The sequence below is a fragment of the Staphylococcus sp. HMSC062A01 genome (assembly GCF_001836805.1).
GTDB lineage: Bacteria > Bacillota > Bacilli > Staphylococcales > Staphylococcaceae > Staphylococcus > Staphylococcus haemolyticus.
In genome coordinates this window covers 1-57,671 of record NZ_KV830600.1, presented here as the reverse complement: position 1 = coordinate 57,671, position 57,671 = coordinate 1, and the positions used below count along the sequence as shown (strand labels likewise).

Below are 57,671 nucleotides of genomic sequence, written 5' to 3'. Positions count from 1 at the left end.
TAGTGAATACAAAGGCGGAAGACAGAGTACCCCACCTGAGTTAAGCGAACAGTTCCCATACATTCGACAATTATTAGATACTTACCATATAAAGCACTATGAGTTAGAAAATTATGAGGCTGATGATATTATAGGCACATTAAGTAAAGAAGCTAACGAGCAAGGGTTTGAAACGATTATTGTTACTGGTGATCGAGATTTGACACAGTTAGCAACTGATAATGTTACAATTTATTACACTAAGAAAGGTGTAACAGATGTTGATCATTATACTCCAGAATTCATTAATGAAAAATATGATGGACTTAACCCAAGTCAAATTATAGATATGAAAGGACTTATGGGTGACACATCTGATAACATCCCTGGCGTTGCTGGTGTAGGTGAAAAGACGGCTATCAAATTATTGAAACAATTCAATACTGTTGAAGGTGTTTATGACAATATAGAATCTGTTTCAGGAAAAAAATTAAAGGAAAAACTTGAAAACAGTCGTGAAGATGCATTTATGAGTAAAGAATTAGCAACAATTAATAAAGATAGCCCAATTGAAGTTGCATTACAAGATACTAAGTTAGAAAATCAAGATGATAATAAAGATATAATTGAATTATTCAAAAAGTTAGAATTCAAACAATTATTATCTGATATAGATAGTAATAATACTGAAGAGAATCACGAGGATAAAGTCATTGAAGTGAGTAATGATTTTAACAACATAAATTTTAAAGAATTAAAAGAAGCTGTGATTCACATCGAAGTAGATGGTACCAATTACTTACAGGATACAATTTTAAAATTTGGATTTTATGATGGAGTGGACCATGTTGTAATAGCTTCCGATCAACTAAAGGAATATCCTGAATTGATTAAATGGCTAGAGAATGATACTACAGAAAAAATTGTTTATGATGCTAAAAAAACATACGTTGTTGCACATAGATTAGATATAGATATAAAAAATATTGTATTTGATGTTATGTTAGCAAGTTATATTATTGATCCATCGAGAACGATAGATGATGTAAATTCTGTAGTAAGTAATTATAATCAAAATTTTGTTCAAGATGATATTTCAATTTATGGCAAAGGGAAAAAGCGACATGTTCCAGAAGACGCAATTTTAAATAAGCATATTGCTACAATCACAGAGGCAATTTATGCCTGCAAACCTGAAATGGTTGCTGAATTAGAATCGCACCAACAAATTGATCTATTGTTAAATTTAGAACTTCCACTTGCACGTATTTTAAGTGAAATGGAAGAAACAGGAATTTATACGGATATTAATGATTTAAAACAAATGCAGTCTGAAATTCAAGAAAAATTAGATTTACTAATAAGTAATATTCACGAAGCGGCTGGGGAAGAATTTAACATTAACTCTCCTAAACAATTAGGTGTAGTATTATTTGAAACACTAGAACTACCTGTCATTAAAAAAACAAAAACTGGATATTCTACTGCAGTTGATGTGTTGGAGCAGTTACAAGGTCAGCACCCAATCATTGACTATATACTTGAATATCGTCAATTATCAAAATTACAATCCACTTATGTAGAGGGATTACAAAAAGTCATAAGTAAAGATAACAGAATTCATACTCGCTTCAATCAAACATTAGCACAAACTGGTCGTTTATCAAGTGTAGATCCTAATTTACAAAATATACCTGTCCGTCTTGAAGAAGGACGTAAGATTAGAAAAGCTTTTAAGCCTACTTCAAATGATAGCGTGATATTATCAGCTGATTACTCTCAAATTGAATTACGTGTACTTGCTCATATTACCCAAGATGAAAGTATGAAAGAAGCATTTATCAATGAAAGAGATGTTCATACTGCTACTGCGATGAAAGTATTTGATGTAGAAGCGAATGAAGTTAACGCTTTAATGAGAAGACAAGCTAAAGCTGTTAACTTTGGAATAGTATATGGTATTAGTGATTATGGTTTGAGCCAGAGCTTAAACATTACTCGAAATAAAGCAAAATCATTTATAGATGATTATTTGGAAAGTTTCCCAGGTGTAAAACAATACATGTCTGATATTGTTAAAGATGCGAAAGCAGATGGATTTGTTGAAACATTATTGCACCGCCGTAGATATATACCAGATATTAATAGTAGAAACTTTAATTTGAGAGGTTTTGCTGAACGTACGGCAATGAATACTCCAATACAGGGTAGTGCAGCAGATATTATTAAATTAGCAATGGTAGAATTTGATAGACAAATTAAACGAACGTCATATCATGCTCAATTATTACTACAAGTACATGATGAATTAATTTTCGAAGTACCTGCAAATGAAGTTGAAGATTTTAGTTTATTTGTTGAGGAAATTATGGAACACGCATTACAATTAGATGTGCCGTTAAAAGTAGATTCCAACTATGGATCTACATGGTATGATGCAAAATAGAAAGAGGAATTAGAAATGCCAGAATTACCAGAGGTTGAACACGTTAAAAGAGGTATAGAGCTATATATATTGAATGCAACTATTAAAAGTGTGACATTTTCAAACAAAGTTATTGAGGGTAAACAACAAGGAAAAGAGACAATTATTAAAGAAATTAATTTGGATGGTTTCAGATTGAATAGTGAAAGTTTTAAAATAAAATCCGTTGATAGAAGAAGTAAATATATTGTTTTCACTATTGAAAAAAATAACAACCAGCGTATTATATTAAGTCATTTAGGTATGGCAGGCGGATTTTTTATTGTCGATAAATTATCAGATATTAGTACACCTAACTATCGAAAACATTGGCATGTTGTGTTTCATTTAGATAATGGTAAACAACTTGTTTATTCTGATATTAGACGATTTGGTGAACTAAGAAATCTGGCTACTTATAATGATTATCCAGCTTTTCTTGAAATTGCGCCTGAACCTTTTGATGACAATGCATTAAACTATTTTTTAGACCGGATTAAACTTAAGAAATACCAAAACAAACCTATTAAACAAATGTTGCTTGATCATAAAATGATAGCAGGTTGTGGAAATATTTATGCATGTGAAGCGTTATTTAGAGCAGGCGTTTTACCTGAGAGAAAAGTAAAAGATGTATCTAATCAAGAACGACAAATGTTATTTTATTATGTTCAAGAAGTATTAAATGAGGGTATAAATAATGGCGGTACTAGCATTTCTGATTATCGTCATGCTGATGGCAAAACAGGAGAAATGCAATTACACTTAAATGTATATAAACAAAAGACATGTAAAATATGTGGTCATGATATTGAGCAAAAAGTCATTGCATCGCGAAATAGTCATTTTTGTCCACATTGTCAGAAATAAAGGTGAGTGAATATTTATGCCAAAAGTTATTGGATTAACAGGTGGTATTGCCACTGGAAAGTCAACGGTTTCTGAGTTATTAACAGCATTTGGTTTTAAAGTTGTTGATGCTGATATAGCTGCAAGAAAAGCTGTTGCAAAAGGAACCAAAGGTTTAGAACAAGTTAGAGCAGCTTTTGGTGATAGTGCTATCACTGAGGAAGGTGAAATGGATCGCAAATATATAGGTGAAATTGTTTTTAATCACCCAGAGAAACGTTTAGAGTTAAATGATATTGTGCATCCTATAGTTAGAGAAATAATGGAAGAAGAAAAGCAATCATATCTTAATCAAGGTTATGATGTCATTATGGATATCCCGCTTCTTTTTGAAAATGAATTACAAAATACAGTTGAAGAAGTATGGTTAGTATACACGTCTGAAAGTATTCAAATTGAGAGATTGATGGAGCGAAATCAATTGTCGCTAGAGGATGCGAAAGCGCGCGTTTATAGTCAAATATCAATAGATAAAAAGAGTAGAATGGCAGACCATGTTATTGATAACCTAGGGGATAAGTTGGAACTGAAACAAAACTTAGAACAGCTATTGACTGATAAAGGTTTTATTAACAAAGATATATAAAATTTGCTTAAGCAATTATTTATGCTTCGGCTCTAGTAGATGAATGATGTAAATGTCAAATTTTTACATAGAGAAGTCTATTAGAGCTTTTTGTTAATCAAATATTGTCGATTAAAAAATTTTTTAAAATTAATAGAAAACGCTTTCAAAATCAAATTATTATGTTACACTATTTTTATAAAGTATAACATATAAACAAACGATCAAGGGGTGCTTTAAATGTCAACAAATATTGCAATTAATGGTATGGGTAGAATAGGTAGAATGGTGTTAAGAATCGCATTACATAAAGAAGATTTAAACGTTGTAGCGATTAACGCAAGCTATCCACCTGAAACAATTGCACATCTAATAAATTATGATACTACTCATGGTAGATTTGATAAAAAAGTAGAACCAATTGAGAACGGTATCCGTGTCGATGGACAAGATATTAAACTTGTTTCTGACCGTAACCCTGAAAATTTACCTTGGAAAGACTTAGACATTGATATTGTAATTGAAGCTACAGGTAAATTTAACCATGGCGATAAAGCAATAGGTCATATTAATGCAGGTGCTAAAAAAGTATTATTAACTGGTCCTTCTAAGGGTGGCCATGTACAAATGGTGGTTAAAGGGGTAAATGATAACCAATTAGATGTAGATACATATGACATTTTTAGTAATGCATCTTGTACAACTAACTGCATTGGTCCGGTAGCAAAAGTGCTTAATGATAAATTTGGCATCGTTAACGGTCTTATGACAACAGTACATGCGATTACTAACGATCAAAATAATATTGATAATCCGCATAAAGATTTACGTCGTGCACGTTCATGTAATGAAAGTATTATTCCAACTTCAACTGGCGCAGCTAAAGCTTTAAAAGAAGTACTTCCAGAATTAGAAGGTAAATTGCATGGCTTAGCTTTACGTGTGCCAACTAAAAACGTGTCACTTGTAGACTTAGTTGTAGATTTAAAAGAAGATGTTACAGCTGAACAAGTCAATGATGCATTCAGAAATGCTGGCCTAGATGGTATTCTAGATGTAGAAGACGCGCCACTAGTATCAATGGACTTCAATACAAATCCTAATTCAGCAGTTATTGACGCTCAAAACACAATTGTGATGGATGATAATAAAGTAAAAGTGATTGCATGGTATGATAATGAGTGGGGCTACTCAAATAGAGTAGTTGAAGTTGCTCAACAAATTGCTAAATTAATTGCCTCTGAAAATGTTGCAACGGTTAACTAAGAAGATATCACTATAAATTAAAACGAGACTGTTAAATCTTTTGACTAAGATTTGATAGTCTCGTATTTTATTTTTATGTGATTTTGTATTTAAACTTTCACACATTCTTGTCATTTAAGAAATATATTATGCATATAACTAGATTCTTATTAAGATACTTTTGTTTTAGTCTAATTTAAATGAGAATTAGACTTCTTTTGTCAAGAATGCTTTTATAGTATAATAAATCATAATCTATTCAAGAGGGTGAAGATATGAAATGCCCAAAATGTAGTTCAACACATTCGCGTGTAGTTGATTCTAGACATGCCGATGATGCAAATGCAATTAGAAGAAGAAGAGAATGCGAAAATTGTGGTACTCGATTTACGACGTTCGAACATATAGAAGTAAGTCCATTAATTGTAGTAAAAAAAGATGGAACTCGAGAACAATTTTTAAGAGAGAAAATTTTAAATGGTCTTGTTAGATCTTGTGAAAAGAGACCAGTACGTTATCAACAATTAGAAGATATTACTAATAAAGTTGAATGGCAGCTACGTGATAGCGGACAAACTGAAATATCTTCACGAGATATTGGTGAACATGTTATGAACCTGTTGATGCATGTCGATCAAGTTTCTTATGTGAGATTTGCTTCAGTTTATAAAGAGTTTAAAGATGTTGATCAATTGTTAGCATCAATGCAAGGTATCTTGAACGATAATAAACGGAGTGATATATAAATGAGTTTACAATCGTATGAGTATGGTTTGAGTCCACATGACGGTTTTAAAGTGTATCGTCAGTTCCAAATAAATCATAATCATTTGGAAATACTTAATAGATTGTATATGCCATTAATTGGCGCGCAAGCGATAGGTACATATCACTTTATGAACCAATTCGTGAATAGTGATGACACATTAACGCATTACACAATAATGAATGAATTGAAAATGAATTTATCAGAATTTAGACAGTATATGGATTTATTGGAAGCAATCGGTTTATTTAAAACATATGTAAAGCATGATGAACAACAATCATTTTTTATTTACGAATTGATACAGCCACCAACTGCCTATCAATTTTTTAATGATCCTATGTTATCAATTTATCTATATAACCAAGTCGATAAACAACGTTTTAAAAGCTTAAAAAATTATTTTAAAAAGCATGATTTTGATTTAAGTGGGTTTCAACAAGTAACTCGCAAGTTTACTGATGTTTTTAAAATTCCACACTCAAGCGTTACTATTGATGCTTCATCAATAAAAAAAGAAAAACCATATCATGGTATAGATTTATCCAATGTATCATTTGATTTTGAGATTTTAAAAGAAATGCTACGTCATCATTTTATTAGCGATGAAATTATAACTAAAGAAGCTAGAGATTTAATTGTTCAATTGGCTACATTGTATGGTTTAACAGAAGATGCTATGAAACGAATTATATTAAATTCTATTACAAGTAATCAACAATTATCATACGAAGAAATGAGAAAGCATGCGCGTTCGTATTATTTAATTGAACATAATCAACAATTACCTGAACTAGAGACTAAGGCTAGTAATCAAAATGAAGTGAATAGTAACAATCAATCTGTGTCTTCAAGTCAACCCACTTCAAATGATGATTGGTTTCAATTGTTAGAGGAAACAAGTCCAATAGATATGTTGGCGTCATGGTCAGAATCAGAACCAACATTTCAACAAAAGAAAATGATTGAAGAGTTAGTTGAAAGAGAAAAATTAAACTTTGGTGTAATTAATATTCTTTTACAATTTGTAATGCTAAAAAATGAGATGAAACTACCTAAAACATATATTTTAGAAATCGCATCTAATTGGAAAAAATTAGGTATTAAGACTGCAAAAGAAGCATATAACTATGCGTTAAAAGCAAATGAATCAAAATCAGAAAATAAAGGTAATGACCAACGTCAATCAAGAAAACGTTATTCAAAATCACGTGAGATTGTATCTAGAGAAAAAACACCTAAATGGTTAAAAAATAGAGGTCAAGAAAATACTGATAAAGAAACGACTAAAGAAGAACAAGAACAGTTTGAAAAGGAAAGAGCTGCGTTTCGTGAACAATTAAAACGCGATTGGGAGGAGGATTAAATGAAATCATTCAATAGTATTATCAAATCAAATGGCGATTTAGAAAAAAGAATTGCTAAAATAAAAAAACAAGTCGTCAACGATCCTGATGTTAAATCATTCTTAAATGAACATCAATCTGAATTAACCAATGAAATCATTGATAATGACTTAAATGTGTTACAAGAGTATAAAGATCAACAAAAAAATTATGATGGGCATGATTATGAAAATTGTCCAAACTTTGTTAAAGGTCATGTACCTGAATTATATATCGACAATAATAGAATTAAAATACGTTATAATATGTGCCCTTGCAAAATTAAACACGATGAAGAAAGATTTAATTCTCACTTAATCACATCACACCATATGCAACGTGATACATTAAACGCTAAGATGAAAGATATTTATGACACTGATTTGAACCGATTAGTTATTGCTAAAAATGTAAATGATATCTGTAAAAAATTAGTTAATGGAGAAAATGTAAAAGGAATGTATATTCACGGTCCATTTGGAACTGGGAAATCATTTATTCTAGGTGCAATTGCCAATCAACTTAAAGCTAAAAGTGTTGCTTCTACGATTGTTTATTTACCTGAATATATTCGCACGCTAAAAAGTGGTTTCAGAGATGGTAGTTATGAAACAAAGTTACAACGAATACGAGAGGCAAATATATTAATGATAGATGATATAGGTGCGGAAGAAGTAACACCTTGGGTTAGAGATGAAGTAATTGGACCATTACTACACTATCGCATGGTTCAAGAACTACCAACGTTTTTCTCATCCAATTTAAATTTTGATGAGCTAGAACATCATTTATCTATCACACGTGAAGGTGCGGAAGAAACAAAAGCTGCTAGAATTATTGAAAGAATTAAATCTTTATCAACGCCATATTATTTGGATGGTAAAAATTTAAGAAACAATTGAAATTTAAAATAACTATTGTATAATTAAGATAAATCTTAATCGTTGAAATAATTGAAGATATGATAATTTAATCCATGTTATACAGCGAGCTAATAAATGATGAGAGATTAGCTAACAAATTAAATTATTACTCCTTCATCATTAGGTGTTGGTAATCAATGCCCGGCTCAAGACCGTTATCTTAAGTAGAGATATTTAGCTATTGCTAAATAACTAGGGTGGTACCACGACGAACTCGTCCCTTTTTTAGGGGCGAGTTTTTTTATTTCAACGAAATTAGAATTTATTTATGGAGGTTTTATAATGGATCAAATAAATGTTCAATTCCCAGATGGTAATTCGAAAGCGTTTGATAAAGGCGTAACAACTGAAGAAATTGCACAATCAATTAGCCCTGGATTAAGAAAAAAAGCGGTTGCTGGTAAATATAATAATCAAATGGTTGATTTAACTAGACCATTAGAAGAAGATGGTTCAATTGAAATTGTGACTCCAGGTAGTGATGAAGCGCTTGAAGTTTTACGTCATTCTACTGCCCATTTAATGGCCCAAGCTTTAAAACGTTTATATGGGGATGTTAAGTTTGGAGTTGGCCCTGTTATAGACGGTGGGTTCTATTATGATTTTGATATGGATGAAAAGGTTTCGTCAGATGACTTTGAAAAAATTGAAAAAACGATGAAACAAATTGTTGATGAAAATCATAAAATTGAACGTAAAGTTGTATCAAGAGAAGAAGCTAAATCATTCTTCAAAGATGATCCTTATAAATTGGAATTAATTGACGCTATACCTGAAGATGAAAGTGTTACTTTATATTCACAAGGTGAATTTACTGATTTATGCCGTGGTGTACACGTTCCTTCAACTTCAAAAATCAAAGAATTTAAATTACTTTCAACTGCCGGTGCATATTGGCGCGGGGATAGCAATAACAAAATGTTACAGCGTATTTATGGTACAGCATTCTTTGATAAAAAAGATTTGAAAGCACATTTAGAGATGCTTGAAGAACGTCGTGAGCGTGATCATCGTCGAATTGGTAAAGATTTAGAGCTTTTCACTAACAATCAATTAGTAGGTGCAGGTCTTCCATTATGGTTGCCTAATGGTGCTACAATCCGTAGAGAAATTGAACGTTATATAGTTGATAAAGAGGTAAGTATGGGTTATGACCACGTATATACTCCAGTGTTAGCAAATGTAGAGTTATACAAAACTTCTGGACACTGGGATCATTATAGAGATGATATGTTCCCACCAATGAAATTAGACGAAACAGAAGAAATGGTATTACGACCTATGAATTGTCCACATCATATGATGGTCTATAATAATCGTCCTCATTCTTATCGTGAACTACCTATCCGTATTGCAGAATTAGGAACTATGCACAGATATGAAGCCAGTGGTGCTGTATCAGGATTACAACGTGTACGTGGAATGACATTAAACGATTCACACATATTCGTTAGACCTGATCAAATTAAAGATGAATTTAAACGTGTTGTTAACATGATTCAAGAAGTATATAGTGACTTTGGCTTTGAAGATTACACATTCAGATTAAGTTACAGAGATCCAGAAGATAAAGAGAAGTATATGGATGATGATGAAATGTGGAACAAAGCTGAGACTATGTTAAAAGAAGCAGTCGATGAAATGGGATTACCATATGTTGAAGCAATTGGTGAAGCAGCATTCTATGGTCCAAAACTGGATGTTCAAGTTAAGACTGCTATGGGTAAAGAAGAAACTTTATCAACTGCTCAAATTGATTTCTTATTGCCAGAACGTTTTGAACTAACATACATCGGTAGCGATGGTGAAAATCATCGTCCAGTAGTTATTCATCGTGGCGTAGTTTCAACTATGGAACGATTTGTAGCGTTCTTAACTGAAGAAACTAAGGGTGCATTCCCAACTTGGTTAGCACCTAAACAAGTTGAAATAATACCTGTTAATGTTGACTTACATTATGACTATGCTAGAAATTTACAAGATGAATTAAAATCACAAGGTGTACGTGTAGAAATTGATGACCGTAATGAAAAAATGGGATACAAAATTCGTGAAGCACAAATGCAAAAAATACCTTATCAAATAGTTGTTGGTGATAAAGAAGTTGAAAACAATCAAGTCAATGTACGTAAATACGGTTCTCAAGATCAAGAAACAGTTGAAAAAGATGAATTTATTTGGAGTTTAGTAGATGAAATTCGTTTGAAAAAACATAGATAGTCTTGATAAAAATGATAGCTTAATGTATATTACTATATAGTTAATTAAAAAAGAGTTAGAGGTTGCGTCTTTAATTAGTAACACTTCAGAAGTTATTAAGGAACGTATGTTGAAAGTGTGGAAGGTAAAGATGCCGAAATGAATGATAACCTTAATTATCATTTGTTGGGACAGTTATCGAATAGAAACTGTACTGTCACAATTTGTGATGTGCTACCGACATAGATTAAGCAGATGGTTGCATATCAAAAGGTATGCAACCATTTTTTTATGCTTTAAAGAATTATAAACTATTTGGAAGTATAATTTGAATGCGTTCATAATCATCGCATAACACAACAAAACTATTTTAGTTAGCCTCTACTGTAAGAAAGGGAGCTTCTATGAAAAAAGTCGAAAATCAAGATGATGGAATCAAAAGAGGACTGAAGGACCGCCATATTTCTATGATAGCAATGGGTGGTTGTATCGGTACCGGATTATTTATGACCTCTGGGGGAGCAATACACGATGCAGGGGCACTAGGTGCTTTAATTGCATATGCGATTATTGGAGCTATGGTATTCTTCCTCATGACATCTTTAGGTGAAATGGCAACGTATTTACCAGTGTCTGGTTCATTTAGTACTTACGCAACACGTTTTGTAGATCCATCATTAGGATTTGCGTTAGGTTGGAACTATTGGTTTAACTGGGTTATTACAGTTGCAGCAGATGTAACCATTGCTGCACAAGTCATTCAATATTGGACACCTATGGCTGGTATTCCAGCATGGGTTTGGAGTTGTATATTCTTAGTTATTATATTCGCACTAAACTCTTTATCTGTTAGAGTTTATGGTGAAAGTGAATATTGGTTCGCTTTAATCAAAGTTGTAACAGTCATTATCTTTATCATTATTGGTCTTTTAACGATACTAGGTATTATGGGTGGAGAATTTGTAGGTTTCGAGACATTTACGAAAGGTGACGGACCAATACTAGGTGGTAACTTAGGTGGGAGTTTATTATCAATACTAGGCGTCTTCCTAGTTGCTGGATTCTCATTCCAAGGTACAGAATTAATTGGTATTACAGCTGGAGAATCTGAAAATCCAGAACGCGCTGTACCTAAAGCTATTAAACAAGTATTCTGGAGAATATTATTATTCTACATATTAGCAATATTTGTTATAGGTATGTTAATCCCTTACGATAGTAATGCATTGATGGGTGGCGATGATAATATTGCGACTTCTCCATTTACACTCGTGTTTAAAAATGCAGGGTTAGCTTTTGCGGCATCATTTATGAATGCAGTTATTTTAACATCAGTATTATCAGCAGGTAATTCAGGTATGTATGCCTCAACACGAATGCTTTATTCGATGAGTAAAGATAAATTAGCTTTTCGTTCGTTTGGTAAAACGAATAAATATGGTGTTCCTTATCTATCACTAGTTGGAACAGCGATTTTAGTAGTTATTATTTTCTTAGTGCAAAAACTAAGTGGTGATGCATATGAGTATATAGTTGCTGCTAGTGGTATGACTGGCTTTATCGCATGGGTAGGTATTGCAATTAGTCATTACAGATTTAGAAGAGCTTTCGAAAAACAACATCATAGTAAAAGGGAATTGAAGTATAAAGCTAAATGGTTCCCATTCGGTCCTATATTCGCAGGCTTGCTCTGTGTTATTGTCATAATTGGGCAAGATGTTGATTTTATTAAAACAGGTCATTTCGATTTAAATCGCTTCATTATCACATATATGGGAATCCCAGTTTTCTTAGTATTCTTTATTTATCATAAATTGAGATATAAAACGAAGATAATTCCATTAGATAATGTAGATTTAAGACAAGATGTTTCAATGGATGAAGTAAAACATCACTAATATTAAAATAATTGTTGACTTATATGATATACACTGATATGATTATTAACGTTGAATACGAAACGTACCAAGTAGAAACACCCGTTTCTCACCTGTAGCGACGCTTAAAGCAGTTGGCAGGTCAATCATGTCACACATAAATGTGTATGAGAGAAGAGCGGGCATAATTTGTCCGCTCTTTTTGCTTGGAAAATTTCGTAAAATTTTGGGAGGTGTCAACCATAGCAAAAGATCAAACGCAAGTTAACGAAAAGATTCGCGCTAAAGAATTACGTTTAATTGGCCAAAATGGTGACCAAATTGGTGTTAAATCAAAACGAGAAGCATTAGAAATGGCTGAACGTGTTGAATTAGATTTAGTAGTTGTAGCACCAAATGCTAAACCACCTGTTGCAAGAATTATGGATTATGGTAAGTACAAATTCGAACAGCAGAAAAAAGAAAAAGAAATGAAAAAGAAACAAAAAGTTATCAATGTTAAAGAAATACGCCTAAGTCCAACTATTGAGGAACATGATTTCCAAACTAAGTTGAAAAATGGTCGTAAATTCTTATCTAAAGGCGATAAATGTAAAGTTTCTATTCGTTTCAGAGGTCGTGCAATCACTCATAAGGAAATTGGTCAGCGCGTATTAGAAAAATTCGCTGACGAATGTAAAGATATTGCCACTGTTGAACAGAAACCTAAAATGGAAGGGCGTCAAATGTTTATCATGTTAGCGCCTATTAACGAAAAATAATTCACTATTATTAGGAGGAAATGAATCATGCCAAAAATGAAAACTCACCGCGGAGCAGCTAAACGTGTTAAAAGAACTGGTTCAGGCCAATTAAAACGTTCAAGAGCTTTCACATCACACTTATTTGCAAATAAAAATACTAAACAAAAACGTAAATTACGTAAAGCTAAATTAGTTTCTAAAAGCGATATGAAACGAGTAAAACAATTATTAGCTTATAAAAAATAATTGTAATTGATAAATGAACGATAATTAATTGTTATATCTAAGGAGGAATTTAATATGCCACGAGTTAAAGGTGGAACAGTAACAAGAGCACGTCGTAAAAAAACGATTAAATTAGCTAAAGGTTACTTCGGTGCTAAACACACACTATATAAAGTAGCAAAACAACAAGTAATGAAATCAGGTCAATACGCTTTCCGTGACCGTCGTCAACGTAAACGTGATTTCCGTAAATTATGGATTACACGTATTAACGCAGCTGCACGTCAACATGACATGAGCTATTCAAGATTAATGAATGGCTTGAAAAAAGCTGACATCAATATTAACCGTAAAATGCTTTCTGAAGTTGCTATTTCAGATGAAAAAGCTTTCGCAGAGTTAGTATCAAAAGCTAAAGAAGCTTTAAAATAATTAACTTTTCCGAGCCTGTGACATAATCTAATGTCTCAGGCTATAATTATATATTGGCAACAGTTGCTTGAATTAAATTTTCATTTGTAACAAGTTTTTAATTCTAAACAACTTTGTCGGGGTGGGATGATGAAATGAATTTTTAAAAATATTATTTCTGTTCCACTCCTTTTTTATTTTAACCATCAGGTGAATAGGACATTATTAATTTATGCACCTTTATTTGTTGTTTAATGATTTAGTTTGATAAAATGCTAATTAAGAAACTAATGTAAGGAGAACATTATGTCTAAATATGATGAACAAATAATAGTAGTATCAAGAGATATCCTTTTTGAACAAGAGTCAAATGCTTTTAACGGCTTTTTAACTAAAAATGATCCACAAGGTAAAGCGATATTTAATACTTTTTCTAATTATGAAGTTAAAAGACGTGGAGATATGGAAGAAGACCCTTCGTATAAACAATTAATATCATATTGTCTTTTAGAAAATGAGAAAAATGAAATATTAGTATACAAAAGATTAAGTGGTGGTGGAGAGTCACGTTTACATGGTCAATCTTCTATCGGTGTAGGTGGACACATGAATGATGTGATTGGCGCAAGTTCTGTAAATGAAGTTTTAAGGGTAAATGCTCAAAGAGAGCTAGAAGAAGAAGTCGGTTTATTAGAAGCTAATTCTCAGAATTTGGAATATATAGGTTTTATAAATGATGATACAAACGATGTGGGTAAAGTACATATAGGTGTAGTCTTTAAAATTAAAGTTAACTCAAATGATATTGAAGTACGTGAAACAGATACATTAAAAATTCAATGGTTAGAAAAAGAGCGTATTGGTAATTATGATCAATTTGAAACATGGAGTGCATTAATTTTAAAAGATTTATAGGAGGGATACAACATGTCAGACATCATCCCTTTTCCAAAACTACAGCAAAAATTGTATAAAGATATTAAATCATCTCATAACAGTCAACATTACGAAACGGTATATCAATTAATTGAAGATTATGAAGCACAATTTGAACTAGATGAGACATTAGCCTTAATTAAATGTGATATGTTATATCATTTGAATTCGTTTTTGGAGTTAAGAGAAGAAGCTATTGTACTTTTAAAAAGAGGTATTCAAGCGTATGATGAGTTAATGTTATATTATATCAAGGCGTTAAATGGCTTAGGTCAGTATTATGAGTCTGTAAATGTTATCAATCAAATTATAGACGAAGTTCAAAGTCACAAAACAAGAATGGCGTTATTTCCATTAAAAGAATATGCTCAATCTCAACTCAATGAAGATAAACATATCACAAGCCAATCATTGGCTAAATTTAATACACTCAATTTGAATGAACAAATACAATTAGTTCTTAAATTAATTGATAATGGGCATTATGAATTTAAAGAAACTATAGCCTTTTTATTATCTAATGAGGTTGAGGCAGATAATTTAAAAAGTTTAATGCTAGAATTTTTAAGATTTGCTGGCTACAATATACCAATTAATATTAACAAGATGAATTATACAGTTAACGTTATTCCTAATGAGCTTAATGGTTTGGAACATACTGAACTTAAAACTCAAGTAATTCCTCGAGTAATTGATAAACTAGAAAATGGAGCACTCAATATCATTGATGAAGCAATACATACCATGAATAATCATGCTATATTACTATATCCACTCAATATATTCGATTTATACACCTGTGATGATTGGATTACTGGTTATGATGTTTACTTTAAATCAATGATTGGTATACAAACTAATAAAGGAAATGTAAAAATATTAAATTTTATTAATAGTCTTGATGGTCAACTTTGAGCAAATTATTTTATATTGTTAAATTAATTCGTTAAAGTTAGATTATTGAATTTTAAAAGTGTTTTAAGCCCTATAGAAGACTGTTTGTGTCCGTATAGGACGTGTGCTATAATAGGGAAGTTGAAAAAATAAAAATGTAATCATGGAGGTATTTATACATGACAGCAACTTGGGAAAAAAAGGAAGGTAACGAAGGATTATTAAAAGTTACAGTTCCAGCAGAAAAAGTAGACAAAGCATTAGATCAAGCATTTAAAAAAGTAGTTAAACAAATTAACGTGCCTGGTTTCCGTAAAGGTAAAGTGCCTCGTCCTATCTTTGAACAACGTTTCGGTGTAGAAGCATTATATCAAGATGCAGTAGATATTCTATTACCTGAAGCATATGGTGAAGCTATTGATGAAACTGGAATCAATCCAGTAGCTCAACCAGAAATTAATGTTACACAAATTGAAAAAGGTAAAGATTTTGAATTTGAAGCTACTGTAACTGTTGAACCTGAAGTTCAATTAGGTGATTACAAAGGTTTAGAAATAGAAAAACAAGATTCAGAATTAACGGATGAAGATTTACAAGAAGCAATTGACCACAGCCTTGGACACTTAGCTGATATGGTAGTTAAAGAAGATGGTGCTGTTGAAAATGGAGATACAGTAAACATTGACTTTGATGGCTATGTTGATGGTGAGCAATTTGAAGGTGGACAAGCAGATGGTTATGATCTTGAAATTGGCTCAGGCTCATTTATTCCTGGATTTGAAGATCAATTAGTAGGCGTTAAAACAGGTGAAGAAAAAGATGTAGTTGTAACTTTCCCTGAAGAATATCATGCTGAAGAATTAGCTGGCAAAGAAGCTACTTTCAAAACTAAAGTAAATGAAATTAAATATAAAGAAGTACCTGAATTAGATGATGAAATTGCAAATGAATTAGACTCAGATGCTAACAGTGTTGATGAGTACAAAGAAAACTTACGCAAACGTTTATCAGAACAAAAAGCTGAGGAAGCTGAAAATGTTGAAAAAGAAGAAGCAATTAATAAAGCAACTGATAATGCTACAATCGATATTCCTCAAGCAATGATTGACACTGAATTAGATCGTATGGTTCAAGAATTTGGTCAAAGAATCCAACAACAAGGATTAGAGTTACAAACTTACTTCCAAATTTCAGGTCAAGATGAATCTCAATTAAGAGAACAAATGAAAGATGATGCAGAACAACGCATTAAAACAAACTTAACACTTTCAGCTATTGCCGATAAAGAAAATATTGAAGCAAATGATGAAGATATCGAAAAAGAATTAGAAAAAATGAGTAAACAATTTAATATCTCAGTTGAAGATATTAAAAATACTTTAGGTAATACTGACATTATTAAAAATGATGTACGTATCCAAAAAGTAATTGACTTACTTAGAGACAATGCTAAATACGTTGAATCTACTAAAGAAGATAAATAATAATTCATTGTTAAATTAATAATTAAAATTTAAAGTAGCAGGTGCATCAATATATGTAACCTGCTACTCTATATTTTAAGCATTTTAGTTGTTAACCATGAATTTGCATTGTAGAATGCTATCTAGTATAGTCGTTTAAGAATAGAGGTGTAAATGAATGTTTAAATTCAATGAAGATGAAGAAAATTTAAAATGTTCTTTCTGTGGTAAAGACCAAGACCAAGTTAAGAAATTAGTCGCAGGAAGTGGCGTATATATCTGTAATGAGTGTATCGAACTATGTTCAGAAATTGTAGAAGAAGAATTAGCTCAAACGACTTCTGAAGAGTTTACTGAACTGCCTACACCGAAAGAAATTATGGATCATTTAAATGAATATGTTATTGGTCAAGAAAAAGCTAAAAAATCTTTAGCAGTTGCCGTATATAATCACTATAAACGTATCCAACAATTAGGACCTAATGAAGATGAAGTTGAATTACAAAAAAGTAATATTGCTTTAATAGGACCAACTGGTAGCGGTAAAACATTATTAGCACAAACATTAGCTAAAACTTTAAACGTTCCATTTGCTATTGCAGATGCTACAAGTTTAACTGAAGCAGGTTACGTTGGTGACGATGTAGAAAATATTTTACTACGATTAATTCAAGCAGCTGACTTCGATATTGATAAAGCTGAAAAAGGGATTATCTATGTTGATGAAATTGATAAGATTGCCAGAAAATCTGAAAACACATCAATTACGCGTGATGTATCTGGTGAAGGTGTTCAACAAGCCTTACTTAAAATTTTAGAGGGTACGACTGCAAGTGTGCCCCCACAAGGTGGACGTAAACATCCCAACCAAGAATTAATACAAATTGATACAACAAATATCTTATTCATTCTAGGTGGTGCTTTTGATGGCATCGATGAAGTAATTAAACGTCGCTTAGGAGAAAAAGTGATTGGATTTGCAAGTAATGAAGCGGATAAATACGATGAGGAAGCATTGTTAGAACAAATTCGCCCAGAAGATTTACAATCATATGGTTTAATTCCTGAGTTTATTGGTCGTGTGCCAATAGTTGCTAACTTAGAAACATTAGATGTAGAAGCGCTTAAAAACATTTTAACGCAACCTAAGAACGCTTTAGTAAAACAATATACTAAAATGTTAGAACTTGATAATGTTGAGTTAGAATTTACCGAAGAAGCATTAGCTGCGGTAAGTGAGAAAGCTATTGAGCGTAAAACAGGAGCACGTGGATTACGTTCTATTATTGAAGAAGCATTAATCGATATTATGTATGATGTTCCTTCATCAGAAGACGTAACTAAAGTTGTTATTACTGATAAAACAATTAATGATGAAGTTGACCCAGAATTATACGATTCTGAAGGTAACTTATTGAATGATAGTAAAACATCAGCATAATATAAGTTATTTAAGTTTGAGTACGCTCTGTAAAGATTGCGCCGAACAAGTGAAATGTTTTTTAGATCCTATAAACAATTAAAGTTGGAGTGGAACATCGAATTCTATTTGAATTCTGTTCTGCTCCTTTTTTAATTAAAAAATTGCTTATTTAGATATAATGAAATATATATTATAATGAAACAGTTAAATTTAATTACAAAAGAGAGGATAATTTATGAATATTAATCCTAATAACATTGATTTGATTATAAGTGCTGTACAAGAGGCTCAATATCCTGATACAGGTTTATCTGAAGTGGCATTAAGTGGACGTTCAAACGTTGGTAAATCTTCTTTCATTAATAGTATGATTGGCAGAAAAAATATGGCTCGCACGTCGCAACAACCAGGTAAAACACAAACATTAAATTTCTTTAATATTGATGATCAATTAATATTTGTCGACGTCCCTGGATATGGCTATGCAAAAGTGAGTAAATCACAACGCGAGAAATTTGGTAAAATGATTGAAGAATATTTGACTAAGAGAGAGAGTTTAAAGCTAGTCATTCAACTAGTTGACTTACGACACAATCCAACTGAAGATGATGTTTTAATGTATAATTACTTAAAACATTTTGATATACCTACACTAGTTATTTGTACTAAAGAGGACAAGATTGCAAAGGGTAAGATTCAAAAGCATATTAAAAATATTAAAGAGAAATTAGATTTAGATCCAGATGATACGATTATTAGTTACTCATCAATTCAAAATACAAAGCAGCAACAAATATGGGATTTAATTGCTGATTATTTATAATTATTTTAATCTAAGCAGGGATCAAACTTCTGTTTAGATTTTTTAATGGGATAAGTGTCAAAATTTTGACTTCAAATTAGAATCTTTCTAATTTGTTTGAGCAATCAACTTAAAATCATTAAATAATGTGTTATAATATCAGTATTGTTAGTATTTGGAGGGCGTTATAAATGCATTTTATTGCTATAAGTATAAATCATCGCACTGCTGATGTAGCACTTAGAGAGCAAGTAGCTTTTAGAGATGATGCCTTGCGATTAGCCCATGAAGATTTGTTCGAAACTAAATCTATTTTAGAGAACGTCATTTTATCTACATGTAATCGTACTGAAGTATATGCTATTGTTGATCAAATTCACACAGGTCGTTACTATATTCAAAGATTTTTAGCGCGTTCATTTGGATTTGATGTAGATGATATAAAAAATATGTCAGAAGTTAAAGTGGGGGACGAAGCAGTTGAACATTTACTGCGAGTCACTTCTGGCTTAGATTCAATTGTATTAGGTGAAACTCAAATTCTTGGACAAATGAGAGATGCATTCTTTTTAGCTCAAGACATTCAAACAACTGGTACAATTTTTAATCATTTATTTAAACAGGCTATTACTTTCGCTAAAAAAGCTCATAATGAGACTGACATAGCAGATAATGCTGTGAGTGTTTCATATGCAGCAGTTGAATTAGCTAAAAAGGTATTTGGTAAACTAAAAGGTAAACGAGCTATTATTATAGGTGCAGGGGAAATGAGTGAATTATCACTCTTAAATTTATTAGGTTGTGGCATTGATGATATTACTGTCGTTAATAGAACTGAAACTAATGCGTATAAATTAGCAACGAAGCACGACGTAAATTATAATAAACTTGAGTCATTACCAACTCTTTTGACTAATGCTGATATTGTTATCAGTTCAACAAGTTCGCCAGATTTTATTGTTACAAAATCTATGATTGAGTCGGTCAATCTTAATAGAAAAGCTTCTTCATTATTGTTAATAGACATTGCGGTTCCTAGAGATATCGAACCAAATGTTAATATCAGCGAAAATATTTTCAGCTATGACGTGGATGATCTTAAAGGTTTAGTTGATGCTAACTTGCGAGAACGTCAGATGGCAGCTGACTTTATAGCAAGTCAGATTCCTGATGAAGTCCAGGCTCATAATGATTGGGTAAATATGTTAGGTGTTGTACCTGTAATTAGAGCATTGCGTGAAAAAGCAATGACAATCCAGTCAGAAACAATGGATAGTATTGATAGAAAGCTACCTGATCTTAGTGATAGAGAACGTACAATCATTTCGAAACATACTAAAAGTATTATTAATCAAATGTTGAAAGATCCAATAAAACAGGCCAAAGAATTGAGTAATGATAAGAGAAGTAATGAAAAATTAGAGCTATTTCAAAACATATTTGATATTGATGCTGCAGACCCTTACGAGGATATTAAAGCTCGTAAAGCACAAAAAGAAAAAGAAGTTTCTATCCGTCACATCTTTAGTTTTGAATAAGCATATTAATATGGTGATAATATGCAAGAGACCCTGTTTATTAGATTTCATGAAATAATATTAATTATATATTTAATTAGTATTCTCTGTTATTTTATAGATTTCGTTAAAAAGAGTCATAAAATTAGAGAATTAGGAATTTATACATTAGGGATTGTTTGGATATTGCAAACAATCTCTTTGTCTGTTTATATCACTTCGCATAATCAAATTCCGGTGAGTTCATTATTTGATGTATTTTTCTTTTTATCATGGATAATTATATGTATAGCACTGGTTTTAAATGTAGTTAAAGTATTAAGTTTTTCAGTATTCTTTCTCAATGTTATTGGATTTATATTATTGATGATGAATACTTTTCAACCTGAACATTACTCAACAAATGTGCAACGTATTACAGTTATAAATGAATTGTTATTAGTGCATATAGGCTTAGCGGTATTAAGTTATGCTCTTTTTGCATTAGCTTTTGTAAATTCATTACTTTATATTATTCAATACCGCAATTTAAGGGAAAAGAATTTTGATCAAAAATACTTTAGAATTGGTAGCGTAGCCACACTTGAAACGGTTGTGTTTTATTCATCTTTAAGTGGTTTCATTATTTTAATTTTGAGTATTATTTTAGGCGCACAGTGGGGTGTCTATGCAATTGGACATAGTATTTTTGCTGACCCTAAAGTAGTACTATCTTCTATTATTACAATTTTTTACGCTATTTATCTACTAAGTCGTATTAATCGATGGTTTAAAACAATTTATTTAATTTACTTTAATATTATGTTATTTTGCTTATGCATGATTAATCTATTTTTCACAACACATTTCACTTAAAATTTCAAATGTCATTAGGAGGCAACAATTATGCGCAAATTGGTTGTAGGCTCACGTAGAAGTAAGCTTGCCTTAACTCAGAGTCAACAATTTATAGATAAGTTAAAAGCGGTGGATCCAACCCTTGAAATAGAAATTAAGGAGATTGTCACTAAAGGTGACCGCATCGTAAATAAACAATTATCTAAAGTGGGCGGTAAAGGACTATTTGTTAAAGAAATCCAACAAGAACTTTTTGACAAAGAAATTGACATGGCAATACACTCACTTAAAGATGTACCAAGTATCATTCCTGAAGGTTTAACAATAGGTTGCATACCTGATAGAGAAGTTCCATTTGATGCTTATATTTCTAATAATCATATACCTTTAAATGAATTACCGGATGGTAGTATTATTGGTACGAGTTCATTAAGACGTGGTGCTCAAATTTTATCTAAATATCCAAACTTAGAAATTAAATGGATAAGAGGAAATATTGACACTCGACTTAAAAAATTAGAAACAGAAGATTATGATGCAATTATTTTAGCTGCTGCAGGACTTAGACGTATGGGTTGGTCAGATGATATTGTAACGACATATCTGGACAAAGATATTTTATTACCAGCTATTGGACAAGGTGCATTAGGTATAGAGTGTCGTAGTGATGATGTCGAACTATTGGAATTATTAAGTAAAGTTCATAATCAAGCAGTAGCGAATTGTGTTATAGCTGAAAGAACATTCCTTTCAGCTATGGATGGTAGTTGTCAAGTACCTATTGGAGGGTATGCAACTAATAAGGAGAATGGTGAAATTGAATTTACTGGGTTAATTATGACTCCAGACGGTACAAAGAGATATGAGCACACAGAAGTTGGTAAAAATCCTGTTGATTTAGGTGAAACAGTCAGCCGTGTTTTAAAAGAGCAGGGTGCCTATGAAATAATCAAAAAACTAAATGAAGAACAAGCGCATTAAACCATATTGTTGAGGTGTAATGAAATATGAAACCAGTTGTAGCTATGACGCAATCGAGTGAATTTAATAGTGATTTAGTGGAAATAATGCATAAGCCATTTATAGAAATTCAATCACTTGAATTTGATACTCAAGTTTTGCATCATAAATATGACTGGATTATTTTTTCTTCTAAAAATGCGGTTCGCATATTTTATAAATATTTAAATCAATTAGATGTTAAATATGTAGCTGTCATTGGAAAGAAAACTGCCGAACTTTGTGAAGCGCTTAAAATTAATGTTGATTTTATACCTAATGACTACTCTCAAGAAGGATTTTTGAATCAGTTTAAAAAGAATCAACAAAGCATTCTCATACCAAGTAGTGCTGAAGCGCGTCCAAAACTCCAACATACATTAGCACAAAATAATATAGTGACTAAAATCGATTTATATAAACCTATTCCTAATGATAGGAATATTAGAGAAGTCATTCAATTGATAGAACATCATAAAGTTCATGCGGTAACATTTTCAAGTTCTTCTGCAGTAAAAGCGTATATAAGGCATGACGTTCCTTGTGGTTTTGATAAGTATGTTGCTATTGGGGCCCAAACTGCAAACACATTACGAAAGAACGGTCTCAACCCATTAATAGCTAATAAACAAACTTCGGAATCACTTATAAATAAAATTATTGAAAGTTGGTATAATAATGAAATTTGATAGACATAGACGATTACGCTCATCAGAGTCAATGCGTAATTTAGTTAGAGAAAACCATGTTAGAAAAGAAGATTTAATTTATCCAATATTCGTAGTTGAAAAAGATAATGTAAAAAGTGAGATTAAATCACTTCCAGGCGTTTACCAAATTAGCTTGAATTTATTAGATGATGAAATAAATGAGGCTTATGAACTAGGAATTAGAGCAATCATGTTCTTTGGTGTACCAAATTCTAAAGATGACGTAGGTTCTGGTGCATATGATCATAATGGTATTATCCAAGAAGCAACAAGAAAGGCTAAAGAATTGCATAAAGATTTATTAATTGTAGCAGACACATGTTTATGTGAATATACAGATCATGGACATTGTGGTGTTATTGATGATCATACTCATGATGTAGATAATGATAAATCATTACCTTTACTTGTGAAAACAGCTATCTCACAAGTTGAAGCGGGTGCAGACATTATAGCACCAAGTAATATGATGGACGGTTTTGTTACTGAAATTCGTAAAGGTCTAGATGATGCCGGTTATTACAATATTCCAATTATGAGTTATGGTATCAAATATGCATCAAGTTTCTTTGGTCCATTTAGAGATGCGGCTGATTCTGCACCTTCTTTTGGTGACAGAAAGACTTACCAAATGGACCCAGCGAATCGTTTGGAAGCATTTCGCGAACTTGAAAGTGACTTAAAAGAGGGCGCAGATATGATGATAGTAAAACCTGCGCTAAGTTATTTAGATATTGTAAGAGATGTTAAAAACAATACAAATATTCCTGTTATTGTTTATAACGTAAGTGGTGAGTATGCAATGACAAAAGCAGCAGCACAAAATGGTTGGATAGATGAAGAACGTGTTGTTATGGAACAAATGGTTTCAATGAAACGTGCAGGTGCAGATATGATTATTACTTACTTTGCGAAAGATATTTGTCATTACTTAGATAAATAATTAATTTTAGGAGGATTTTGATATGGGTTACGAGAAATCGATTGAAGCGATGAAAATAGCTGAAAATTTAATGCCAGGTGGCGTTAATAGTCCTGTAAGAGCATTTAAATCTGTTGATACACCAGCAATTTTTATGGATCAAGCAAAAGGATCAAGAATTTATGATATCGATGGTAACGAGTATATTGACTATGTATTAAGCTGGGGACCTTTAATTCTAGGACATAAAAACGAACAAGTTATAAAAAAACTACATGAGGCTGTTGATAGAGGAACAAGCTTCGGAGCATCTACATTAGAAGAAAACAAACTTGCAGAATTAGTAATCGAACGCGTACCATCAATTGAAAAAGTGCGTATGGTTTCATCAGGAACTGAGGCAACGTTAGCAGCGTTAAGATTGGCTCGTGGTTATACTGGAAGAAATAAGATTATAAAATTTGAAGGCTGTTATCACGGTCATAGTGATTCCTTATTAATTAAAGCGGGTTCTGGTGTTGCAACACTAGGATTACCAGACTCACCTGGTGTCCCAGAAGGTACTGCTAAGAATACGATTACAGTTCCGTATAATGATTTAGAAGCAATTAAAATTGCTTTTGAAAATTATGGAGATGATATCGCTGGAATTATCGTAGAACCAGTTGCTGGTAATATGGGCGTTGTACCTCCTAAAGATGGCTTCCTACAAGGGTTACGTGAGATTACAAATGACTATGGTGCGCTATTAATATTCGATGAGGTAATGACAGGTTTCCGAGTAGGGTACAATTGTGCGCAAGGTTACTTTGGTGTTACACCAGATCTTACATGTTTAGGTAAAGTTATTGGTGGTGGATTACCAGTAGGTGCGTTTGGTGGTAGAAAAGAGATTATGGACAAAGTTGCTCCAGTTGGAAATATTTATCAAGCTGGAACATTATCCGGGAATCCATTAGCAATGACGAGTGGTTACGAAACTCTAAGTCAATTAACGCCTGAATCTTATGAGTATTTCCAAGAATTAGGTGATATCTTAGAAGAAGGACTTAAAAAAGTATTTAGCAAACATAATGTCCCAATTACTATTAATCGAGCTGGATCTATGATTGGATACTTCTTAAATGAAGGACCAGTAACTAACTTTGAAGAAGCAAATAAAAGTAATTTAGAATTGTTCAGTCAAATGTATCGTGAAATGGCTAAAGAAGGCGTATTCTTACCACCTTCTCAATTTGAAGGAACATTCTTATCTACAGCACATAGTAAAGAAGACATTGAAAAAACAATCCAAGCATTTGATACTGCTTTAAGTCGTATTGTATAATGTTATGAAATAGAATGGGGTTAGGACTTTCAACTCGATGACGTCTTAACCTCATTTTTAATGAAAGAAGTGGCCGCATAATGAAAAATGTATGGATCAATAACTTTATTCTATTAGTGACTGCTGTTGTTATTAGTTTGTTATTACATGTTGCGCATGTTTTTTTACCATTTATGTTTGGTCCTATTATTGCATCGATAATTGTCATTAAAGTATTTAAATTAGAGGTCAAATGGCCATTCTGGCTTAGTCAAATTGGATTGATTCTCTTAGGGGTACAAATTGGATCAACATTTACGTCTGAAGTGTTGCATGATATTAAAAATGATTGGTTGATAATTGTTGTTATTACACTATTGCTATTAGTTTTATCTCTATTGATCGCCTTCTTTTTCAAAAAAATAGCAAGAGTAAACACTGAGACAGCAATATTAAGTGTCATTCCAGGTGCTTTAAGTCAAATGCTAATTATGGCAGAGGAAAATAAAAAGGCAAATATTCTCGTAGTGAGTTTAACTCAAACGTCTCGCGTTTTATTTGTCGTGATATTAGTACCCTTAATTTCTTATTTCTTTAGTAGTGATAGTGGAAATGAAACAACTTCTATTAAATCACCTCCATTAACGGAAGTACTAAACTTATCGCAAGTAATACTATTAATTTGTTGTATTGCAATCATTTATAGTCTTATGGCTAAAATCAATTTTCCTACCAAGCAATTATTGGCTCCTATTGTCGTGTTAGTAATATGGAATTTAACTACACATCACATATTTACATTAGATAATTATATTCTTGCTTCTGCACAAGTGATTTATATGATTAGAATTGGATTGCAGATTGCCAATTTACTTTCCGATTTAAAAGGTCGAATTGCCGTTGCAATCATTTATCAAAATATCTTTCTAATCATTGGATCATTTATCATGGTATATATTGTGCACATATTTACAAATAATAATATTAATGAGTTGTTTTTGGGCGGAGCGCCAGGAGGTATGAGTCAAATTGTTTTAGTTGCTATGGCAACGGGGGCGGATGTAGCAATGATTTCTAGTTTCCACATATTTAGAATCTTTTTTATTTTATTTGTAGTAGCCCCTATCATTGGCTTTTTCTTACGTGGCGGTATTTTAAAATTTCATCAAAAAAGATAGATTGTGTCATGCAAAGTTTAAGCGTTAGTAATTTTAATATTAAAGAGGGTTGATAAAACCTTTACCTACAATTACTTTTCGACTTATTTCTTAAATTGCACTCTATGGTACAACCTATATAAATTATTATGAAGGTTTAGATGGACATCCTTTCAAATGGGCATCATATAAACCTGCCGCTTCTAAAAATGAAAAAACAGTTACTGGTCCTAAAAATTTAAAACCATATTTTTTTAAGTCTTTAGATAATTGTTTAGCACGATCATCAACAGTAATTCTTTCTGAGGCAGTTGTATAGTTCAAATCTATAGGTTGATGATTAACATATGACCAAAGGAAATTACTAAAACTACCAAAATCCTTTTCTATTTCAAAATAACCTTGTGCTTGTGATACAATCGCTTCTAACTTTTTACGATTATGAACAATGTTAGGAAATTCCATTAAATTATCTATATCTTTCGTAGATAGCTGAGCAATTTTGCTTGGCTCAAAGTTGTAAAATGCTTGTTCATAAGATTGTTTCTTTTTTAAAATGGTTAGCCAAGATAACCCAGCATGTTGAGATTCTAAAGCCATTAGCTTAAATAAGGCTTTGCTATCATATATGGGTTGTCCCCATACATTGTCATGATAATCTAAGTAAGTCGGGTCTTTTGTACTAAATGCACATTCATTCATAAATATACCTCCAAGAGATTGACTTATCACGATTTCCATTATACTATAATTAAGTAATGAAATATATTATTGGGAAGAGTAAGTTTGAATGATAGCACAGAGAGCATATGGTTGGTGTAAATATGTATAACATTCAATCTGAAGGTAGCCCACTTGAACTTTTATTGAATCATTTATTAGTAGATAAAAGCGTGTTTGAGCGTTAATCAAATTAAGTGCAGGTATATTAATTTATACTTGAATTTAGGTGGTACCACGGAACATCCGTCCTATATTATTTAGGAGGATGTTTTTTTAATTATTAGGAGGTTTTAATCGATGAACATGGAGCCTAAGTATAATCCACGCGAAGTTGAGGCTGGACGTTATGAAGAATGGGTAAAGAATGATTATTTCAAACCCTCAGAAGACAAATCAAAAGAGTCATATACAATTGTAATTCCACCACCCAATGTGACAGGAAAATTACACCTTGGACATGCGTGGGATACAACTTTACAAGATATTATTACGCGTATGAAACGTATGCAAGGGTATGACACACTATATCTACCTGGTATGGACCATGCAGGTATTGCTACTCAAGCAAAAGTAGATGCTAAATTAAAAGAACAAGGCATTTCTCGTCATGATATCGGACGTGAGAAGTTCCTAGAACACGCTTGGTCATGGAAAGAAGAATATGCGTCATTTATACGCCAACAATGGGCTAAATTAGGTTTGGGTCTAGATTATAGTAGAGAGCGTTTTACTTTAGATGATGGGTTAAGTAAAGCAGTAAGAAAAGTCTTCGTTGACTTATACAATAAAGGCATTATTTATCGTGGTGAACGTATTATTAACTGGGATCCTGAAGCTAGAACGGCTTTATCAGATATTGAAGTAATTCACGAGGATGTGCAAGGTCATTTCTATCATTTTAAGTATCCTTACACTGATGGTAATGGCTATATTGAAATTGCGACAACAAGACCTGAGACAATGTTAGGAGACACTGCCATAGTTGTTAATCCTAATGATGACCGCTATAAAGATGTAATTGGTAAGAAAGTTATATTACCAATTGTTGGTCGAGAGTTACCGATATTAGCTGATGAATATGTTGATATTGATTTTGGTAGTGGCGCTATGAAAGTAACGCCAGCACACGATCCAAATGATTTTGAGATTGGTCAACGACATAGTTTAGAGAACATTATTGTCATGGATGAAAATGGTAAAATGAACGATAAAGCTGATAAATATGCTGGATTAGATCGATTTGAATGTCGTAAACAATTGGTTGAAGATTTAAAAGCGCAAGATCTAGTCATTAAGATTGAAGAGCATGTTCATTCAGTTGGTCATTCTGAACGCTCAGGTGCTGTTGTTGAACCTTACTTATCAACGCAATGGTTTGTAAAAATGAAACCGTTAGCGCAACGTTCACTGGATAATCAAAAAACAGATGATCGAATCGATTTTTATCCACCACGTTTTGAGAACACTTTCAATCGTTGGATGGAAGAAATTAGAGACTGGACAATTTCTAGACAATTATGGTGGGGTCATCAAATACCTGCTTGGTACCATAAAGAAACTGGTGAAATTTATGTTGGTGAAGAAGCGCCTAAAGATATTGATAATTGGGTGCAAGATGAAGATGTTCTAGATACTTGGTTCTCTAGTGCATTGTGGCCATTTTCAACTTTAGGTTGGCCGAATATTGATGCAGATGATTTTAAACGTTACTATCCAACTAATGCACTTGTAACTGGATATGACATTATTTTCTTTTGGGTTGCAAGAATGATATTCCAAGGTCTTGAATTCACTGACAGAAGACCATTCAACGATGTTTTACTTCATGGTTTAGTTCGAGCTGAAGACGGTCGGAAAATGAGTAAATCATTAGGTAATGGTGTAGATCCTATGGATGTAATAGAAGAATATGGAGCAGATAGCTTAAGATATTTCTTGGCAACAGGATCATCACCTGGTCATGACTTACGTTATTCTACTGAGAAAGTAGAGTCTGTTTGGAATTTCATTAATAAAATATGGAACGGTGCGCGTTTTAGCTTAATGAATATAGGTGATGAATTTAAATTTGAGGATATCGATTTAACTGGAAACCTTTCATTAGCGGATAAATGGATCTTAACTCGTTTAAATGAGACGATTGAAACCGTTACTAATTTAAGTGAAAAGTATGAGTTTGGAGAAGTTGGTCGTGCGCTATATAATTTCATTTGGGACGAGTTCTGTGATTGGTATATTGAAATGAGTAAAATACCAATGAATGGTGAAGATGAAGCACAAAAACAAACGACACGTTCTGTTTTAAGTTATACACTAGATCAAATTATGAGAATGTTACATCCGTTTATGCCTTTTGTTACTGAGAAGATATGGCAAAGTCTTCCACATGAAGGCGATACGATTGTGAAAGCATCATGGCCAAAGGTTAGGGAAGAGCTTGTATTTGAAGAAAGTAAGCAAACGATGCAACAATTAGTTGAAATTATCAAATCTGTAAGACAATCTCGTGTTGAAGTAAATACGCCACTTTCTAAAGCAATACCTATTTACATTCAAGCCAAAGATGAAAATATTAAAGCAACACTAATTGAAAATGAAGATTATATTCATAAATTCTGTAATCCTAGTGAATTAACGATTGATACACATATTGATATTCCTGAAAAAGCAATGACTGCAGTGGTAATCGCTGGTAAAGTTATATTACCTTTAGAAGGTCTAATTGATATGGATAAAGAAATTGCACGCTTAGAAAAAGAATTAGATAAATTACAAAAAGAACTTGATCGTGTTGATAAAAAATTATCTAATGAAAATTTTGTTAATAAAGCGCCTGAAAAAGTTATCAACGAAGAAAAAGAAAAACAACTACGTTATCAAGAAAAATATGATGGTGTGAAAAACAGAATTGAACAATTAAAAGCATAGGAGAATCGCCAATGAATTACCTAGAGAGTTTGTATTGGATACATGAGAGAACTAAATTTGGTGTCAAACCTGGTGTAAAACGTATGGAGTGGATGCTAGATCGTTTGAATAACCCTCAATTAAATATTAGAGGCATACATGTTGGTGGTACAAATGGTAAAGGCTCAACTGTAGCTTACATTAGAGCCGCTTTAGTGGAAAATGGTTATGAGGTAGGAACTTTTACTTCTCCATTTATTGAAAATTTTAATGAAAGAATTAGTCTAAATGGACTTCCAATTACAAATGACGAGATTGTTGAATTAGTCGAAATAGTTAAACCAATTAGTGAAGCTTTAGAGCAGGAAACAGAACTAGGTGGTGCTACTGAGTTTGAAATCATTACAACAATGATGTTTGTATACTTTGGACAAATTCACCCTGTTGATTTTGTTGTAGTTGAAGCAGGGTTAGGTATAAAAAATGACTCCACTAATGTGTTTAACCCAATTCTCTCAGTACTTACAAGTATTGGATTAGATCATACTGATATTTTAGGTAACACTTATTTAGATATTGCAAAAGACAAGGGTGCTATTATTAAACCTAATATACCTGTGATTTATGCTGTTAAAAATGAAGAAGCATTAAAATATATTAGAGACCTAGCTGAAAGTAATGAGGCGAAACCAATTGAATTAGACCGTGAAATTGTGGTTGTTTCACAAGAAGATGAATTCACTTATCGTTATAAGGGCTATGAGCTAGAAACAATTATTTTAAACATGCTTGGTGAACATCAAAAAGAAAATGCAGCGCTTGCAATTACTGCATTGATTGAGCTATATGAACAAGAAATTATTACGCTAGATTTTAATAAAATGATTGATGCTATTGAGAGTGTTAGTTGGACTGGTCGTATTGAACAAGTAAAAGAGAATCCATTAATCATTATAGATGGAGCCCACAATAACGAAAGTATTGAAGCTTTAATTGATACGATCAAGAATTATTATGATAACGAAAAAATGGACGTTCTTTTCTCGGCAATAAAAGGTAAACCAGTGCATGGCATGCTTAATAAACTTGAAGAGATCTCAAATCACCTATATTTCACTGAATTCGATTTCCCTAAAGCATTGACTAAAGATGAGTTGTCAGAACAAGTAAATTTAGAGCATATTGAATTTATTGATGATTATGTTTCTTTTATAAAAAAATATGATGGCAATGGGTTATTAATTACTGGTAGTTTATATTTTATAAGTGAAGTAAAAAGTAAAACTGAATTTTAAACTTGAATTAGTATATCCCCAAGTCATTTAGGATAACATTGTACCTAAATGACTCGGGGATATTTGATTATCACTAAATTTTAGTTATTGATAATGAAATTAATATTTTTCTTAAATACTATTATTTATTTATAAAATAAATAACATAACTCATTTACTTTCAAGGTGAAATAGTTATAATTAGTTTAGGTGATGCTAGTGTTATTAATATCTTATGTTTGTAGTGTTTTGTTTAGTTTTTTATACCATCTCACCAATACGAACAGTTTGAATTTGAATTATCTTGTTAGGCGTTCCAAGTGTGATTATTGCGGTCGTAAATTATGTTGGTTCGAATTAATACCCATATTTAGCTTTTTTATTTTAAAAGGAAAATCTAATTGTTGTAATCAAAAGTTAAAACGTCATTATATTTTTGGGGAATGCTTAGCTTTCTTAATTATACCTTTAATAATTAATTTTGATACTAATGTACACTTCTCTCTATTTATTACTACTTATTTATTCCTTCTTACAATGGCATTGTATGACCTTCAAACGTTAACAATTAATATAGTCATAATAATTCTATATACTATTGTATGTGCAAAAATCACGATGATTTATTTTTCAACCTTTATATTCTTCACTTTAATATTTCATCTATATTATTTTCTTTTTCCAAGACAAATAGGATATGGTGATATATTACTTTTAAGTATCTTATCTTGTTTTTTCCCATATCACTTTTATTTGATATTTCTTCTTTATACGCTAATAATCGCTATTATAGTTTCTTCAATTTTATTAATAATGAAACAGCAAACTTATATTCCTTTTGTACCATTCATGTTTATTGGTTTTATGATGACAAATTATTTATACCAGAGCACGCTATTATACATTTAGAAAGGTTGATCTAGTTTGAGAATTAAAAGTATGGCAAAGTCTGAATTACCTAGAGAGCGTCTTATTCACAATGGAGCAAAAAGTTTATCTAATAGTGAGTTATTAGCAATTCTTATAAATACAGGAAGACAAGGATTTTCAAGTTTAGATATTGCTAATGAATTAATGATTAGCTTTAATGGTTTGAAAGAACTAAAACATTTATCAATTAATGATTTAACAACAATTAAAGGAATTGGACTATATAAAGCAGTCATCCTTAAAGCTGCTTTTGAATTAGGTGAAAGAATGTATGCTAGAGATTTTAATGAAAAAATTAAGATAACATCACCAAGTGATGTATCTAATATTATGATGTCAAAAATGAAAGATTTGACTCAAGAACATTTTGTAGTACTTTTATTAAACTCTAAAAATATTGTGATAAAAGAAGAAACAATCTATAAAGGGACATTAAATTCTTCAGTAATACATCCACGTGAAGTTTTCAAAGCAGCTATTAGAGCATCTAGTAATGCGATTATAGTTTTACATAATCATCCTTCTGGCGATGTCACACCTTCTAAAGAAGATATTGAAACAACAATTAGATTAAAGGAATGTGGTGAATTACTAGGAATTCAAGTCCTTGATCATATAATTATTGGTGATCAAAAATATGCTAGTTTAGTAGAAGAAGGTTACTTTGACTTGAGTAATTAATGGTATCATTTGTTTAAAATATTAGTAATCCTGTATAATTGTGGTTGAAAAATTTTATAGAGGTGCATTATGACATTATTTTTAATAATAGGAATTTTGATACCAGTAGTTTATGTTCTTAGACTGACAATCAAAGAACATACGATTGGACTTAAGGAAATGTTCACGACAATTGTTTTATCTATGATAGGGATTGTCTTATTTTCTGTAATAGGTGTACTGATTAGCGGTCAAAATACTAATATAGCATCATTAATTTTTGCCTCGTTAATTACAGGGGTAATATGGGGACTATTATTATCAGGTGTATATAAATTATTTAACTATCTGACACATACATTTAAAAAATAAAACTAGCCATTGCAATATCAATCCTACAAGAATTGAGACATGGCTAGTTTAATAATTTATTGAATATAGGCTGATAGTACTTGGAAATTTTCCATAATCCAAAGTATGCCTTGATATCCTAAATATAATCCTAATAATATTAAGGCTGCAGATATTATAAATCTAAGAATTGCAAACCCAACTCTAAATAACAATATCACAAGTAATGCAATTAAAATGATACTCACAATACTCATTATCAACACTCCTCATGAATATCCATAAACGATAATATAACCTTATTATAAAGCATCTAGGATTAATTTGGAATCATACTTTAGTACATACCATTATCATGCTAAAGACTGATGTTGATATAGTATTATTCTATTATAATAAAGATTACTATTGGAGGGTATTTAATGCGTTTTTTTCTTAGTATTATAAAAAATATTATTGCAGTTATAGCTATTATTTGTATTATATATTTTGCATTAAAATACGCACCATTTCTAAGGGATCAAGATTGGAATCCGATAAATCATTCTATAAACAACGAGCAGTTGAATAACTCACCAAACAATTTAAATCGTCCTCATAACATATCAACAAAAGGTAAGCGTTATGTGCTTGAGGATAATGATATTTTACAAAATATCCCGGCAAGTCAAACAAGAAATGTATTTAAATACATAGATAAGAAAGAGTTTATGGCGGTATCATGCTTAGGAAGAATGGGATATAATGACAATTACATTGCTGGACAACGTAATGACGAATTCATTATTTATAAATTTGGTAGTGATCAGATAAAAGTATATCGAACTGAAATAGAAATGGAACAAGATTTGAATGCACTTGGTCAATATATTGAATTAAAGCCTTTTGATGCATATTAATTAAGTTTTCATAATTGAACTAGTTTATTTTCTACGTTATGGTTAAGTTATAAACTATATTTTAAAGGTTGGTGTGATACATGTCTGAACAATCTAAAGAAAAACAAGCAAATGAACAAGCTAAAGCACAAAATCTTTTCGCTAAATGGAGAAAAGATGAAAAACTTTATAGTGATGATGATAAAAAGGATAAAGATAAATAACTAAATTGAGTTCATACTGAGTTTATTAAGATTAGGTACCACTAACTATTTGACGCATTGCGTAATAGTCGTGATATCTAATCTCTTTTTTAATTAAAGATGTTGATATAGAATGAACTTAGTGCTTTATTTCAAACAACGAGTAATATAAAATAATAAAGGATGATTTAAATAAGAATTTGTAGAGGTGTTATAAGTGCAAAAGTTTTTTAAAAATAACAAATTAATTGTTGTTTTTTGTGCGGTTATAATTTTTATTGCACTGATTGGTTTGTCATTAAGGTCACATACACAATCACCTCCTGAACAATATGTGGGGGATTCTGTTTCTCTTGGGCAAAGAGTCGTGAGCTATCCTGTCAATTTTGTTACTGGAGCGATAAATAATCTTTTTAGCTCAAATAAAACAACTGACAACAAGAAAGTAAAACAACTAGAGGCTAAAAATGAAAAGTTAGAAGCGGAAAATAAAGATTTAAAAAAAGAATTAGATATGACTGATATTTCTAAATATGATCCAATTTCTGGTGCTGTAATCGCTAGAAATGCTGACCAATGGATGAATACAGTAATCATTGATAAAGGAAATAAAGACGGTGTTAAATCAAATATGGCTGTTATGACAGCTGAAGGTTTAGTTGGAAGAGTAACGAAAGTTAACCAATTTTCAGCACAAGTAGACTTATTATCTACTAACACTAGAACAGGTAAATTGTCTGTTAACATTCAACACGATTCTAAAAATGTATTTGGCTTAATCGACCAGTATGATAAAAAGAATCAAGAACTAGTCATTGGCAATATCAATAATAAAGATAAGATTTCAAAAGGCGATAAGGTCATAACTAGTGGGTTGGCCGATCAATTACCAAGTGATTTATACATAGGTGAAGTGACCAAAGTTGAAAATGATGAGTATGGATTAGCAAAAGAAGTTAGAGTTAAAACAGGCGCTAATTTATCCGATATTAGCCACATATATATCGCCAAAAAAGATCCTGACAACGCTGCCGATGAAAGCAGGGACAATTGATGAGAGTATTTTTGTACTTAATCGTTGGTGTAGTACTGTTTTACATTGACAGTATCATTGGACTTCTAATCCCAATGCATCTTGGTCATTTCGAGTTTAATTTTATTCCTCACTTAATTTTGTTGTATATTTTGTTGATAACGATTTATCGTGGCTTTGGAATCGGATTAATATTCGCAATTCTGTTTGGAATCGTAACTGATATATATGTCGGCAGTGTCTATGGATTATATATGTTTGGTTACTTAGCACTTGTCGTTATATTTGATAAATTTCTTAAAGTTTTTTATCGAGATTATACAATGATTTGTATTTTGAGTATTATTAGTATTATTGTTTTCGAAATTTACGTAGCAATTATTTATGGTGTGATTGGATTTGCTAATATTGATATAATCAATTTCATCTTATTAAGAATGATTCCAACTATTATATTAAATGTCATTTTACTTATTATACTTTTCCCAGTTTTTATAAAATTTATGAAAAAAACTCATATACAAGATTGACACCGGTATTTAGTAATGGTAAGATGCAATAGTTGAGTAGTTTTATAGCTACATACAACCGCTCAAATATAGGTTTAAGAACATTTTTAATGTCACCTATATATGGCGTGACTTATTAATATAGGAGGTGCAAAGTATGTTTGCTATTATCGAAACAGGCGGTAAACAAATTAAAGTAGAAGAAGGTCAAGAAATCTTCGTTGAAAAATTAGATGTTAATGAAGGTGACTCATTCACATTTGATAAAGTATTATTTGTAGGTGGCGATTCAGTTAAAGTTGGTGCCCCAACTGTTGAAGGTGCTACTGTTACTGCTACAGTTAACAAACAAGGTCGCGGTAAAAAAATCACTGTATTTACGTATAAACGTCGTAAAGACTCTAAACGTAAAAAAGGCCATCGTCAACCATATACTAAATTAACTATTGATAAAATCAACGCTTAATTTATGATTACAGTTGACATCACTATTAATGATAGTGGAAAAGTAACAGACGTTATTATGGATGGTCATGCTAATCATGGTGAATATGGACATGACATTGTTTGTGCAGGTGCCTCAGCGGTTTTATTTGGAAGCGTTAATGCAATTCTAGGTTTAACTTCTGAGAAACCAGACATTGACTATGAGGATGATGGAGGTCATTTTCATATAAGAAGTGTAGATACAAACAATGAACAAGCGCAATTAATTCTTCAAGCAATGTTAGTTTCTTTACAAACGATTGAAGATGAATATAATGAAAATATCAGATTAAATTACAAGTGAGGTGTATCCCGATGTTAAAATTAAACTTACAGTTCTTCGCATCTAAAAAAGGGGTAAGTTCTACTAAAAACGGTCGTGACTCAGAATCAAAACGTTTAGGTGCTAAACGTGCTGATGGTCAATACGTTACAGGCGGTTCTATTTTATACCGTCAACGTGGTACTAAAATTTATCCTGGTGAAAATGTAGGTCGTGGTGGCGATGATACATTATTCGCTAAAATCGACGGCGTTGTTCGTTTCGAACGTAAAGGTCGCGACAAAAAACAAGTTTCTGTATACGCAGTAGCTGAATAATTTTGTCTAGTTAACACCAGAAGTGAATACTTCTGGTGTTTTATTTTGTTTTAATACAAAAGTAGTAACTTTATAGTGTTAATTTTTCATGCTTTAATGGATAATGATATAATGTTGTCATTAAAGAACAAATCGTAAAAGAGGTGAGATATATGTTTGTCGATCAAGTTACAATATCTCTTAAAGCTGGTGATGGTGGTAATGGTATCACTGCCTATAGAAGAGAGAAATATGTTCCGTTTGGAGGACCAGCTGGTGGCGACGGTGGTAAGGGCGCATCAGTTGTTTTTGAAGTAGATGAGGGATTAAGAACATTATTAGATTTTAGATACCAACGTCATTTTAAAGCTAAAAAGGGCGAGAATGGGCAAAGTAGTAATATGCATGGTAGAGGTGCAGATGATTTAGTGTTAAAAGTACCTCCTGGTACAATAATCAAAAGTGTGGAAACTGATGAAGTATTAGCTGACCTTGTTGAAGATGGCCAACGTGCTGTTGTAGCTCGTGGTGGACGAGGTGGACGAGGTAACTCTCGTTTTGCTACACCTAGAAACCCAGCACCAGACTTTAGTGAAAATGGTGAGCCAGGTGAAGAATTAGATGTAATATTAGAGCTTAAATTATTAGCAGATGTTGGATTAGTTGGATTCCCTAGTGTTGGTAAATCAACATTATTGTCAATAGTTTCAAAAGCAAAACCAAAGATTGGTGCGTATCATTTTACTACAATTAAGCCAAATTTAGGTGTCGTTTCAACACCTGACAATAGAAGTTTTGTTATGGCCGATTTACCAGGTTTAATTGAAGGTGCTTCAGATGGTGTTGGATTAGGACATCAGTTTTTAAGACATGTTGAACGTACAAAAGTGATTGTTCATATGATAGATATGAGTGGATCAGAAGGTAGAGATCCATTTGATGATTACCAAATTATAAATAAAGAATTAATAAATTATAAACAACGATTAGAGGATAGACCTCAAATTGTGGTCGCTAATAAAATGGATATGCCCGATGCACAAGATAATTTAACTTTATTTAAAGAACAAGTAGATGATAGCATTACGATAATTCCTGTTTCTACAATTACAAGAGATAATATTGAACAGTTATTATACGCTATAGCAGATAAATTAGATGAAGTTAAAGATATTGACTTTAGCGTTGATAACGATGAAGAAATAGGTGTTAACCGTGTACTTTATAAACATACGCCTTCTCAAGATAAATTCACTATCACTAGAGACGACGATGGTGCGTATGTAGTAAGTGGTAATGCAATTGAGAGAATGTTCAAAATGACAGACTTTAATAGTGACCCAGCAGTAAGAAGGTTTGCTAGACAAATGCGTTCAATGGGTATTGATGATGCACTGAGAGAACGTGGCTGTAGTAATGGAGACATCGTTAGAATTTTAGGTGGAGAATTTGAATTTGTAGAATAGGAGTGCTAACAGTGGACAACAAAGATTATAAAAAGTTTTACTTGATACGTGAAGATGTCTTACCTGAATCAGTGGTAAAAACATTAAAAATTAAAGATGCTTTAAAAAATAATCCGGAATTGTCCATTTATGAAGCTGTTAAATTATTTGATCTTTCACGTAGTGCATTTTATAAATATAGAGAAACAATCTTCCCTGTAGATGAAAAAATGTTAAATCATCGTGAATTTACGCTTATTCTTTATGTTAATGATATTGTTGGGATGTTAGCGCAAGTACTTAATAAGGTTTCTAAATTGCAATTATCTGTTCTTACTATACATCAAAGTGTACCAATGGAAGAGAAAGCTACGATAACATTATCACTTAGCGCAAAAGATACCACCATTTCAATTGATGAAATTATAAAGGCATTAAGAAATATTGAACATGTTTCTAAAGTTGAATTAATAAGTATGAGTATGTAAGGAAGGTAACGAATGTACGCTTATATTAGAGGTAAATTGACGCAATTATTTCCAACGCATGTAGTTGTTGAATCAACTAATGGGGTTGGATATGAAATTCAGACTCCAAATTCCTATCGATTTCAAAAATATTTGGAGAAAGAATTAGTAATTTATACATCTTTAATTGTTAGAGAAGATGCTCAGTTACTTTATGGATTTATTAATGAAGAAGAAAAAGATATGTTCTTAAGTTTAATCAAAGTTACAGGTATAGGTCCAAAGTCTGCATTAGCAATTTTAGCTACTAGTACACCAAATGAAGTTAAAATAGCAATTGAAAATGAGAATGATGTTTATTTGACTAAGTTTCCAGGTATTGGTAAGAAAACTGCACGTCAAATTGTGCTGGATCTAAAAGGCAAAGTTCAAATTACAAATGAAACAACTGAGACACTTTTAAGCATCAATGAAGAAAGTTCAAATAACGAAAAACTAGTTAAAGAAGCATTACTCGCCCTAGAAGCTTTAGGTTACTCAAAACGAGAAATTTCTAAAGTTGAAAAAGTACTCAACAAATCAACATTTGATTCTGTTGATGAAGCAGTAAAACTAGGATTAAAAACACTTGTGTCTTAAATTATAAAAATCATATTATTTACAACTACTAATGTAACTGGGGGGGAGAAACTATGGATGACAGAATGGTTGATCAATCTTTGCATAGTGAAGAAACTTCTTTCGAATTATCACTTAGACCAACAATGTTAAAACAATATATTGGGCAATCATCAATAAAGAACAACTTAGAAGTATTCATTAAAGCTGCTAAACTACGTGAAGAGCCATTAGATCATGTACTTCTATTCGGACCACCAGGATTAGGTAAAACAACACTATCCAATATTATCGCAAATGAAATGAACGTTAATATAAGAACTGTCTCAGGTCCTTCATTAGATAGACCAGGTGACTTAGCAGCAATACTATCTGGTTTGCAACCTGGGGATGTACTATTTATTGACGAAATTCATCGTTTAAGCAGCACCGTTGAAGAAGTTTTATATTCAGCGATGGAGGATTTCTTCATTGATATTATCATTGGAAAAGGTGATGAAGCTCGTAGTATTAGAATAGATTTGCCTCCATTTACGCTAGTAGGTGCGACTACACGGGCTGGAAGCTTAACTGGTCCACTAAGAGATAGATTTGGCGTTCATCTGAGATTAGAATATTATAATGAAAATGATTTAAAGGAAATTATAATTCGAACAGCAGAAGTGTTAAATACAAAAATTGATGATGAAAGTGCAACTGAGTTAGCTAAACGTTCACGAGGAACGCCTCGAGTCGCAAATCGTTTATTGAAACGAGTTAGAGATTTTCAACAAGTCAATGAAGATGAACAGATTTATATTGAGACAACTAAACAAGCTTTACAATTGCTTCAAGTAGATGCAGAAGGTTTAGACTACATTGATCATAAAATGATGAGATGCATCATTAATCAATATGATGGTGGTCCTGTGGGTCTTGATACTATAGCTGTTTCAATCGGTGAGGAGCGTATAACAATTGAAGATGTCTATGAGCCTTTTTTAATTCAAAAAGGATTTATAGAGCGTACACCAAGAGGTAGAAAAGCTACTGCATTTGCATACGAACATTTCAAAAATTTTAATAAATGAGGGATATAAAAAATGAATGTTGAGGAATTTGATTATGACCTGCCTGAATCATTAATTGCTCAGACCCCTTTAAAAGATAGAGACCAAAGTAGATTGTTAGTGTTAGGTAGACACAGTGGTAACATTGAACACAAACATTTTAAAGATGTCATTGATTACTTGGAAACTGGTGATACACTTGTCTTAAATGATACACGTGTTATGCCTGCACGATTATTTGGTTTAAAAGAAGAGACTGGTGCAAAAGTTGAAATGCTTATGCTTACTCGAATTGAGAATAATGATTGGGAAGTTTTACTTAAACCAGCAAAGCGAATTAAAGTTGGGAATAAGTTGTCTTTCGGAGAGGGTAAGATTATAGCTGAATGTATAGAGGAATTGGATCAAGGTGGACGTATCATGCGTTTGCATTATGAAGGAATTCTTGAGGAAAGATTAAATGAACTCGGTGAAATGCCTTTACCGCCATATATAAAAGAACGGTTAGATGATCCTGACCGCTATCAAACTGTCTACGCTAAAGAAAGTGGTTCTGCAGCAGCACCAACAGCAGGGTTGCATTTTACAGATGAACTTTTACATGAAATTAGAGCAAAAGGTATAAATATTGCATTTATAACATTGCATGTTGGATTAGGAACATTTAGACCTGTAAGTGTTGAAGATATTAATGACCATGAAATGCATAGTGAATATTATCAAATGAGCCAAGAAACAGCTGACTTATTAAATCAAACAAAAAAAGAAGGTCATAGAATCATTTCTGTAGGTACAACCTCAACAAGGACTCTAGAGACTATTCGTCGTGATTACAATGAATTTGTAGCTGTTAGTGGATGGACTGATATTTTTATATATCCAGGATTTACATATAAAGCTATAGATGGTTTAATTACTAATTTCCATTTACCTAAATCAACTTTAGTCATGCTTGTATCAGCATTTAGTAGTCGAGAAAACATTTTAAACGCATATAAAGAAGCTGTTAAACTAGAATATAGATTTTTCAGTTTTGGAGATGCGATGTTAATTATTTAATGAATGAGAGGTATTAAATATGCCAGCAGTAACTTATGAACATATAAAGACTTGTAAACAATCAGGTGCACGTTTAGGTATCGTTCATACACCGCACGGTTCTTTTGAAACGCCTATGTTTATGCCGGTAGGAACAAAAGCAACTGTTAAAACAATGAGTCCTGAAGAATTAAGACAAATAGAAGCGAAAATAATATTAGGAAATACGTATCATTTGTGGTTACAACCTGGAAATGATATTATCAAACAAGCTGGGGGTCTGCATAAGTTTATGAATTGGGATGGCCCTATTCTTACTGATTCAGGTGGTTTCCAAGTATTTAGTTTAAGTAATCTCCGTAAGATAACTGAAGAAGGTGTTGAGTTTAGACACCATACAAATGGATCAAAGTTATTTTTAAGTCCAGAGAAATCAATGGAAATACAAAATGACTTAGGTTCAGATATAATGATGGCTTTCGATGAATGCCCACCTATGCCTTCTGAATATAAGTATGTTAAGGATTCAATTGAACGCACTACGAGATGGGCTGAGCGTTGTTTAAACGCACATAAGCGCCCAGAGGACCAAGCACTCTTTGGTATTATTCAAGGTGGCGAATATAAAGATTTAAGAGAACAAAGCGCTAAGGAATTAGTTGCTTTAGATTTCCCTGGATATGCTATTGGTGGATTGTCGGTAGGCGAACCTAAACCAGTTATGTATGAAATGGTTGAACATACAGTGCAATATATGCCAGATGATAAACCTCGTTATTTAATGGGCGTAGGTTCTCCTGATGCATTAATTGAATGTAGCATACGTGGCATGGATATGTTTGATTGTGTATTACCAACGCGTATTGCTAGAAATGGTACATGTATGACTTCAAATGGAAGATTAGTAATTAAGAATGCTAAATATGCAAACGATTTTAAACCACTAGATGAAAATTGTGATTGCTACACATGTAAGAATTATTCACGTGCTTATATCAGACATCTGATTAAAGCTGAAGAAACTTTCGGTATCCGTCTTACTACTATTCATAATTTACATTTTCTGCTAAAATTGATGGAAGATATTAGACAAGCTATTCGAGAAGATCGTCTTTTAGATTTTAAAGATGAATTCTTTGAACAATATGGGCTTAATGTAGAAAACCCTAAAAATTTCTAATAAGGAGACAACATAATGAACGTTTCAGCACTTATTTTACCTATAATTTTAATTATAGTATTTTATTTCTTTTTAATTCGACCTCAACAAAAACGTGCTAAAGAACATCGTGAAATGATTAGCCGAATCGAATCTGGTCAACGTATTACTACTATTGGTGGTTTGAAAGGAACTGTTAAAGCTGTTGATGAAACTACAGTTGTTATCACAGTTAATGGTCATGGAACAGAAATGACTTTTGAAAAACCAGCAATTAAACAAGTAGACCCTTCTTAAAGTTAAGGGGAAATGAAATTTATTTATTTATTTAAAACTGTCGACAAAGTTCATACTATGTTGACAGTTTTTTATATTATATGTATATGCGTAATAATCTTAATTTAACTAAAAGATGTAGTATGTTAATATATATAGGTCATGTAATAACTATGTAATTTTTAATTAACTTGCACATGGTTTATTAAAAGATTATTCTTAGTACATAAGTAAACAATGAGGTGTTCATGTGAAGAAATTTAGTAGGATAATTGCATTCATACTAATTGTAGCCGTTTTGTTCGTTGGAATGGGGCTTACATATAAGAATGTAGTTAAAAACGTAAATCTTGGATTAGATTTACAAGGTGGATTTGAAGTTCTTTATCAAGTTAAACCATTAGATGGTGATAAAAAAATTGATGAGAAAGCCTTACAATCGACTGCTAGAACTTTGGAAAATCGTGTCAATGTTCTCGGTGTATCTGAACCTCATATTCAAGTTGAGGATCCAGACAGAATTAGAGTTCAATTAGCAGGTGTTAAAGATCCAGATGAAGCTCGTAAAATATTGTCTTCCCAAGCCAATTTAACTATTCGTGATGCCAATGATAAAGTTAAATTAACTGGTAAAGATATTGTACAAGGTTCAGCTAAACAAGAATTTAAGCAAGGTACTAATGAACCAGCTGTTACATTTAAATTAAAAGATCGTGCTAAATTTAAAAAAGTAACAGAAGAAATTTCGAAAAAACAAGAAAATATGATGGTAGTATGGCTTGATTATAAAAAAGGTGATAGCTACCATAAAGAGTTAGAAAAAACTGAAGATAAACGTAAATACATTTCAGCTGCTTCAGTAGATCAACCTATTAATTCAGATAGTGTTGAAATTTCAGGTGGATTCCATGGTCAACAAGGTGTAGAAAGAGCTAAACAAATTGCAGAATTACTAAATGCTGGTTCACTACCTGTTGATTTAAAAGAAATTTATTCTAATTCAGTAGGTGCACAGTTTGGTCAAGATGCACTTGATAAAACAATGTTTGCATCAGCGATAGGCGTAGCAATTATATATCTATTTATGGTCGGTTTCTATAGGCTACCTGGTTTAGTTGCTATCATCTCATTGACTGTTTATATTTATCTTACATTAATAGCATTTAATTTCATTTCTGGTGTTCTTACATTACCAGGATTAGCAGCTCTCGTACTCGGTGTAGGTATGGCTGTAGATGCGAACATAATTATGTATGAACGGATAAAAGATGAATTGCGAATTGGTAGGACGTTAAAACAAGCCTACTCTAAAGCAAACAAGAGTTCATTCTTAACGATATTTGACTCGAACTTAACTACAGTTATTGCTGCGGGTGTATTATTCTTCTTCGGTGAAAGTTCAGTAAAAGGTTTTGCGACAATGTTACTTTTAGGTATTCTTATGATATTTGTAACAGCTGTATTTTTATCAAGAGGTTTATTATCATTACTTGTATCATCTAATTACTTTAAGAAGAAATTCTGGCTATTTGGAGTTAGTAAGAAAAATAGACATGATATTAATGAAGGTGTAAATGTTCATGATCTTAAAACTTCATATGAAAAGTGGAATTTTGTTAAATTAGCCAAACCATTAATCGGATTCAGTATTCTGATTTTGATTGTTGGTATTGTGATTTTAAGTATATTCAAATTAAACTTAGGCATTGATTTCTCTGCAGGTACGCGTGTTGATATCGACTCTGATACAAAATTGTCTCAACCTAAAGTTGAACGTACGATGAAAGACATGGGATTAACTCCAGATCAAGTTCAAATAAATGGTAGTGAGAATAAACAAGCAACTGTGCAATTTAAGAAAGATTTATCTAAAAATGAAGTTGTAGAACTTAACAAAAAAGTGAACAATGAATACGGTCATAAACCAACTGTAAATACAGTATCACCAATGATTGGACAAGAATTAGCTAAAAACGCTATGAAGGCTCTTATCTATGCGGCAATAGGTATTATTATCTATGTTTCACTAAGATTCGAATGGAGAATGGGTCTATCATCAGTATTAGCATTACTGCATGATGTCTTTATGATTGTTGCATTATTCAGCTTACTTCGTTTGGAAGTTGATATTACATTTATTGCAGCAGTACTAACTATCGTAGGTTATTCAATTAATGATACGATTGTAACATTTGACCGTGTAAGAGAAAATCTGCATAAAATTAAAGTCATTACCAAACCAGAGCAAATCGATGACATCGTTAATCGCTCTATTCGTCAAACAATGACTCGCTCCGTTAATACTGTTTTAACAGTAATTGTTGTCGTAGTTGCGATTTTAATATTTGGGGCATCAAGCTTATTCAATTTCGCATTAGCATTATTAATTGGATTAGTATCTGGTGTATTCTCTTCAGTATTTATCGCTGTACCTTTATGGGGTATAATGAAGAAACGACAACTTAAAAAAGCAGATAACGGTAAATTAACGGTATACAAAGAGAAAAAATCAAATGATGAAAAGATTTTAGTATAAATTAGTAGGGAGTAGGACATTGCATTCAATGTTCTACTCTTTTTCTAGTATCATTAATAGTTTTATCAACTTAACGTTGTTTACTTTTTATTTAGTTGAATTTTCGGTATAATGGCTTTTGGAAAAAGGGAGGATAATTACATGATTAAATCTAAATATAACTGGCTCTATGAACCTCCAACAGAATACATAAATGAAACTTTAATAAAAAAATATCAATTAACACCGATTATAAAAAAACTTCTTGAAAGTAAATCGATAACTGATGATGAGTCAATTAAAGCTATATTAGATGAAACTATCATTAACCACGATCCATGGCTATTAAGTGATATGGAAAAAGCGGTGACTCGAATCAATGAAGCAATTGATAAAAATGAGCGTATATTGGTATATGGTGATTATGATGCCGATGGTGTCACTTCTACAACTATATTAGTTAATACATTGCAGACATTAGGTGCTGAAGTGGGTTGGTATATTCCTAATCGATTTTCAGAAGGTTATGGTCCTAATGAACTTGCATTTAGAAATGCCTATGATGAAGACGTGTCTCTCATCATAACTGTCGATAATGGCATACAAGGTCATAAAGAGATTGAAATGGTACAAAAGCTAGGAGTTGATGTCATAGTAACTGATCATCATGAAATTGGACGTACTTTGCCTGAAGCGTATGCCATCGTTCATCCAATGCATCCAGAATATGAATACCCATTTCACTTTTTATGCGGTGCTGGTGTAGCTTACAAATTATCTCAAGTTTTATTAGACAATCCTCCTAATTATTTTGTAAGTTTAGCTGCGATTGGTACTATAGCAGATTTAGTGTCAATGACAGATGAAAACCGTTCTATAGTAAAACAAGGTTTATCATTTTTAAATCAAAGCTGTCCAATTCAAATTAAAGCATTACTTAATCAAGCTGGTTATAATAACACGATTAACGAAGAAACTGTAGGTTTTATTATAGGGCCTCGACTTAATGCTGTTGGTAGATTAGAGGATGCATCGTTAGCTGCGGAGTTATTAATGACCGAGGATGAAGAAGAAGCTGAATTTCTAGCTGAACAAGTAGAACATTTTAATGTTGAACGTAAAGAAATAGTAGCTCAGATAACTGATGAGGCACTAGCCATTGCTGAAGAAAAAGTGAATAATGGCAATCAATTTTTACTATTAGCTAAAGAAAATTGGCATGAAGGTGTCTTAGGTATAGTAGCATCTAAAATTGTTGAGACATATGCATTACCTACCTTAATTCTGAATATTGATTTAGAACAAAATCATGCTAAAGGATCAGCTCGTAGTATAGAACAAGTTTCAATGTTTGAAATTTTGAGTGCACATCAAGATTTAATTTCTAAGTTTGGTGGTCATCATATGGCTGCGGGTATGACTATGGAAATAGATTATATTGAAGCTTTAGAGCAAGGATTGAATGACTGGATGTTTAAATTATCAGAACATACGTCACTAGAGCCGACAAAACATGTATCAGTTAAATTAGAAGAGAATGATATTTCTATAAATAACATTCGTGATATTCAAAGACTAAGTCCATTTGGCACAGACTTTGAAAAACCATTATTGGAAATTGATGATAATGAAGTCGTTGATGTTAGAGCAATTGGAAAAGATAAAAACCATTTGAAATTAGTAACCGGTCAGTTACAATTACAAAGCCTATTTTGGAAAAATGGTCAGTTAGCAACTCAAATTGAACCTGGTCAACCAATCAATCTACTAGGAAATTTACAAATCAATGAATGGAACGGAAATCAATCACCACAGTTTATTATTCAAGATATAGCAACGAATAAAGAACAAATATTAGATTACCGAAGTAAACATAAACAATTAAATATAGACCCAAACGATACTAGAGTTGCTTTTTTAATACACCCTAAAAAAGAAAAATTGAATCATAATTACTATTATTATGGTGATAAAATCGATCAAGAACATGAAGTAGTAATTTTAAGAGACTTGCCAAACGATTTAGACAGTCTTAAAGATAGTCTCAAAAACTTAAATTATTCACAACTCTATTTAGTTTTGCAACATCAGCAGAGTATATATTTTGATGGTATGCCCTCGTCAAATCAATTTAAAAGCTGTTTCAAAGCGCTAATGACCAAAAAAGAAACCAATCTTGAACAAGAGGGTATGTTACTATGTCAACATTTGAATGTTAAACCTAATATTTTAAAATTTATGCTTAAAGTATTTTATGAGTTAGGTTTTGTAACTGACGAAAATGGTATAATTAAAATTGTAGATAATGCTAACAAACAAAATATTGAAACAAGTCGTGTTTATCAATTAAGACAATCCAGAATGGAAGTTGAGAAACTTTTACTTTATGATGATTTTACGCAATTAAAAACTTGGATCAAATCACAGAAGGGTTAGTAAATAGGAGGAAATAGATATATGGATTTAAAGCAATATGTTTCGGAAGTGCAAGATTGGCCTAAACCGGGAGTCAGTTTTAAAGATATAACAACAATTATGGATAACGGGGAAGCTTATGGTTATGCTACCGATCAAATTGTAAAATATGCTAAGGAGAGAGACGTTGATATAGTTGTAGGTCCTGAGGCAAGAGGATTTATAATTGGGTGCCCTGTAGCTTATTCAATGGGTATTGGTTTTGCGCCCGTGAGAAAAGAGGGTAAATTACCTCGTAAAGTTATCCGATATGAATATGACTTAGAATATGGTACAAATGTTCTTACAATGCACAATGATGCAATTAAACCAGGTCAACGTGTTCTTATAACTGATGACTTATTAGCTACTGGAGGTACTATAGAGGCGGCAATTAAACTAGTTGAAAAACTAGGAGGAATCGTCGTAGGTATTGCATTTATAATTGAACTTAAATATTTAAACGGTATTGAAAAAATTAAAGATTATGATGTGATGAGTTTAATTTCATATGATGAATAGGTGACTATAATTAAAAGACATAGTACATGCTTTTAATGTCTAACAATTTTTGGGAATGAGATAATGAATTCGTAATGGGATTCTATCTCATTCCCTTTTTTTCGTTAAATTGTTTACTTGATTTGATTTCAGCGTAACACCATTTATTTATTTAAAAACTTGTAGTATCATAGAACTATTATTTATAAAAATGTTAAGGCTTTTGTAGTTCTTTTAACATTTGATAAAATTAAAGTAATACTCGCATTTCTATATCTAAATAGATGATATACTCGGATTAATGAAGGACAATGTATGTTTTCTTAATTTTCAAAAATTCGAATATGAGTTGAGTATTTGAAATACAAATGAGTTGGGGTGTCATATATTGAATAACGAGTATCCATATAGCGCTGATGAGGTGCTAAATAAAGCTAAATCATATTTGTCAACTGATGATTATCAATATGTCCTAAAAAGTTACCATATAGCTTATGAAGCCCATCAAGGACAGTTCCGCAAAAATGGTCTTCCGTATATCATGCATCCTATTCAAGTAGCGGGCATATTAACAGAAATGCGTTTAGATGGTCCAACGATAGTGGCAGGCTTTCTGCATGATGTCATTGAAGATACGCCATATACATTTGACGATGTTAAAGATATGTTTAATGAAGAAATAGCGCGAATTGTCGATGGTGTTACTAAACTTAAAAAGGTAAAATACCGTTCTAAAGAAGAACAACAAGCAGAAAATCATCGTAAACTATTTATTGCAATTGCAAAAGATGTTCGAGTGATACTTGTCAAATTAGCCGATAGATTACATAACATGAGAACATTAAAAGCTATGGCTAGAGAAAAACAAGTGCGTATCTCTAAAGAGACACTAGAAATTTATGCACCATTGGCACATAGATTAGGTATTAATACGATTAAATGGGAATTAGAAGATACTGCACTTAGATATATAGACAGTGTTCAGTATTTCCGTATTGTCAATTTAATGAAGAAAAAGCGTAGTGAACGGGAAGCTTATATCGCTAATGCAATAGATAAAATTCAAACAGAAATGATTAAAATGGACATCACTGGAGAAATTAGCGGTAGACCTAAACATATTTATAGCATATACCGAAAAATGATGAAGCAGAAAAAGCAGTTTGATCAAATATTCGATTTATTAGCTATTCGTGTAATTGTAAATTCTATTAATGATTGTTATGCAATTTTAGGGTTAGTCCATACATTATGGAAACCAATGCCTGGAAGATTTAAAGATTATATTGCCATGCCTAAACAGAATATGTATCAATCTCTACATACAACTGTCGTTGGTCCTAATGGTGACCCTTTAGAAATACAAATTAGAACATATGAAATGCATGAAATAGCTGAACATGGTGTTGCAGCTCATTGGGCATATAAAGAAGGAAAAACAGTTAATGAGAAGAATCAAGATTTTCAAAATAAATTAAATTGGTTAAAAGAATTAGCTGAAGCTGATCATACATCATCTGACGCACAAGAATTTATGGAATCACTGAAATATGATTTACAAAGTGATAAAGTGTACGCTTTCACACCTGCAAGTGATGTTATTGAATTGCCTTATGGTGCGGTTCCAATAGATTTTGCTTATGCTATTCATAGCGAAGTCGGAAATAAGATGATTGGTGCAAAAGTTAATGGTAAAATTGTTCCTATTGATTATGTTCTTCAAACCGGAGATATTATTGAAATTCGTACAAGTAAACACTCTTATGGACCTAGTAGAGATTGGCTAAAGATAGTTAAATCATCAAGTGCTAAAAGTAAAATTAAGGGTTTCTTTAAAAAACAAGACCGTTCATCTAACATTGAAAAAGGTAAGTTTATGGTCGAAGCAGAAATTAAAGAACAGGGCTTTAGAGTAGATGATATTTTAACTGATAAAAATATAGAAGTTGTTAATGAGAAATACAATTTTGCTAATGATGATGACCTATTTGCAGCAGTTGGATTTGGTGGTGTAACAGCTTTACAGGTTGTTAATAAATTGACCGAAAGACAACGTATACAAGATAAACAAAAAGCGCTAAACGAGGCGCAGGAAGTTATTAAATCACTTCCAATTAAAGATGATATCATCACTGATAGTGGTGTCTATGTCGAAGGTATAGAGAATGTATTGATAAAGCTTTCAAAATGTTGTAATCCAATCCCTGGAGATGATATTGTAGGATATATCACTAAAGGACATGGTATAAAAGTGCACCGTACAGATTGTCCAAATGTTAAAAATGAAACAGAACGATTAATAGCAGTTGAGTGGGTTAAATCTAAAGATTCTACTCAACGATACCAAGTAGATTTAGAAGTTAGTGCATATGATCGTAATGGTTTATTAAATGAAGTAATACAAGCCGTTAACTCTACAGTCGGAAGTATTATTAAAATCAATGGACGGTCTGATACTGATAAGAATGCAATTATCACTATTAGTGTTATGGTGCGTAATGTTAATGATGTATTCCGTGTAGTTGAAAAACTAAAACAATTAAGTGATGTATATACAGTGTCAAGAGTTTGGAATTAATGAGGTGCTATTAATATGAAAGTAGTTGTACAAAGAGTAAAAAGAGCAGCAGTTACAAATAACAGCATTCACAATGAAATCGACAAGGGTTTCTGTCTTTTAGTCGGAATAGGTAAGGATACAACAGAAGCAGATATAGATGCAGTTGCTAAAAAGATTATTAACGCTCGTTTGTTTGAAGATGAAAATGGCAAACTTAATTTAAATATCCAACAAGTTGAAGGTCAAATTTTATCTATCTCTCAATTTACTTTATATGCTGATGTACGTAAAGGGAATAGACCAGGATTTTCAAATTCAAAAAATCCTGAAGAAGCCAATGTGTTATACGAAAAATTTAACACTGCTTTAAAAGCTTATGACGTTAAAGTGAAAACAGGTGAATTTGGTACTGATATGGAAGTTGAAATTATCAATGATGGTCCAGTTACTATTATTTATGAAAGTCAGGATGGCAAAATAATATGAACAAAATAGATGCATGGTTATCTAAACATGACCTTAAAAATCTGACAACATTGATTGTTGTAGGTGCTTTTATATTATTTTTAATATTATTATTTATGCTAATGAATCATAGTGATCAAGGGAGTAATAGAATTACAGTTTCAGAGAATGCTGAATTACGAACTGGTCCAAATGCTGCTTATCCTGTGATTTACCAAGTCGAAAAAGGTGATACGTTTACTAGATTGAGTAAATCAGGTAAATGGATAGAAGTTGAAAGCAGAGATGGTTCTGAAAAAGGTTGGATAGCTGGATGGCACACAAGCTTAAATATTGAAGCAGATGCGAATAAAAAAGTAAACCCTTTGAAAAATAAGGTCATTGTCTTAGATCCTGGCCATGGAGGCAATGACCAGGGTGCATCTAGTAATACTTCAAAAAAGAGTTTGGAGAAGAACTATACTTTAAAAACAGCTAAAGAATTGAGACGTGCTCTTGAAAAAGAGGGGGCAACAGTTAAATTAACACGTTCTAATGATACATATGTTAGCTTAGATGATAGAAAACTTAATGGTGACGCATACATTAGTATACATAATGATTCTCTTGATAGTCCTAATGCTAATGGTGCAACTGTTTATTGGTATAAAAATAATCAAGAAGCTTTAGCTGAAACGTTAAATACAAACATACAAAAGAAAGCCATGTTGTCTAATAGAGGAACTCGACAAGAGAACTTCCAAGTACTCAGACAGACCAATAAGCCAGCCGTGTTATTAGAATTAGGATATATAAGTAATCCAACAGATGAGGTAATGATACGAGATCAAATTCATCGACAAGTTGTAGAAGAAGCTGTAGTGGATGGTTTAAAACAATATTTTGCCTCTTAAAGCTTGCAAACTAAGCATAAACTCGTTATTATAATTAGTGAACTTTATATATAATACCGTTATGATTCTTGAAAGTGTAAATGAAAGAGGTAGCAATAATTGATATTGTGAAGAGATATAATCCATGGCTGTAAGATTATACTGAGTAATTTATTACTTTGAACACAAGAACAGGTGCTTTAATAGATTAAGCCGTTTTACGTACGTTACACGTTTTGAGTGGTAATTAAGTTTTACTAACGAATTTAATTACAATTAGGGTGGCAACACGGCGATTCGTCCCTTGTATAGCAGAAATGCTATATAAGGGACTTTTTTTATTAAAGGGAGTTTGTAAAAATACAAAGAAGGAGTGATTGTGTGATTAGAATTCCTAGAGGTACACAAGATATCTTACCTGAAGATTCTAGTAAATGGCGTTACATTGAAAATCAACTTGATAAATTAATGAAATTATATAATTATAAAGAAATTCGCACGCCTATATTTGAAAGTACAGATTTGTTTGCACGTGGCGTGGGTGACTCTACAGATGTCGTACAAAAAGAAATGTACACTTTTAAAGATAAAGGTGACAGAAGCATAACTTTAAGACCAGAAGGAACAGCAGCTGTTGTACGTTCATACATTGAGAATAAAATGCAAGGTATTCCAAATCAGCCTGTTAAATTATATTATAATGGGCCAATGTTCAGATATGAACGTAAACAAAAAGGGCGATACCGTCAATTCACTCAATTCGGTGTTGAAGCGATTGGCGCTGAAAATCCGAGCATGGATGCTGAAGTTCTAGCTATGGTGATGCATATCTATGAATCATTCGGCCTTAAACATTTAAAATTAGTTATCAATAGTATTGGTGATGCTGATTCACGTAAAGAATATAATGAGGCACTAATACGTCATTTTGAGCCAGTGATAGATACATTTTGTGATGATTGTAAATCAAGATTACACACAAATCCAATGAGAATACTAGATTGCAAAATTGATAGAGATAAAGAAGCGGTTAAAAATGCGCCAAGAATTACTGATTACTTAAATGACGATTCAAAAGCTTACTTTAATGAAGTGAAGACTCACTTAGATGATTTAGGTATTTCATATGTTGAAGATCCTAACCTTGTACGTGGTCTTGATTATTACACACACACTGCTTTTGAATTAATGATGGATAATCCTAATTATGATGGTGCAATAACTACTTTATGTGGTGGTGGTCGATATAATGGACTGCTTGAATTATTAGATGGACCAAATCAAACGGGTATTGGTTTCGCTTTAAGTATTGAAAGATTGTTATTGGCGCTTGAAGAAGAAGGAATTGATTTGGACGTCGAGGATACGTTTGATCTTTTCATCGTTACTATGGGTGAAGAAGCTGAACGATATAGCGTTAAGCTTTTAAATCAACTCAGAAAATCGGGTATAAAAGCCGACAAAGATTATTTACAACGTAAAGTTAAAGGACAAATGAAACAAGCTGATCGCTTGAATGCTCAATATACAGTTGTTATCGGTGATCAAGAACTTGAAAATGAAGTGATTGATGTCAAAGACATGTCAACAGGTGAAACAGAAACTATTAACTTAAATAACTTAGTAAATTATTTTAAAGAAAAAAATAAATAATAAAAAGGAGAATATAAATGAGTAAAAGAACAACGTATTGTGGTTTAGTTACAGAAGAACTTTTAAACCAAAAAGTTACTTTAAAAGGTTGGGTTCATAATCGTCGTGACTTAGGTGGTTTAATCTTTGTCGATTTACGTGACAGAGAAGGTATCGTGCAAATCGTCTTTAACCCTGATTTTTCTGAAGAAGCTTTAAGTGTAGCTGAATCAGTAAGATCAGAATATGTAGTTGAAGTTGAGGGAACAGTAACAAAGAGAGATCCAGATACTGTGAATCCTAAAATTAAAACTGGTCAAGTAGAAGTACAAGTTTCTAATATAACAATTATCAATAAATCAGAAACACCACCATTTTCTATTAATGAAGAAAATCAAAATGTTGATGAAAACATCCGTTTAAAATACCGTTATTTAGATTTAAGACGACCAGAGTTGGCACAAACTTTCAAAATGAGACATCAAACAACACGCTCTATTCGTGAATATTTAGATAACAATGGTTTCTTCGATATTGAAACTCCTGTTTTAACTAAATCTACGCCAGAAGGTGCCAGAGATTATTTAGTACCTTCTCGAGTTCATGAAGGAGAATTTTATGCATTACCACAATCACCTCAATTATTTAAACAATTATTAATGATTAGTGGTTTTGACAAATATTATCAAATTGTTAAATGTTTCCGTGATGAAGATTTACGTGCAGATCGTCAACCTGAATTCACTCAGGTCGATATTGAAATGAGTTTCGTTGATCAAGAAGATGTGATTGAAATGGGTGAAGAAATGTTACGAAAAGTTGTTAAAGATGTTAAAGGCATTGACGTATCAGGTCCTTTCCCTAGAATGACTTATGAAGAAGCGATGAGACGATATGGTTCAGATAAACCTGATACTCGTTTTGATATGGAACTTAAAGATGTATCGCAGTTAGGTCGTGAAATGGACTTTAAAGTATTTAAAGATACTGTTGAAAATAATGGCGAAGTAAAAGCCATTGTAGCTAAAAGTGCAGCCGACAATTATACTCGTAAAGACATGGACGCATTAACAGAATTCGTAAATATTTATGGTGCTAAAGGTTTAGCATGGGTAAAAGTTGTTGATGATGGATTGAGTGGTCCAATCGCTCGTTTCTTTGAAGATTCAAATGTTGCGACTTTAAAAGAACTTACACAGGCTGAATCAGGAGACTTAGTAATGTTTGTCGCTGACAAACCAAATGTAGTAGCTCAAAGTTTAGGTGCTTTACGTATTAAAATTGCCAAAGAATTAGGTTTAATCGATGAAAATAAACTTAATTTCTTATGGGTAACAGATTGGCCGTTATTAGAATATGATGAAGATGCTAAACGTTATGTAGCTGCACACCATCCATTTACTTCACCTAAACAAGAAGATATTAGTAAATTAGATTCAGAACCTCAAAATGCACAAGCGAATGCTTATGACATCGTTTTAAACGGTTATGAATTAGGTGGGGGATCAATCAGAATTGCAGACGGTGAATTACAAGAAAAAATGTTTGAAGTATTAGGATTCACTAAAGAACAAGCTAGAGAACAATTTGGATTCTTATTAGATGCATTTAAATATGGTACACCACCACATGGCGGTATTGCACTAGGCTTAGACCGTTTAGTAATGCTATTAACTAATCGTACAAACTTACGTGATACAATTGCATTCCCTAAAACAGCTTCTGCGACTTGCTTGCTTACAGATGCACCAGGTGAAGTCTCAGACAAACAATTAGAAGAGCTTTCTTTACGTATTCGTCATTAGATTTAACATATAAAATGATATAAATACATTAGTCATCAAAATCACAATTGATTTTGGTGACTTTTATTTAGTGTTTTTTTGTTTTGTTGCAGAATTATATTTAGCCAATAAACACTATAATAATATTATGTAAATTTAATATAATTAAAATTTTGAATCACAAAATATACATTTCTATCTAGTTCATAAGGATTTCTTTATTTAAACCTCTGTGGTAATATATAAACATAAGGTAGTCATCTGTATTGTTCGTATGTTTGCTTTTTATTTGGGCCTAACACTTTTTGATCAGGGAGCCCAATAGGTTTTCTTGCAGCGCACACGCCTCAATTGGAGGACTTGCAAAACAAGAAACAGGGCACCCACCTGTATATAGCAGGCCGAATGATCAAGCTTTTTATAACTACGGCAATCACGGACTCTACCGGTACGCAAGACTTTATGTCTTGCGTATTTTTATTTGTCTTTTTCTGTTAACATATAGTTATCGTATTGTTTTTTATAAAGGAGTTTAAAATGAAACATCAATTTTCAAGAAACGAATTAGCATATGGACAAGAGGGTTTAGATCTATTAAAAGAAAAAACAGTTGCAGTTCTTGGGGTAGGTGGTGTTGGTTCATTTGCTGCCGAAGCATTAGCTAGAACCAATATTGGTCATATTATTTTAATCGATAAAGATGACGTAGATATTACAAATGTCAATCGTCAAATACATGCACTCACTACAACTATTGGACAAAGTAAGGTCACTTTGATGGAAGAACGTATTAAACTTATTAACCCTGATTGTAAAGTAACACCACTTCACATGTTTTATACTGAGGAGACATATGAGGATTTATTTAATAATTATGATATTGATTACTTTATCGATGCAAGTGATACTATAATATATAAAGTTCATCTGATGAAAGAGTGTTTAGAACGAGGAATTAAGATGATTTCAAGCATGGGGGCAGCTAATAAAACTGATCCTACACGATTTAAAATAGCAGATATTTCTAAAACTTATATGGACCCTATGGCTAAAATTATCCGTAATAAACTAAAGCGTCAAGGTATAAAAAAGGGTGTACCTGTCGTGTTTTCTGATGAAAGTCCTATTGTAATTCGTGAAGATGTAAAAGCAACCGTTGGAGATGCAAACGCCATTAATCGTAAAGGGCAAATGCCTCCATCATCAAATGCATTTGTACCAAGTACAGTAGGATTAATCTGTGCGAGTTACGTAGTAAACGACATTTTAAAAAATATACCTGTACGCCGTATTAAGGATAAAGGAAATATTTAAATAATAGACTATGAATCAAATTTAAAAGTCTCTACGTCAAATCGGACTGATGAGTCCCAATATTGAGATTAGGCAACCTTAGGTTGTTTAATCTCTTTTTTTGTTGTTGAGGCAAATAGTCGCGAAGTTATAATAATTCGATTACGCAAATTATCATAATTTCTATAACCAAAAGATACCCTTTTAATGAGTTTGATTTTATTATTAATTCCTTCTAACGGACCGTTGGTCAGCTTAGAATATGTCATAGTATTTTCAATGACAGCTGCTAAGCGTCTTAAAGTTCTAATGACTGGGTGTAATTTAGGACACACATCTGAAAGATGAATAGA

At 32.1% G+C, this 57,671-nt stretch carries 55 protein-coding genes, 1 other RNA gene, 1 riboswitch and 3 other annotated features (1 of these 60 running past the window's edge); of the genes, 53 read left to right on the top strand and 3 right to left on the bottom strand.

The window, feature by feature from the left end; translation table 11 throughout:
- From polA to HMPREF2715_RS01315, 24 genes are all read left to right on the top strand, one after another.
- Window positions 1-2,425: the 3' portion of a DNA polymerase I gene (gene polA, locus HMPREF2715_RS01430; protein ID WP_070580870.1), read on the top strand. Its footprint begins 206 nt before the window's first position; the window shows 2,425 of its 2,631 coding nt (coding positions 207-2,631); its start codon lies off the left edge, out of view; its stop codon occupies window positions 2,423-2,425.
- A gap of 15 nt (window positions 2,426-2,440) precedes the next feature.
- The gene (gene mutM, locus HMPREF2715_RS01425) at window positions 2,441-3,313 is read left to right on the top strand and encodes a bifunctional DNA-formamidopyrimidine glycosylase/DNA-(apurinic or apyrimidinic site) lyase (RefSeq protein WP_070839190.1); all 873 of its coding nucleotides are present in this window, start codon (window positions 2,441-2,443) and stop codon (window positions 3,311-3,313) included.
- 16 nt (window positions 3,314-3,329) lie between these two features.
- Window positions 3,330-3,938: a dephospho-CoA kinase gene (gene coaE / locus HMPREF2715_RS01420; RefSeq protein WP_070441148.1), complete on the top strand. Its 609-nt coding sequence runs from the start codon at window positions 3,330-3,332 to the stop codon at window positions 3,936-3,938.
- A 219-nt stretch (window positions 3,939-4,157) separates the two neighbouring features.
- A complete protein-coding gene (gap, locus tag HMPREF2715_RS01415; RefSeq protein WP_070580866.1) occupies window positions 4,158-5,183 on the top strand; it encodes a type I glyceraldehyde-3-phosphate dehydrogenase in 1,026 nt (341 codons plus the stop codon).
- A 254-nt stretch (window positions 5,184-5,437) separates the two neighbouring features.
- Window positions 5,438-5,908: a transcriptional regulator NrdR gene (gene nrdR / locus HMPREF2715_RS01410; RefSeq protein ID WP_037551021.1), complete on the top strand. Its 471-nt coding sequence runs from the start codon at window positions 5,438-5,440 to the stop codon at window positions 5,906-5,908.
- Window positions 5,909-7,294 (top strand): replication initiation and membrane attachment family protein, encoded by a 1,386-nt coding sequence (locus HMPREF2715_RS01405; protein WP_070441142.1) that lies wholly within the window; start codon window positions 5,909-5,911, stop codon window positions 7,292-7,294. It begins immediately after the preceding gene.
- Window positions 7,295-8,215, top strand: coding sequence for a primosomal protein DnaI (gene dnaI, locus HMPREF2715_RS01400; protein ID WP_053024752.1), 921 nt, complete (start codon window positions 7,295-7,297; stop codon window positions 8,213-8,215).
- A 303-nt stretch (window positions 8,216-8,518) separates the two neighbouring features.
- On the top strand, window positions 8,519-10,456 hold the full coding sequence (gene thrS, locus HMPREF2715_RS01395; RefSeq protein ID WP_070441139.1) for a threonine--tRNA ligase: 1,938 nt from the start codon (window positions 8,519-8,521) through the stop codon (window positions 10,454-10,456).
- A 48-nt stretch (window positions 10,457-10,504) separates the two neighbouring features.
- A riboswitch (Lysine riboswitch) is annotated at window positions 10,505-10,680 on the top strand.
- Window positions 10,681-10,839: 159 nt separating this feature from the next.
- Window positions 10,840-12,333: an amino acid permease gene (locus HMPREF2715_RS01390; RefSeq protein ID WP_070441136.1), complete on the top strand. Its 1,494-nt coding sequence runs from the start codon at window positions 10,840-10,842 to the stop codon at window positions 12,331-12,333.
- A 63-nt stretch (window positions 12,334-12,396) separates the two neighbouring features.
- Window positions 12,397-12,523 (top strand) — a sequence feature (ribosomal protein L20 leader region).
- 22 nt (window positions 12,524-12,545) lie between these two features.
- Entirely contained in the window at window positions 12,546-13,073 is a 528-nt protein-coding gene (gene infC / locus HMPREF2715_RS01385; protein WP_029376631.1) for a translation initiation factor IF-3, read from the top strand.
- Between the two features lie 27 nt (window positions 13,074-13,100).
- Window positions 13,101-13,301, top strand: coding sequence for a 50S ribosomal protein L35 (rpmI, locus tag HMPREF2715_RS01380; protein ID WP_002448990.1), 201 nt, complete (start codon window positions 13,101-13,103; stop codon window positions 13,299-13,301).
- Window positions 13,302-13,355: 54 nt separating this feature from the next.
- The gene (gene rplT, locus HMPREF2715_RS01375) at window positions 13,356-13,712 is read left to right on the top strand and encodes a 50S ribosomal protein L20 (RefSeq protein ID WP_011275545.1); all 357 of its coding nucleotides are present in this window, start codon (window positions 13,356-13,358) and stop codon (window positions 13,710-13,712) included.
- Window positions 13,713-13,997: 285 nt separating this feature from the next.
- Entirely contained in the window at window positions 13,998-14,606 is a 609-nt protein-coding gene (locus HMPREF2715_RS01370; RefSeq protein WP_070839187.1) for an NUDIX domain-containing protein, read from the top strand.
- Window positions 14,607-14,618: 12 nt separating this feature from the next.
- Window positions 14,619-15,542 (top strand): hypothetical protein, encoded by a 924-nt coding sequence (locus HMPREF2715_RS01365; protein ID WP_070485020.1) that lies wholly within the window; start codon window positions 14,619-14,621, stop codon window positions 15,540-15,542.
- Window positions 15,543-15,700: 158 nt separating this feature from the next.
- Complete coding sequence (gene tig / locus HMPREF2715_RS01360; protein WP_070839184.1) at window positions 15,701-17,005, top strand: trigger factor; 1,305 nt, start codon at window positions 15,701-15,703, stop codon at window positions 17,003-17,005.
- A 157-nt stretch (window positions 17,006-17,162) separates the two neighbouring features.
- Window positions 17,163-18,425 (top strand): ATP-dependent Clp protease ATP-binding subunit ClpX, encoded by a 1,263-nt coding sequence (gene clpX, locus HMPREF2715_RS01355; RefSeq protein ID WP_033080133.1) that lies wholly within the window; start codon window positions 17,163-17,165, stop codon window positions 18,423-18,425.
- Window positions 18,426-18,642: 217 nt separating this feature from the next.
- On the top strand, window positions 18,643-19,230 hold the full coding sequence (yihA, locus tag HMPREF2715_RS01350; RefSeq protein ID WP_070580861.1) for a ribosome biogenesis GTP-binding protein YihA/YsxC: 588 nt from the start codon (window positions 18,643-18,645) through the stop codon (window positions 19,228-19,230).
- Window positions 19,231-19,400: 170 nt separating this feature from the next.
- Complete coding sequence (gene hemA, locus HMPREF2715_RS01345) at window positions 19,401-20,747, top strand: glutamyl-tRNA reductase (RefSeq protein WP_070441121.1); 1,347 nt, start codon at window positions 19,401-19,403, stop codon at window positions 20,745-20,747.
- A 21-nt stretch (window positions 20,748-20,768) separates the two neighbouring features.
- Window positions 20,769-21,581, top strand: a complete 813-nt coding sequence (gene ccsA, locus HMPREF2715_RS01340) for a cytochrome c biogenesis protein (RefSeq protein WP_070441118.1) — start codon at window positions 20,769-20,771, stop codon at window positions 21,579-21,581.
- Between the two features lie 30 nt (window positions 21,582-21,611).
- Complete coding sequence (gene hemC / locus HMPREF2715_RS01335; RefSeq protein WP_070441115.1) at window positions 21,612-22,544, top strand: hydroxymethylbilane synthase; 933 nt, start codon at window positions 21,612-21,614, stop codon at window positions 22,542-22,544.
- 26 nt (window positions 22,545-22,570) lie between these two features.
- Window positions 22,571-23,251 carry a uroporphyrinogen-III synthase gene (locus tag HMPREF2715_RS01330; protein WP_070441112.1) on the top strand — a complete coding sequence of 227 codons (681 nt, stop codon included), beginning with the start codon at window positions 22,571-22,573 and terminating at the stop codon, window positions 23,249-23,251.
- Window positions 23,241-24,215 (top strand): porphobilinogen synthase, encoded by a 975-nt coding sequence (gene hemB / locus HMPREF2715_RS01325; protein WP_070580859.1) that lies wholly within the window; start codon window positions 23,241-23,243, stop codon window positions 24,213-24,215. The genes HMPREF2715_RS01330 and hemB overlap by 11 nt, the downstream gene beginning before the upstream one ends.
- Before the next feature lie 22 nt (window positions 24,216-24,237).
- Complete coding sequence (hemL, locus tag HMPREF2715_RS01320) at window positions 24,238-25,521, top strand: glutamate-1-semialdehyde 2,1-aminomutase (protein WP_070580857.1); 1,284 nt, start codon at window positions 24,238-24,240, stop codon at window positions 25,519-25,521.
- Between the two features lie 80 nt (window positions 25,522-25,601).
- On the top strand, window positions 25,602-26,678 hold the full coding sequence (locus tag HMPREF2715_RS01315) for an AbrB family transcriptional regulator (RefSeq protein WP_070678455.1): 1,077 nt from the start codon (window positions 25,602-25,604) through the stop codon (window positions 26,676-26,678).
- Between the two features lie 126 nt (window positions 26,679-26,804).
- On the opposite strand, the gene HMPREF2715_RS01310 is transcribed toward HMPREF2715_RS01315, so the two are convergent.
- A complete protein-coding gene (locus tag HMPREF2715_RS01310) occupies window positions 26,805-27,359 on the bottom strand; it encodes a DNA-3-methyladenine glycosylase I (RefSeq protein ID WP_053024744.1) in 555 nt (184 codons plus the stop codon).
- Window positions 27,360-27,415: 56 nt separating this feature from the next.
- Window positions 27,416-27,634 (top strand) — a binding site (T-box leader).
- Window positions 27,635-27,677: 43 nt separating this feature from the next.
- Here HMPREF2715_RS01310 and HMPREF2715_RS01305 point away from each other — a divergent pair.
- The 5 genes from HMPREF2715_RS01305 (at window position 27,678) to HMPREF2715_RS01290 (ending at window position 33,523) form a co-directional block, all read left to right on the top strand.
- A complete protein-coding gene (locus HMPREF2715_RS01305; protein ID WP_070678457.1) occupies window positions 27,678-30,308 on the top strand; it encodes a valine--tRNA ligase in 2,631 nt (876 codons plus the stop codon).
- An 11-nt stretch (window positions 30,309-30,319) separates the two neighbouring features.
- Window positions 30,320-31,582, top strand: a complete 1,263-nt coding sequence (locus HMPREF2715_RS01300) for a bifunctional folylpolyglutamate synthase/dihydrofolate synthase (protein WP_070580851.1) — start codon at window positions 30,320-30,322, stop codon at window positions 31,580-31,582.
- A gap of 192 nt (window positions 31,583-31,774) precedes the next feature.
- Window positions 31,775-32,470 carry a prepilin peptidase gene (locus HMPREF2715_RS12395; RefSeq protein WP_076742256.1) on the top strand — a complete coding sequence of 232 codons (696 nt, stop codon included), beginning with the start codon at window positions 31,775-31,777 and terminating at the stop codon, window positions 32,468-32,470.
- Between the two features lie 15 nt (window positions 32,471-32,485).
- A complete protein-coding gene (gene radC, locus HMPREF2715_RS01295; protein WP_037550985.1) occupies window positions 32,486-33,172 on the top strand; it encodes a RadC family protein in 687 nt (228 codons plus the stop codon).
- 69 nt (window positions 33,173-33,241) lie between these two features.
- Complete coding sequence (locus tag HMPREF2715_RS01290) at window positions 33,242-33,523, top strand: hypothetical protein (protein WP_070580849.1); 282 nt, start codon at window positions 33,242-33,244, stop codon at window positions 33,521-33,523.
- Window positions 33,524-33,579: 56 nt separating this feature from the next.
- Here HMPREF2715_RS01290 and HMPREF2715_RS01285 read toward each other — a convergent pair whose 3' ends face one another.
- Window positions 33,580-33,759 (bottom strand): hypothetical protein, encoded by a 180-nt coding sequence (locus HMPREF2715_RS01285; protein WP_011275566.1) that lies wholly within the window; start codon window positions 33,757-33,759, stop codon window positions 33,580-33,582.
- Window positions 33,760-33,924: 165 nt separating this feature from the next.
- On the opposite strand from HMPREF2715_RS01285, the gene HMPREF2715_RS01280 reads away from it, so the two are divergent.
- From HMPREF2715_RS01280 to HMPREF2715_RS01170, 24 genes are all read left to right on the top strand, one after another.
- The gene (locus tag HMPREF2715_RS01280; RefSeq protein WP_070580847.1) at window positions 33,925-34,401 is read left to right on the top strand and encodes a DUF4930 family protein; all 477 of its coding nucleotides are present in this window, start codon (window positions 33,925-33,927) and stop codon (window positions 34,399-34,401) included.
- An 80-nt stretch (window positions 34,402-34,481) separates the two neighbouring features.
- Entirely contained in the window at window positions 34,482-34,604 is a 123-nt protein-coding gene (locus HMPREF2715_RS12180; RefSeq protein WP_011275568.1) for a hypothetical protein, read from the top strand.
- Window positions 34,605-34,800: 196 nt separating this feature from the next.
- Entirely contained in the window at window positions 34,801-35,637 is an 837-nt protein-coding gene (gene mreC / locus HMPREF2715_RS01275) for a rod shape-determining protein MreC (protein WP_070580845.1), read from the top strand.
- Window positions 35,637-36,146, top strand: coding sequence for a rod shape-determining protein MreD (gene mreD / locus HMPREF2715_RS01270; protein ID WP_070580843.1), 510 nt, complete (start codon window positions 35,637-35,639; stop codon window positions 36,144-36,146). The genes mreC and mreD overlap by 1 nt, the downstream gene beginning before the upstream one ends.
- Window positions 36,147-36,192: 46 nt before the next feature.
- Window positions 36,193-36,269 (top strand) — a sequence feature (ribosomal protein L21 leader region).
- 13 nt (window positions 36,270-36,282) lie between these two features.
- Complete coding sequence (gene rplU / locus HMPREF2715_RS01265) at window positions 36,283-36,591, top strand: 50S ribosomal protein L21 (protein ID WP_002448968.1); 309 nt, start codon at window positions 36,283-36,285, stop codon at window positions 36,589-36,591.
- Between the two features lie 3 nt (window positions 36,592-36,594).
- On the top strand, window positions 36,595-36,915 hold the full coding sequence (locus HMPREF2715_RS01260) for a ribosomal-processing cysteine protease Prp (RefSeq protein WP_037536746.1): 321 nt from the start codon (window positions 36,595-36,597) through the stop codon (window positions 36,913-36,915).
- A gap of 11 nt (window positions 36,916-36,926) precedes the next feature.
- Complete coding sequence (gene rpmA / locus HMPREF2715_RS01255; protein ID WP_011275573.1) at window positions 36,927-37,211, top strand: 50S ribosomal protein L27; 285 nt, start codon at window positions 36,927-36,929, stop codon at window positions 37,209-37,211.
- 152 nt (window positions 37,212-37,363) lie between these two features.
- On the top strand, window positions 37,364-38,656 hold the full coding sequence (obgE, locus tag HMPREF2715_RS01250; protein ID WP_070580842.1) for a GTPase ObgE: 1,293 nt from the start codon (window positions 37,364-37,366) through the stop codon (window positions 38,654-38,656).
- Between the two features lie 11 nt (window positions 38,657-38,667).
- The gene (locus HMPREF2715_RS01245; protein WP_070580841.1) at window positions 38,668-39,123 is read left to right on the top strand and encodes an ACT domain-containing protein; all 456 of its coding nucleotides are present in this window, start codon (window positions 38,668-38,670) and stop codon (window positions 39,121-39,123) included.
- A 12-nt stretch (window positions 39,124-39,135) separates the two neighbouring features.
- Entirely contained in the window at window positions 39,136-39,741 is a 606-nt protein-coding gene (gene ruvA / locus HMPREF2715_RS01240; protein WP_070839182.1) for a Holliday junction branch migration protein RuvA, read from the top strand.
- Between the two features lie 53 nt (window positions 39,742-39,794).
- Window positions 39,795-40,790 (top strand): Holliday junction branch migration DNA helicase RuvB, encoded by a 996-nt coding sequence (gene ruvB, locus HMPREF2715_RS01235; RefSeq protein WP_037536735.1) that lies wholly within the window; start codon window positions 39,795-39,797, stop codon window positions 40,788-40,790.
- A gap of 12 nt (window positions 40,791-40,802) precedes the next feature.
- Window positions 40,803-41,828 carry a tRNA preQ1(34) S-adenosylmethionine ribosyltransferase-isomerase QueA gene (gene queA, locus HMPREF2715_RS01230; protein WP_070580836.1) on the top strand — a complete coding sequence of 342 codons (1,026 nt, stop codon included), beginning with the start codon at window positions 40,803-40,805 and terminating at the stop codon, window positions 41,826-41,828.
- A gap of 19 nt (window positions 41,829-41,847) precedes the next feature.
- The gene (tgt, locus tag HMPREF2715_RS01225; RefSeq protein WP_037536731.1) at window positions 41,848-42,987 is read left to right on the top strand and encodes a tRNA guanosine(34) transglycosylase Tgt; all 1,140 of its coding nucleotides are present in this window, start codon (window positions 41,848-41,850) and stop codon (window positions 42,985-42,987) included.
- Window positions 42,988-43,002: 15 nt separating this feature from the next.
- Complete coding sequence (yajC, locus tag HMPREF2715_RS01220) at window positions 43,003-43,263, top strand: preprotein translocase subunit YajC (RefSeq protein WP_011275581.1); 261 nt, start codon at window positions 43,003-43,005, stop codon at window positions 43,261-43,263.
- Window positions 43,264-43,492: 229 nt separating this feature from the next.
- A complete protein-coding gene (gene secDF / locus HMPREF2715_RS01215; protein ID WP_070580833.1) occupies window positions 43,493-45,778 on the top strand; it encodes a protein translocase subunit SecDF in 2,286 nt (761 codons plus the stop codon).
- Window positions 45,779-45,919: 141 nt separating this feature from the next.
- Entirely contained in the window at window positions 45,920-48,193 is a 2,274-nt protein-coding gene (gene recJ / locus HMPREF2715_RS01210) for a single-stranded-DNA-specific exonuclease RecJ (RefSeq protein ID WP_070580829.1), read from the top strand.
- Between the two features lie 21 nt (window positions 48,194-48,214).
- On the top strand, window positions 48,215-48,733 hold the full coding sequence (locus HMPREF2715_RS01205) for an adenine phosphoribosyltransferase (protein WP_070580827.1): 519 nt from the start codon (window positions 48,215-48,217) through the stop codon (window positions 48,731-48,733).
- A 367-nt stretch (window positions 48,734-49,100) separates the two neighbouring features.
- Entirely contained in the window at window positions 49,101-51,290 is a 2,190-nt protein-coding gene (locus HMPREF2715_RS01200) for a RelA/SpoT family protein (protein ID WP_011275585.1), read from the top strand.
- Between the two features lie 15 nt (window positions 51,291-51,305).
- Window positions 51,306-51,758 carry a D-aminoacyl-tRNA deacylase gene (gene dtd, locus HMPREF2715_RS01195; protein WP_070580825.1) on the top strand — a complete coding sequence of 151 codons (453 nt, stop codon included), beginning with the start codon at window positions 51,306-51,308 and terminating at the stop codon, window positions 51,756-51,758.
- Window positions 51,755-52,630 (top strand): N-acetylmuramoyl-L-alanine amidase family protein, encoded by an 876-nt coding sequence (locus HMPREF2715_RS01190; protein WP_070839179.1) that lies wholly within the window; start codon window positions 51,755-51,757, stop codon window positions 52,628-52,630. Before dtd ends, HMPREF2715_RS01190 begins: the two co-directional genes overlap by 4 nt.
- Before the next feature lie 360 nt (window positions 52,631-52,990).
- On the top strand, window positions 52,991-54,262 hold the full coding sequence (gene hisS / locus HMPREF2715_RS01185; protein WP_070580821.1) for a histidine--tRNA ligase: 1,272 nt from the start codon (window positions 52,991-52,993) through the stop codon (window positions 54,260-54,262).
- Window positions 54,263-54,279: 17 nt separating this feature from the next.
- Complete coding sequence (aspS, locus tag HMPREF2715_RS01180) at window positions 54,280-56,046, top strand: aspartate--tRNA ligase (protein ID WP_070580819.1); 1,767 nt, start codon at window positions 54,280-54,282, stop codon at window positions 56,044-56,046.
- Between the two features lie 234 nt (window positions 56,047-56,280).
- Window positions 56,281-56,471: non-coding RNA, 6S RNA (ssrS, locus tag HMPREF2715_RS01175), on the top strand.
- A gap of 91 nt (window positions 56,472-56,562) precedes the next feature.
- Window positions 56,563-57,339 carry a tRNA threonylcarbamoyladenosine dehydratase gene (locus HMPREF2715_RS01170; protein WP_011275590.1) on the top strand — a complete coding sequence of 259 codons (777 nt, stop codon included), beginning with the start codon at window positions 56,563-56,565 and terminating at the stop codon, window positions 57,337-57,339.
- Between the two features lie 68 nt (window positions 57,340-57,407).
- On the opposite strand, the gene HMPREF2715_RS01165 is transcribed toward HMPREF2715_RS01170, so the two are convergent.
- A partial coding sequence (locus tag HMPREF2715_RS01165) for a transposase (protein WP_141757438.1) occupies window positions 57,408-57,671 on the bottom strand: 264 nt, incomplete at its 5' end.

Coding starts and splice junctions, on each gene's coding strand:
- mutM (WP_070839190.1), top strand. CDS start 2,441: ATGCCAGAATTACCAGAGGTTGAACACGTTAAAAGAGGTATAGAGCTA.
- coaE (WP_070441148.1), top strand. CDS start 3,330: ATGCCAAAAGTTATTGGATTAACAGGTGGTATTGCCACTGGAAAGTCA.
- gap (WP_070580866.1), top strand. CDS start 4,158: ATGTCAACAAATATTGCAATTAATGGTATGGGTAGAATAGGTAGAATG.
- nrdR (WP_037551021.1), top strand. CDS start 5,438: ATGAAATGCCCAAAATGTAGTTCAACACATTCGCGTGTAGTTGATTCT.
- HMPREF2715_RS01405 (WP_070441142.1), top strand. CDS start 5,909: ATGAGTTTACAATCGTATGAGTATGGTTTGAGTCCACATGACGGTTTT.
- dnaI (WP_053024752.1), top strand. CDS start 7,295: ATGAAATCATTCAATAGTATTATCAAATCAAATGGCGATTTAGAAAAA.
- thrS (WP_070441139.1), top strand. CDS start 8,519: ATGGATCAAATAAATGTTCAATTCCCAGATGGTAATTCGAAAGCGTTT.
- HMPREF2715_RS01390 (WP_070441136.1), top strand. CDS start 10,840: ATGAAAAAAGTCGAAAATCAAGATGATGGAATCAAAAGAGGACTGAAG.
- rpmI (WP_002448990.1), top strand. CDS start 13,101: ATGCCAAAAATGAAAACTCACCGCGGAGCAGCTAAACGTGTTAAAAGA.
- rplT (WP_011275545.1), top strand. CDS start 13,356: ATGCCACGAGTTAAAGGTGGAACAGTAACAAGAGCACGTCGTAAAAAA.
- HMPREF2715_RS01370 (WP_070839187.1), top strand. CDS start 13,998: ATGTCTAAATATGATGAACAAATAATAGTAGTATCAAGAGATATCCTT.
- HMPREF2715_RS01365 (WP_070485020.1), top strand. CDS start 14,619: ATGTCAGACATCATCCCTTTTCCAAAACTACAGCAAAAATTGTATAAA.
- tig (WP_070839184.1), top strand. CDS start 15,701: ATGACAGCAACTTGGGAAAAAAAGGAAGGTAACGAAGGATTATTAAAA.
- clpX (WP_033080133.1), top strand. CDS start 17,163: ATGTTTAAATTCAATGAAGATGAAGAAAATTTAAAATGTTCTTTCTGT.
- yihA (WP_070580861.1), top strand. CDS start 18,643: ATGAATATTAATCCTAATAACATTGATTTGATTATAAGTGCTGTACAA.
- hemA (WP_070441121.1), top strand. CDS start 19,401: ATGCATTTTATTGCTATAAGTATAAATCATCGCACTGCTGATGTAGCA.
- ccsA (WP_070441118.1), top strand. CDS start 20,769: ATGCAAGAGACCCTGTTTATTAGATTTCATGAAATAATATTAATTATA.
- hemC (WP_070441115.1), top strand. CDS start 21,612: ATGCGCAAATTGGTTGTAGGCTCACGTAGAAGTAAGCTTGCCTTAACT.
- HMPREF2715_RS01330 (WP_070441112.1), top strand. CDS start 22,571: ATGAAACCAGTTGTAGCTATGACGCAATCGAGTGAATTTAATAGTGAT.
- hemB (WP_070580859.1), top strand. CDS start 23,241: ATGAAATTTGATAGACATAGACGATTACGCTCATCAGAGTCAATGCGT.
- hemL (WP_070580857.1), top strand. CDS start 24,238: ATGGGTTACGAGAAATCGATTGAAGCGATGAAAATAGCTGAAAATTTA.
- HMPREF2715_RS01315 (WP_070678455.1), top strand. CDS start 25,602: ATGAAAAATGTATGGATCAATAACTTTATTCTATTAGTGACTGCTGTT.
- HMPREF2715_RS01310 (WP_053024744.1), bottom strand. CDS start 27,359: ATGAATGAATGTGCATTTAGTACAAAAGACCCGACTTACTTAGATTAT.
- HMPREF2715_RS01305 (WP_070678457.1), top strand. CDS start 27,678: ATGAACATGGAGCCTAAGTATAATCCACGCGAAGTTGAGGCTGGACGT.
- HMPREF2715_RS01300 (WP_070580851.1), top strand. CDS start 30,320: ATGAATTACCTAGAGAGTTTGTATTGGATACATGAGAGAACTAAATTT.
- HMPREF2715_RS12395 (WP_076742256.1), top strand. CDS start 31,775: ATGCTAGTGTTATTAATATCTTATGTTTGTAGTGTTTTGTTTAGTTTT.
- HMPREF2715_RS01290 (WP_070580849.1), top strand. CDS start 33,242: ATGACATTATTTTTAATAATAGGAATTTTGATACCAGTAGTTTATGTT.
- HMPREF2715_RS01285 (WP_011275566.1), bottom strand. CDS start 33,759: ATGAGTATTGTGAGTATCATTTTAATTGCATTACTTGTGATATTGTTA.
- HMPREF2715_RS01280 (WP_070580847.1), top strand. CDS start 33,925: ATGCGTTTTTTTCTTAGTATTATAAAAAATATTATTGCAGTTATAGCT.
- HMPREF2715_RS12180 (WP_011275568.1), top strand. CDS start 34,482: ATGTCTGAACAATCTAAAGAAAAACAAGCAAATGAACAAGCTAAAGCA.
- mreD (WP_070580843.1), top strand. CDS start 35,637: ATGAGAGTATTTTTGTACTTAATCGTTGGTGTAGTACTGTTTTACATT.
- rplU (WP_002448968.1), top strand. CDS start 36,283: ATGTTTGCTATTATCGAAACAGGCGGTAAACAAATTAAAGTAGAAGAA.
- HMPREF2715_RS01260 (WP_037536746.1), top strand. CDS start 36,595: ATGATTACAGTTGACATCACTATTAATGATAGTGGAAAAGTAACAGAC.
- rpmA (WP_011275573.1), top strand. CDS start 36,927: ATGTTAAAATTAAACTTACAGTTCTTCGCATCTAAAAAAGGGGTAAGT.
- obgE (WP_070580842.1), top strand. CDS start 37,364: ATGTTTGTCGATCAAGTTACAATATCTCTTAAAGCTGGTGATGGTGGT.
- ruvA (WP_070839182.1), top strand. CDS start 39,136: ATGTACGCTTATATTAGAGGTAAATTGACGCAATTATTTCCAACGCAT.
- ruvB (WP_037536735.1), top strand. CDS start 39,795: ATGGATGACAGAATGGTTGATCAATCTTTGCATAGTGAAGAAACTTCT.
- queA (WP_070580836.1), top strand. CDS start 40,803: ATGAATGTTGAGGAATTTGATTATGACCTGCCTGAATCATTAATTGCT.
- tgt (WP_037536731.1), top strand. CDS start 41,848: ATGCCAGCAGTAACTTATGAACATATAAAGACTTGTAAACAATCAGGT.
- yajC (WP_011275581.1), top strand. CDS start 43,003: ATGAACGTTTCAGCACTTATTTTACCTATAATTTTAATTATAGTATTT.
- recJ (WP_070580829.1), top strand. CDS start 45,920: ATGATTAAATCTAAATATAACTGGCTCTATGAACCTCCAACAGAATAC.
- HMPREF2715_RS01205 (WP_070580827.1), top strand. CDS start 48,215: ATGGATTTAAAGCAATATGTTTCGGAAGTGCAAGATTGGCCTAAACCG.
- dtd (WP_070580825.1), top strand. CDS start 51,306: ATGAAAGTAGTTGTACAAAGAGTAAAAAGAGCAGCAGTTACAAATAAC.
- HMPREF2715_RS01190 (WP_070839179.1), top strand. CDS start 51,755: ATGAACAAAATAGATGCATGGTTATCTAAACATGACCTTAAAAATCTG.
- aspS (WP_070580819.1), top strand. CDS start 54,280: ATGAGTAAAAGAACAACGTATTGTGGTTTAGTTACAGAAGAACTTTTA.
- HMPREF2715_RS01170 (WP_011275590.1), top strand. CDS start 56,563: ATGAAACATCAATTTTCAAGAAACGAATTAGCATATGGACAAGAGGGT.